Genomic DNA, 57,671 nt, shown 5'->3' with positions numbered 1-57,671 from the left:
TTGAGCCTGTTCTTCTTTATCGTGTTAATTCCGTGGTTTAATAAAGATAGTTTTAGATTGGCTTATTGCTATCAGAAAGGAAAGTGGGATTATATATTTCTTGAATATGGTTTATACGATATATTTATACCATAAGAGATTCAAGGAGGATTCAGAATGCAGGCATTTATTTACCTTCCGGATAGTAAACGAGAACAATTAAAAAGATGTATTTCTGTTTTTGTTCAAACGTATATTGAAAAAATCTCACCTACATTTGACTATATTGATGAAGAAGCACAAGTACAGGCGTATAATCATTATTGTGAGTTAGATGAGTCTTCTAATTCTGAATATCTCGATCAACTTGATTTTGCTGAAGCAGCAAAGGAATACGGATATCAACATTGGGAAGGTATGGCGCTTATGCAATACAACACCAAACTTATGAGTATTTCTACGCTGTATCAATTCTGGGAACAACAAGTAAGAAAGCTAGTGTTCGAGGAACTAACTAGTCATCTCAAATTCACAATTGAAAAAGGAGGGAGTGTCGAATTCAAAACGTTTTGCACCCGTGGTATTGATGATATTAAAGAGATGTTTCTACAATGTGGTGTCGATATGAAGTTACTAAAATCCTGGGCTAAAATTGATGAACTGCGGTTACTACAAAACGTCATTAAACATGGTGATGGGAAGTCAGCATCAAATCTTGAAGAACTGCGACCAGATTACTTTCGCCATGTAGGCGGGACAAAGGCAATGGACCTGTATTTAAGCACACTGAATGAAAGGGTTCTCGATGTGAACGAAAATGAGATCTTCACCTACGGGGAAGCTCTTAAAGAATTTTGGGACGAGCTACCGGGAATGATGTACTTTAATCCCAACCTTTAAGGATCTTGAAATTATTGTGCTAGAGCTTAGCTAACGGGATAAAACAGCTCAAATACAGTCGCCTAATAAATGGCGGTTTTTCTTATACCCAAATTTAAAAGGAGGATGCGTTAACGTCCTCCCAATCATCCAGGGTATCCCCCGGTTGAGATAGCGGCGCGCCACGCGTGGCATTTTGCAGACATCCGCTATCTCGCATTCCATCATAACGGAAAGCTGAGGGATACGTAAATGGGAACACCAGATGAAAATAATTTAATGTTGCAGCATGAGCTTGAAGTCATGGCCGGAATCCTGGAATCAAAAGCACAGTATCGAAAGATTGTTAAAGCTGGAATAGCCAAGTGGGTAAAGGATTTTCAGGATGGACGGATTGAGTTTAAGACGGTCGATGACCTGAAGAAACTTATTGAAATAGATATCGAATTGCAGAAAGATGAGTTGTAATTCCTATTTTCGGGAGAATAATCTATTTAGGATTAATGCAGTCATAAAATAACAGGAATTTTAATGGTTTATGTCGAATTGGTATATCGATATAGATTATTTGTAAAGTTGGTGAGTCATTTGGAAAAAGAGCCCATACATTTATTCCTAGATACAACCCTTACGTATAGGGATCCATTCTTCAAGAAAAACTATAATTCTCAACTTATTCGCCTTTCCCAAATTCATGGATTTCCTCTTTTTATGTCAAAAGTTGTATATGATGAGACAAGGAATGGTTTTGAGAATAATGTAATAAAGCATATTAGTGGATTAGAAAAGGCTTTATCTGAATTAGAGATTTATTACCCATTGAAATTAAACACCGTAAAAATAAACTGTACTAAGGAAGACTTCATGAAGGAGTTTGATGAATTTTATGAAGATATAATCGAAAAAAAAATTCTTGAAATCATTGAATTTGATAACGATCTTTTACCTATTCTTGTGGAAAGGTCGATTAAGCGAGTTAAGCCTTTTAGTGAAAAGAAACAGGAGTTTAGGGATGCAATAACATGGCTTTCTTACGTCAAATATGCCGAGGATAAAGATCTATTTAATTGTTTTTTGATTACTCAAAATACATCTGATTTCTGTGATAATAAGATTAAAAATACTATTCATCCGGAACTGCTTAAGGATTCAACAAGATTTAGTCACTACGTAACTTCAGATGATATTCTCAAAAATGAACCGAAATTAGAGACATATACCGCTTCTGCAGATATAACTGAATGGCTTGCTACGAATGAAATTGATACAGACTTCATTCAAGACAAGTTCGAAAATGTCTTTGCAAAACAATTATTAGAGGAATTTATGAATTATGAAGAGAATCATTTTTTAGATAGTCTCATAAATATTGATTTGTTTGGTAGTATGGAAGTTAGAATTAACTCTGTAACACTAGCGGGAATTTCTGAAGAAATTACTACTACAATTGTGAAAGACCAGGTCGTTATCAATGGTGATGTTTTTGTAGATATTGAAGTATCTATCGATGAATCTGAAGATTATAGCAACCGTGTGTATACAATTGGTTCTGAAACTGCTCAAATGGTTTCCGCATTTATTTTTACGATGGGTAAAGATTTCGTTCATATAGAATCTCTGGAGTTTGACAATTTAAATATAATAGAACGGGCTGACTTTACTTTTATTTATGAAGACTACTTGAGCGAAGATTAACATTTCAGGATTATTAAATCAAAATTTATACTAGCTTAAGGGACGAGCCACAAGGCTTGTCCTTTTTTCATCGGGGGTGGTGACATGTAACATGGCCAGAGAAAGAAGTCCCGACCGGGACAAGGCAAAATTAATGTGGTTTGAGAGCAGCGGGACGATGAAGCTTAAAGACATCGCGGTTGCTCTTTCTGTTGGGGAAAGTAAGGTCCGGAAGTGGAAATCACTGGATCGATGGGAAGATGATCTCAAAGGGATCGCTCCACTTGAGACTAAAGGGAACGTTCCACATAAACGCGGTGCTCCCAAAGGGAACACAAACGCTATAGGTAATCGTGGAGGTGCTCCACCTGGTAATCAGAACGCAAAAGGGAATAAAGGTGGATCGGGTGGTCCATATCGAAACAAGAAGGCTCTCAAAACAGGGATGTATGAAACTATCTTTATGGATACTCTTGATGAAGAGGAACAGGAACTGTTGGAGCAGATTGATACCTCACCGATCGTTCAGGCTGAAGAACAATTATTGATGCTCTCCCTGCAGGAACGTCGCCACCTGAAGCGCATTAAGTTGCTAGAAGCAGGCATGACGGACGAAGAGTCTAGGATCAAAGAGGAGTTGCTTCAGCGCAAGGACAAGGTTCCTTATACGAATCCCAAAACAGGTAAAGAGTCCATTGTATCTCTTTTGACTGAAGGCATGAAGGTTACCGAGATTACCACAATTGTTGTATCTAAGCTGGATAAGATCCTGAAGCAAGAGGAAGCTCTCACGAAGACCCGAGATAAGAAGATAAGGGTTATCAACCTGATCACCAACCTGCAGCAGGAAAAGGAGAAGCTGGCGATTGCTAGGGAGCGGCTGGAGTTGGAGAAATTCAAAGTATACGGCTCTGATAAACCAGAAGGGGACGGTGAAGAAGATGACGATGATGGGGATGATTTAGGGTGGTAATCACACTTGCAAAGGAGCATCGGAAACGGATATCTCGTAAATTAAAGGACCGACCAGAGAAACTAGCCGAACTAAAGATGATCCTCACCCATTTCGAACAGTTTTGTTTTCGTATGCTGAAGATCAAAACGAAGACAGGGGAGATTGTCCCTTTTGAATTGAACGTAGCGCAAATCGAATTTGCAAATACAGTATTCAAGGACATTCTGGCTGGAAAACCTGTTCGGATCATTATTCTAAAGGCGCGGCAAATGGGATTCTCTACAGTGACGGAAGCAATCATTTATTACCTCACGTCACTTCAGGAAGCAAAGAACGCCTTTATTGTTGCTCAGGACTCCTACGCATCAGGGAACTTATATGATATGTTCCAACTCTATTTTGAGCGAGTGCCGGAAACGATTAAGCCAATGCATAAGCGGAACAATACGAAGCAACTAACCTTCGAGAATCCGTCAAAGAAGCCCTTTGAGCAGCGCCGTAATCCAGGACTTAAATCAAAGATCACGGTGCAGAGTGCAGAGAGTCGGGTCCTTGCACGATCAGGAACAATTCATTATTTACATGCTTCTGAGGTCGCGTTCTGGCCTGCTTCCAAGAAGAAGAAGCATTTGTTGTCCATCTTTGCTGCACTATCGAAAGAATCAGGGACGCTCGGTGTAGTTGAATCAACGGCCAACGGTATGGATGATTTTAAAAAGATGTGGGATGCTGCCATTGAGGGAGAGAATGATTTCACACCGCTGTTCTTCGCTTGGTTTGAGATGCCAGATTATAGGAAGCCAGTTCCTCCGGATTTTGATCTGACACACGAGGAGCAGGAATTAAAGAATAAGTATGATTTGGACGATGAGCAGATCCAGTGGCGCCGATTCACAATCCGAAACGATTGTAACGGTGACTCACGGTTGTTTAGGCAGGAGTATCCTTCTGATCCAATGGAGGCGTTCCTGTTATCTGGTGAGGGTATCTTTGATAACGAATTTATCCAGAAGCTCATTGATGCGTTGCTTTTACCGAGTCGATTGTATGAAATTGATGAGATCAAAGATAAAGTCATCCGTGCAGACTCAGGTGAGCTGCGCGTCTTTCGCATACCTGAAGAAGGTAAGCGATACATTATCGGCGCAGATACAGCTAAGGGTAAAGAGGGCGGTGACTACGACGTCGCTTATGTCATTGAGGAACGAACTGGGGAAATGTGTGCTGTTATTCGTGGTAAATGGGATACGGATTTATATGGTAAGAAACTTAATACCCTGGGACGTTATTATAATATGGCCTTGCTGGGTGTAGAGAATAACAACACAGGTGAATCCGTTCTTAATACGTTGTTCAACACCTGTCAATACCCATTACTGTTTATGTGTAAGAAGAAGGATCTAGGTTGGAACACCAATCCGGCTACACGCCCAGTGATGATCAGTGATTTCAAGGAAGCGATCCGGGATCAACTTTATCCCATCCATTGCCGTGAACTGTACAAGGAGTGCCTGACCTTCATCGATAAGAACGGAAAGCCCGAGGCAGACACAGGCTGTAATGATGACTGTATTATGGCATATTCCATATGTCTTCAGTTACGACAAGTCGCTGGCAAATGGTTTGACTGGTATGAGAAGAAAATGAGGAAGCAGTATGAGGAAGACTCCCAAGAGGAAGCGGGGTGGATATAGTAAATGAGTGATGAATCACAATGGTTTCAAATTTCAAAAGGGGATGAAAGACATATTCCTTCAAGCGCACAGCTACCCGATAGCTTTGAGAATCTTTATGATCGGCATGGGTTGCTGCCCTTCCCTTTGGGCAATGACCCTGCTTCCTGCAAACTGCTGGTGAAGAATAGCAATATTATCCCGCAATGCATCGAAGCATATAAGAGAAACATCGCGGGTTATGGAATTGCATTGGAGTATTTACCGGGTGAGAATGACGCGACAGCGATAGACGACTGGAATCGGGCAGAGAAGTTCCTTGAGACATGTAACCTTGAGGATTCTCCTGAGGAAATCATAGGGATGCTGATAGAAGACTTGGAGAGCTGTGGCATGGCAGATGTAGAAGTTGCATGGCCGCAAGGAAGTGAGTATCCAACGATTTACCGTATGAAGCCACAGTACATCAGGTGTACTACCGAGAGCAACGTATCGACTATCAAGCGAAAACGGCGTATCAAATCTACGAAGAAAATTGAGGAATTCTCCCAAAATATCTACGCAAGGCGTTATGCCATGAAGCGAGGGCAATCTGTTGTTTGGTTCCGCTTATTTGGTACCGAGGGAGAGGATAACCAAATTATCCCGTTACGTTTTGGAAATGATGGTCCCTACGGTGAACCGCGTTGGTTTGGAAATACACCGGGCGTGGTCGGTAGCCGTGAGGCAGAGGAGTTGAACGTCTCCTACTTTTCAAATGGTCGGATGCTGTCTATGATTCTGACTGTGACCAATGGTCGTTTAACAAAGCAATCAATGGAGCTATTAAAGAATGTTAAGGGCTCTCAATCGCAGGGTGGCATCCTGTACCTAGAAGCCAAAGGGGAAGAAACAGGTGGTCCGCTGGACGAGAAGGTTGAAAAGGTAGCTATCAAGCTGGACAAGCTTAACGACCTCCTTCAGCAGGATGCACTCTTTCTGGATTACGGAAAAGAGAAGAAGGCAGATATTCTTTCCTCTTTTCGTTTGCCACCTATTCTAGTTGGCCAGAGCTCCGACTATAATCGGGCAACGGCACAGGCTGCGCTGCGGTTTGCAGAGGAGCAGATATTTGAACCTTACCGTAAATGGATTATGGATGAAATTTTTAACAAGCGTCTGTTTCCGACTATTGGTATTTTTCGAGTAAAGGCAACTTTGCGGGGGCCACGCATTATCGATCCTGAAGATCGCAAGCAGCTACTCGACTTTATTGCTGACCGTGGTATCATGCTGGTTCGTGATCTTATTCCGATTGCTGAGGAAGTACTGGATACCACCGTTGATGAATCTAAGTACACCGAGGAATACCTAGATACTCCGATCGTTCAGATGATTAACAGTCAACCTGCCCTGATGACGAAGGACTCAGACACAGATGACATACAGGACCAAGTGGCAATGATCGCCAAGCGATTGCTGCGACAGAGCGATCAGGAAGCAGGCATCCATGTGTGAGACATGCTGGGAGTTAATAGCTAAAGCAGATGACACGGAATTTCTGGATAGCTTGGAATTAACCCATGCTGAACGTTCTGTGCTGGAAGAGCTATACAAGCAGGGCGAGGATCGTATTGTTGAGATTCTTGAGCTGCAGGGTAAGGAATTGCACGAAGCTATTTTAGAACTGAACGAGGAACTGCTGATTGATATTGGGGAGCTGGGCAAGGTATTGATATCCGTCCAGGCCGGTGATCTGTTCACCGTACAGTTTGAGCAGGCTATCTATGATGCATTCACACCGTTATTCCATTTAGCTGGAGAAACAGAATTGACGGTCCTTAATAATGACAAGAGCTGGTCCACAAAGAACAAGGCAGCATCCCGGTTCGCCTTGAAGCTGAAGAAACTGGTGCCGGATATGAATGGGACCAGTAAGGATGTTATGACCCGAGCTTTTCAGAAGGCAATTAAAGAAGGAAAGACGCCTTCAGAGAGAGCGGTATTAGTACAAGAGATCAGCGCCGCAGCCACCAAGGGGGAAGAGGGTCCTTTTAGCATGAAACGAGCTGTCACCGTTGCTCGTACAATGAGCACAGCCACAGCCAACGGTGGGAAGCTTGAGGGATGGAAGCAGTCAGAAGTTGTCACAGGTAAGAAATGGCGATCTTCAAAGGGAAGCAGAACCCGCAAAACTCATAGGAAAGCTGATGGCCAAGTCCAGCCGATCGACAAGCCCTTTAAGGTTGGGAAAAGCGATCTGATGTTTCCGGGTGATCCTTCAGGACGTGCAGAGGAAATCATTCAGTGTCGCTGTACGATGCAATCAGTGATGGATTAAGAGGAGGAACTGAATATGTTCAATTCAGCACGAAGGATTATGGATTCGTGTCTTTTTGCGCTTTCATTATTACTGAAGGGGGGTGAAAAACAGATATGACTTATAAACTGAAAGATGCCAAGATAACGCACATTTCCCTGGTAGACAAGGGAGCGAACGGTGTACCGTTTGCAATCATTAAGGCAGACAAAGCAAATGCAATTAACAAGCAAGTTCTCATCGCCAAGATCGACGATGACAAGCGTATTGTAAAGGGTACCGTATACCAGCCGGATTTAGTAGATGCTCATGATGATCAGATGGATGAGGTCGAGATCGAGAAAGCCGCACATCTCTTCATGGAGAAGCAGCACACCTACAACATCGATAAACAACATGACCTAGAAGCTGATAAGGGTTATGTTGTCGAGTCTTATGTCGCACCTTGTGACATGGTGCTGGGCGATCAAGCCATCGCAAAAGGCTCTTGGATCGCAGCTGTAAAAGTGACAGATGACGACACTTGGGAAGACATCAAGAAAGGTGAGATTACTGGCTTTAGCATGTGGGGTGTTGGAAAGCGTGAAGAGGTCGAGGAACAAGAGGAGGTATCTAAGGGACTCTTGAGTAGAATTGCAAAGGCGTTAGGTCTGATTGAAAAGGGCGCTGTGGCAGACAAATATAATAAGAATCGAAAGAACCGAGAATTTTGGGCAGCACAAGACGCCTTGAACTCGGTTCTTTTTCGTTGGGACCAATGGGAGAACGGCATTGAATCTGATACTGAGATCATCCGGGAAGCCTTACAGGATTTTGTTGAGATCGCTCAAGCAGTTCTGATTCAGGAAGACATTGTGAAAGCTATCGGCAAACCGTCTGAACAGATCGCCAAAGCAGGAAAGAAGATTTCTTCAGGCAACCTGAAACATGTGGATGATGCTATTACTGCACTAACTGCACTTAAAAATAATACGGCTCCTGTAGAGCCAAAGGAGGAAGACGATTTGAAAGCAGAGGATATTGCAAAGGCCGTAACGGCTGCCATGGCTCCGATCGCTAAGCAAGTTGAAGGTTTGACTGCTGAGATTGCGGAGCTGAAGAAAGAGGATGGTATGGAGGGGCAGCCTACTGGTACCGAACCGTCAGTTGAACAAAATGATCTAAGCGATGCTATCACCAAGGCACTCGCACCGCTCACGGAGCAAATGCAAACGTTGGCTACTGATGTGCAGCTAGTAAAGAATAGTCGAGGCGGTTCTGCTCAAGGTGGCGAACAAGAAATTAACAAGGCAGAAGGCGGCGTAAGCTTCGTCGGATTGCTCTAATCTAAGGGGGATAATATTCATGAGAACAAACGGTCAAATCGCTAATACCACAATTCAAAAGTCCACTATTGTAACATCGATGGATAACACAGCGCTCAATTATGAGCAAGTGGATGCTTTTACAGAAATGGCGTATGAATCAACTGATTTTCTTAAAGGGATTCGCCATATTAATAGACTGAGTTCTAAAGGTACGATTGACAAAATCGGCGTAACGGGTCGTAACTTGCGTGGAAAAAAAGAGAATGTCATGGCAATGAATGGCGCAGCTCCTTCTTTTCCACAAGTACCGTATGCTGTGGAACCAGTTGTTCTACCATTTGAAATCACCGAAGAATTCATTCGTCAGACGCAGCGTGTTCGTGGCCAAAATGCTGAGGATATTATCATGCGTTCCATGGCGAATAACTTTGGTGATAATATGCAGGATATCGGTTTCAACGGAGATATCGCTACTATAAGTACTGATCCAGATTATGAATTTCTGAAGATTAATGACGGTTGGTTGAAGCTTGCACGTAAAACAGGTAACTTCCTCGACTTCAAAACTATGACAGCTACTCAAAAGAAAGGGGTCCTGTTTGAAGTTGAGCGTGCTATTGCAACGCGCTTTCGATCTGGTGGTGTGTTTAAATACTTCATGCACCCTAATACCTTCTCGAAACGTCTTCAGAAACTTGCAGAGATGGATACTAGCGCATCGATCCAGCTTCAAATTACTGGCGGTGTTAAGAAGGTCAATGCATATGATGTGGAGGAAGTTCCTCATATGCCTGAAGGTGCGATTCTGTTCACGTATCAGCAGAACTTCGCTATGGTGCATACCTATGACATGCAGATTCGCAAGACTACTGAAGGTAAAGATGCGATCTATGCTGATAAGCGGTTCTATGCCATTCACACTGATTTTGATTCTATTTTTGAAGAACCTAGTGCAGTTGCTTACGTGGAAGGGGTGGAATTTTAATGGCATACGTTACGTATAGGGGGACCAACGCGTCCCTTACCCTGCATGGCATCAGGTTTGAACCGAGGGTGTCGGTGCTTATTGAAAGTGAATCAGTTTTGAAGAAGTTACGAGACCAATCAGACTTTGAGATACGTGAGGAAAAGGTCGTTCCACTGGAGGACCTGACACCTGTCCAACTTAAAGATAAGGCGAAGGCATTGGAAGTAGAGGGTTTTAGTGATATGAAGAAGCCTGAACTGATTAAGGCGCTAACCGCGCTAGAAGGAAAGGGACAGTCCGATGCTAACACCGACGATCCTCCAACTACGTAGTCGTGTGAGTGCAGTCCAGGAAGCCTTGCCTGAACTGTTGGAGCAGTACATTGATGACGCGCAGACTAGGATAGAATTATACTTGCCTGTTAAATTTCCTGAAACGGTAGATAAGCAGCTCATGTTGGCCTGGGTAAGGCTAGCAGAGTCGCTAGCGCTTCAAGATAGTGAGGAGTATCTTGCATCAGTAGCGAGGGGATATTCTTCAGAAAGTGATGGAGCATGGACCTATACGAGGCAAGCAGTAGCGGGTAAGACCACAGGCAACGCTGATGTAGATAATATTCTCTTCCTGTGGATTCAGAAGCAGGAGCAGGCCGATGACGGAAACGTTACGGCCTATTTGCTATGAACCATCGCTTCCATACACCGTTGGCACTGTACCGGGTAACTAGGAAGAAGGATGGCGACGACCTGTTCAGTGATCGGAAGTCCGGCAAGGTAGGGGATCATAAGTGCTTTGTCATTAAGACTGAAACGTCCGAGAAGACGGATGAAAAGCCTGTATTGTATATCATAAAGAAGACGATAGGCTTACCTAAATCAGCCGATGTGAAGCTTAGTGATGAGATACATCTACTAGGTCGTCGCTACTTAGTTATTGATGCGATTCCCCGGCGATATTGGAGAGAGATCCTTGTTACATGTGAGGTGAAGGGCAGTGAACATTCATGATTTCGACGGCTTGGCCCGTAAGTTTAAAAAGCTGAGCGATGAAGGAGTGAGTGAGATCCTCCGTAATATTGCTGAAGCTGTGGGGGAGACACTATTAAACTTAGTCATTGACGAGATCGATAAGCAGGATCTTATTAATACGGGTTTGATGTGGAACTCGTTCACGCGTGGCGAAGACGGAAATGTATGGGAATGGGATGTGGATCGTAATGCAATCACACTTGAAGTTGGTTCTAATTTGGGAACCCGAAGCAATGATCCAAGCAAAGCGGGATATCCACGGTTGATTAATGATGGATATACAATTCACAAGGCCCACTTTGTACCTGGTTACTGGGATAGTGTAGGAGCATTCATTTATGATCCAAACGCTAAAGGCGGCTTTATGGCAAAACCAAGAACATTTATTGGTCGGCATTATTTTGACATTGCCATCAAGCAGTTGGAAGGCGGAATGAATGCTTTAATCCAGAAGCGTTTGGAAAAGGAATTGGAGAGGATGCTGTCATGATGGATGTTGGGCTTAAAGCGTGGGCTGAGATCGTGCAGCAGGTTTATCCTGAGCTTCCGATTCTTCGGGATCGATCGTTATGGCAAGCTGGACAGTTTGAGCGACCAAGCGTATTTGTGGAAACTGATCTGGTTTCAGACAAAGTGCATACACCGATGGCAGACCGGATTATTGAGGATGTGGGACTGGTCTTCCATTTTGATATGGAACGGATAGGAGAAGAGGATCAAGGGGAGCCGATTCCGTTGGACCTGGCTCCTTTCTTCTTATTCCTTCGGCAACGTAGATTCTGCGTAGCATCAAAGCGCTTCGGGATCATGATGGTGATAGAGGCACCACGTACGCGTGAGCTGAAGGATCGGACAGAGGTTACTTTCCGGTATTCTTATTTGCTACACGTTCCTAAGCTACTGATCAAAGACGATGGGCAGCCGGTGGAAAAAATCAACGATTTCTATATCGATGAAGGGGAGTACAAGCTATGAGTGTTAAAAAAACAGTCCGAGAGCCTGTAGATGTTTCGAATGATCTGAACAAACGAACCAAGCAGGAATGGATTGAGGGCGCAGTGGTATTGAAGCGGGAACGCTTTGAAATCGCGGGCGCTCTTTTTGATTGTAAAACTGATGCCCTGTTATCAAGGCAAGAAGTTAATCAAAAGCTGGAAGCATACTTGCGTCCAGTAACGAAGGAGGAAACAGTGAATGTCGATACAAAGGAATAGAGCAGGTGCCTACGTTGAGCTAATCGCACTAGCAAAGGCTCGCATTATCCCGGTTACGGGTCGTGTGCTGATCCCTTATCAAGCCGAGTGGGGGGCGCCTAACCAAGCAATTGATATGGCGGATACTTCTGAACGACTAAAGGAATCGGGCTTGCTTGTGGACGAATTAGAGCTTGCTGCAGAGAGTGGGGCAACGGTGGTCGGCTACCGCGTCACCAACGAGCAAGAAAAGCCAGCTCTTTATGCTGTGCCTGATAGCTACACCATTGAGGCACGTTATCCAGGGACGCGCGGTAATGACTTTGAATTTATGGTACGGACAGCATTGGTAGATGTTTTAAAGAAAGAGATCGTGATCCGAGATAGCCAAGGGACCTATGATACGGAGACATACCTGGTTGCTGACAAAGCTGAAGCGATTGAAATACTGAAGAAGTCGGCAATGGTCCGTTTGAAAAATACAGGAGTAACTGCACTGGCTGACTTGGCTTATACAAAATTAGCTGGTGGTATCACGGGGACGGCTACGATGACTGCATCCGATTGGAGTCGGATCTTTAACCGGATTGATGGCCTAACCTTTGATGTATTCTATCTGCCATCCACTGACAAAGCTGTCCAAGTAGCTTGCAAACAATGGCTGTTGGATCGCCGCATAAAGGCACGTAAACTCGCACAGTTGGTTGTTGCAGGGGAAGCGTCTAAGGATGGTGATATTGAGTCGCACAATGAACGTAGTCGTGCGATGAATGCACGTTACATCATTAACTGTACTTTAGCTGGTGAACACCTCAATGGTAAAACTTATAGTTCAGTTGAATGGGCTGCTTGGGTGGCAGGGTTGGCCGCTGGTACTCCTGCGAACAAATCATTTACAGGTGTAAAGGTGCCTATGAAGCTAGCAAAGGTGGACTGGAGCCATAGCGAAGTGATTAAGGGATTGGCTGAAGGTACGCTAATGGCTACCCGTGACGGTTACGACTATATCATTGAATCAGCAATTAATACGCTGACCACACTTGGAACGGGAGAGCGTGAGGACTTCGGAAAGATCAGAGTGTCTATGACGATTGACCAAGTGCTTAATGATATTTATGCAACTGCCAAAAAGCAAAAGGCAAAGCTAGACAACGATAAAGATGGCCGTGGAATGTTTATTGCTGCCGTTCTTGAGTACCTTAAAATCCGCGGACAGCAAAAGGCGATTGCTGATAACTTCACATTTACAGAAGACGGTTCAAAAACGAGCGACTTCGATTATGCTTTCTTCAAAGTGTTTGCAAAACCACTGGACGCTATCGAAGCATTCTATATCACTTGGGAGGTGGCGTAATCAATGGAACGCGAACTGATTGGCCGTAACCTGTCTGTTCAGGACGACAACGGTGATGATATCCAAACGATTAAGGAGATCGAGGTTTTATTGAAGCCGGAGAACCTTGATATTGTTAGAGCACGCCGTATGACGAAGACAAAACAGCTCACAGGTTATGAGATTACCGTTAAGTTGGTCATGTCAAAGCTGGAATCACGCCTGCGCTATAGGTTGTTGGAAGACTTCAAAGCAGGTAAGACATTGTTCTTGCCCCGAATTACGGGTGCCCTCGAAGATAAGATGACAGGGAATACTGAGCGAGTGTTGATCACAGGTATTCACATCCATGACGAGATGGACATCATGGTTGCAAAGATAGATGACAATAACGGTATCGATATTACATTGTCGGGGACCGCGACAGATTATGATTTCGTGAAACAATTTCCGGATTATATGGCATAGGAGGACGGATACTCGTCCTCTTCTTTATTTTCTTTGTCCCAAATAAATTACACCTATTAGGAGGAATTATTAATGAGTAACCAAGACAAATTGCAAAAGTATCTGGAAAAAGGAAAGGCTGGCCGTAAGGATGACATTATTACGGTGTCTGCTGATGGTGATGATTGGGCTGTACGCCGCCTAACGACGATGGAGGTTCGTCGTGCTTACGAATTATCGTACGATGACAACGGTAACGTAAAAGAATCACACAACGAGATTGACGTAATGATCGTCAAGGCTACGGAACATGATTTTGATTGGAATAATGTTGATCTGTTGAAGTCGTTTAACTGTACAAGCAAATTTGAGCTGCCACCTCGTTTGTTAGAAAATCCAAATGATTATTCAGCCCTTAGTCAAGCAGTTCGTAATTTTCAAGAAACGAAGGATGTGTTGATTAAAGAAGCAAAAAAATCATCAAGCAAGACGGAGAAGCAAGTTGGGTAGCTTCCTTTTGGATTAACCAGAAGCGACTACCCTCAGAAATATTGCCGTATGAAGTTGATAAGCAGCGGCAGTATTATTTCTGTCTTGCCGCAGGGATGATCGCAGAAGAAGAGGCGAAGCGGCTGGCTAAGAAATAGAAGGAAGGAGGTGAAAGACAATAGCAGCTACATCAAAAGTGACGGTTCCGTTCGAAGCCCAGGATTTTATTTCTGGTGCTGTTAGGAATATACGCAAAGTACTGCGCGGTGCTACCGATGATCTGTTAGATTTCCGACGCGCATCCGGACAGATGGGGGATGATTTGGTCTCTAACCTCAGACGATCTCGGAGCGCTGCAGATGACCTGGGAAGTCGGATTAGTAATGCATCGGACGAAACACGTAGGTTGGGAAGGGCAAATGTTGATGATTTATTCCGGCGCGCTCGGAGCGGAGCAGACGATCTAAGGCGTTCTGCGTCACGGGCAGATGCGGAAATAAGAGGGATGAGTGACTCCCGTGTGCATATTCGTGCAAAGGATGATGTTAGTCCAGTATTGGATACCATTTCATCTAAGATAGCAACTATTACTGCAACAGCAGGTGCCATGCTGCTGGGCGGTGGGCTTAAAGATGCCATGTTTAGCAATGTGATGGAATATAATTCCGAGGCTGCTAGGAGTGCTCCCTTTTTGCCAGAGAATTTTCGTCAACCAGGATTGGCTAAAATGGAAGATCTAGTGAAACAAGGTATCATTCCGAATAAAACTGAGGGAGCAACATTACTAGCCGATGCCTCTCCATTAATGAAGGATAAGAATCAAGTAGCCAGTTTGGCTGAAGAAGTTGCTAAGTCGATGTACATCCGTCCCGACTCAGGTAAAGAAGAAAACTTACGAGCAATTTCTCAAGTGTCTAAAGTCTTTGGAGAGAGTCCTTCCAAAGCCAATGATAGTATTAACTACGCTTATAAAATGGTAGGCGATCCTCAGCAGGACGTGAATGATACGTTCTGGGAATATAGTGGTTATTTCAAGAATGCGGGCAGCAGTTCTGCTCAAATGGCTAACTTCTTGGGTCAGAGTCTAGAACAAGGGGCATTTAATTTTGATAAGCCAGCTGACTTTTTTAAAGAAACTTTTGGGGTCAAAGCTTTGAATACTGGGGATATGGAAACATACTTTAAGTTGCGTGGATCTGGAAAGGATGAAGCAGCAAGGCAAGCTAGCGACTTCACGACCGATATTAATTCTGGAGACACACAGCGGAGTCAGGGTGCAATAGCTGCATTAGTCGCGGATTTTGCCAGCCAAACAAGAAGTGAATTAAAAGCATCGTTGGTATCCTTAGGATCAGCAGCAGCAGAGGATAATGCAGATGCTATATTGAAGACGTATGCAGTTCCATTCCAAAAGGCCCCTGACGTTACAGGCACAACTGATCAATTACTTAAAACTCAGCAAGATGCTAATCCTATGATTGATATGATCAGAACTAGGAATGAAATAAACTTACAAATGCAAGACATTGGTGCGAACCTATCTACTGCTGTCCTCCCGGCGCTTAAGGAATTTAATGATCTGCTGACTGAAAATAAGGACGACATACAGGCGATAAGCTCCAATGTTGTAGGTTTTGTTAGCGGGTTAACTAGCATTTATAGTGAACACTTTACTGCAATTAATACAGGTTTGCTTCTTATCGGTGGCAGTATCGCTACTATTAAGGGGACTAAATTTGTCAAAGGACTCGTAGACGATACGATTGCTGGGAGCAAGAAAGCCCGCGGTTGGCTCAGCTGGGGCAAGACAGCAAAGAATTCTACTCCTACCGAAGAAGTTGGCACGCCTACAAAAAAACGGTTCTCTCTTCAAAGAGGTGGCATTGGTGGTAACGGTGGAGGAGTGAGGGGGCTAGGCTCAGCATCCCCAATGACCATTAATGCCAGTGTGGTATATCTGAACGAGGCTGGTGGTGGTCTTGGCGGGAATGGTAGAAATAAAAAACGTCGAGGAGGTCGAGGAAGCAAACGAGGTGGACGTGGGCTAGGGCTAAACAGTAAAGGAACAAATAATCGTAATACTCTGGGTGGCCGCAATAAGGACGCCATAGGTGCGCGACGTGGTACTGGAACAACAAGAGCACCAAACTTACCTGATGTTGATGTAGCCCCAGCAAAGGCGCGGGTTACTTACCGAAGTCCAACACGGCTAAATAGCCCCTCATCAATTCCAGATGTAATCCCTGATGCACCTAAAGGTGGCATGATTAAGGGATTATTTAAAGGTGGAAAAAAGGCACTTAAGGCGGCGGGGATTGTTGGTACTGTGGCAGGGATTGGATTTGGTGGCTATGACCTATACCAGGCAACAAAAAAAGATGGTATTAGATCGGCCATATCTTCAACAGGTGGTTCCATGCTGGGTGGCACTGCCGGAGGTATCGTCGGAGGAGTGGTCGGTTCACTAGCTGGTCCCATCGGTACGGCTGTCGGTGCGGCTGCTGGAGGATGGGTCGGTGAAAAACTTGGTTCAATGGCCGATAATGCCGGATGGACCAAAAAAGCTGTAGACGGTATCTATTCCATCGGTGACTGGATCACAGGTAAGAAAAAAGAAACACCTGCAGCGGCTCCAGTCGCACCACCTGAATCCAAGGTTACTTTCGGAAATATGACGCCTGAGAAAACTATAAAACTTCAAAAGGCCTTCGAGTCGTTTCGTTCGGACGTATCGAAGAATGGCTTAAAGCAGTCTTTGAGTAATGCAATGGATCAGAACGGTGTCACCCAGACAGTGGACAAGATAAAAGACCGCTTTGTTGGAATGTTAAAGAGTACAGATTCGAAAAAAGCTCAGGACAACATTCGCGCCGTCGGTACAGTATCTCAGAAAGCAGGAGTCCAAACAAAGCAGCTTGGACAAACAGCTAAGAGCAGCACGCAGGAGATCGTGCAGGGAGCAGGTCAGGCTGGGAAGAGCTTTGGAGGAATCAGTTCTGCTGCAAAGTCTGCGGTAAGCGAGACACGGTCGCATTTGATGGGGTTACAGAATATCAGTAGCCAAGGTAGCAGTTGGGGAAGTAATTTAATTTCTATGATGACATCCGGAATACGAAGTAAATTCCCATCATTATCTGCGGCCGTTTCCGATGCTGCAGGAGTCATTAAGAATTTTCTTGGTTTCCACTCGCCGACCAAAGAAGGTCCAGCAAGCAATTCTGACAAATGGGCAGGCAACTTTGTTTCAATGTTCGCAGGTGGGTTGAAGTCGGATTCCATACGACAAAAGATGACTTCGATTGCTGGAACATTGCGTAGTGGTGTCCAAGGTATTCAGGGACCACAGTATGGGAGCATGGTTGGTAGTGGCGTTCCCATTGCCCAAACACTTAATCAGGCATCCCCTGCAACACCTAAAGCTGTCACCATTCAGAACATTAACATCGACTTTGGAGAGCTAGCGAAAGGAATTACAGACTTTGCTCAATTTGCCAAGATGATGACTAGCCCTCAAGGTCGGGCATTGATTCGTCAAGTATTTGGTGAAGAATTGTACAAAGTTCTGGAGAATGGAGGGTAAGCCATGTTGGCATTATCTCAAGGGAAAATCCGTCTTACGTTCCCGATTACCCCAGCAGAAATTCAGATTACATCGGGTAATGAGGTTGAGGTATTTACCGTTATTACCGGACAGGAGCGTACAGGTAAACCCGTTTCCAAAGTGAATCGGGTTTCTTTTTCGAGCATTTTACCACGGCAATGGGAGAACATTTGGGAGAAAGATAGTAAGCAAACCGTCACCTATAAGACCCCAGAGACAACGTGGAATCTGTTGGAACAATGGAAGGCAAAGCCGGTTGTACTTAATTTCGAAAACTTGTTCAGTCAGACGATGATCATTGAAAATATGGAGAAAACCTATAAAGACGGACAGGGTAATCTTCATGTTACCTTTTCATTTGTCGAGAATAAGCCAGTAAAAATCGTGTCCTACTCCAACACAAAGCAACTGCTTAAACCTGGTGTAATAATAACTAAATCATCAAAGAGTCGACCAAACACGACTGGGAAAAAGGATGCGAAGAATAAGAAGAAGACAAGCGAAAAAGCCAAAAAGGCCAAGGATAAAAGTAAAAAGGCTAAGGACAAGGCTAAAGATAACGCGAAGGGCTCTTTCGATTACTCGAACCAAAAGAGCCGCATATCCAGTAAAAATGCTAGCGTTAAAGGGAAGTGATTGGTGTGGATGGTTTCACAGTTTTGTATGGGAAAGATAACACTCGCCACGTCTTAACGGATGCGGTTGATGAGCTGTCTTGGTCTTCTGGCAGGGATGAAATCGCCCGCAGCGCGACGGTGCGGTTACGCAATGCCACGGGCATGAGGGTCGCTGGTATGTTGATGTGCTTTTCGCAGCAAATTAAAGGTCCACTAACGAACGCAAAGAATCAATTTTTCCATGGCCCGATCATTAAATATGAGGAAAATGAATTTACAAATGCTTGGGAAATTGAGACTCGTGAAATTGGCTGGTATCTAGCGAAGAACAAAGGCACGCGTCCATATCTGAAGGGAGAGGCTGGGGCAGAGCTGCAGCGTTATATCAAAACTACAGGTGTAGACTTCCGTTGCCCGAAGCTGGGCTTTAATCTTGATGAACGCTATGGCACGATGTATCATTCCGATTTGATCTTGGATGTGCTGCAAAAGGCATATGAGCGTAGCGGCTACCGATACCATGTGGATGTGGTACGGACAGACCAGAGTTTCTATCTGGAGGTAAAAAGGGAGGGGACCAATAGCCGGGTCCCTATTTTTATTCCCGATCAGATGGAGTCTAGCACAGCAGGTTATTCCATAGAGGATACGTACACGGTCGTGACAGCTGAGAAGTACAAGGACGACAAGCTAGCCTCTTCAGTGACTAAGACTAATGCGGGTGCAGTGAAGTCGATGGGAAGGATGGAGGAAATCATTGAGGTGGAGGAGGACGAGACTCCGGCAACGGTCGCAGCTCAGCGACTAAAGGCTTTATCTGTTCCCAAGCAGATCAAAAAAATCACCGTAAAACATGAGGACCACACACTTTCCGGATTAAGAGCTGGTTGGTTAGTACTGATCAAGACCGATCATGTATCTAAATGGATTGTGGAGAGTGCAGAATCTAGTTTCAGCAACGGCATGTACACGGTGCAGTTGGTACTTGAAAGGAGGGAAGCCTAGTGCTGAACGATGCTTTGAAGCTGTTGAGAAATAAAATGTCAGACCACATCGATGCGAAGGATACAGAACGAGCCACACTGTTGAATTGGCCTGTCGCGAGACTTGAAGTGGACGGAGATCCGTATCCTTATGAAGAGGATAAACTGGTCTTTGCAGATTACCTGCAGGAAAGACGTACTGAAGTGATTTTTGAGGTTGAGGAGCCATCGGTTTCTGTACTGAAGGGCGTTCTGGTCACACCAAGCCCTCTGCAGGTTGGTGATCGATTGATTGTGTCTCGCATGACCGGACAGCGCTACTATGTGCTTGGAAAGGATGTGGCAGGTGGTGGCTGATGGAGGTTTTTTTCCTGAACTAGACTTGTCTGAGGTAGATCAGATTGAGTCCACTGAGTCTGTGCGATCTGAAACCAAGTGGACCTATGTTATCGATTGGCGAAACCGCCGCCTTGAACTCACTGATAGTGGACATCCAAGAAAGACCCAAACTTATGGGGAATACCTGGTACAGACAGCAATGAAAATACTTAATACTGAACGTTTCCAATATGTCGTATACGGAGAGGATATTGGCGTTGAAAAATCGGAGTGGCCAGGATGGGAAGACATTGAAATCAAACGTGATATTGAAGAGGCATTGACCGCTCATACGGAAATTGAACAGGCAGAGGTATTGTCCATGCAGCGAGTAGGCAGAGACATGTACCTGCAGATCTCATTGACTGGCCTAGTGGGAACTGCGTTGTTGGAGGAGGAGATTAGACTATGAATTTGAAATTAGCGGATCTGCCGGTTCTCCCACCGATGGCAATATTAGAAGAAACACCTGAGGATATTTACCGTCGTTGGGTGAATAGGGCCATCACACTGGCAAATGACAGAGGTCTACCTCCTCCGCCCACGGATGATGCTGAATTCTTCTATGACCTATGGTATCCCATCGCTCAAGAGATATCTGAGCAACAGGAGCTCTTAACCTATGCCTTCATTCAAGCGTTCCCCATTTGGGCGGATAGCGAGTTTTTGGACGGTCATGGGTGGTCGGATGGACTACCACGTAAATTGGGAGAAGATGACGACACATATCGACTGCGGCAACTTGATCGTGCCTTTACTGAGGAGGGAAGTGGCCGTAAGAAGGACTATGAAGCATGGGCCATGGAAATAGAAGGTGTTGGCGGAGCCATGGCACGGGAGAAAGAGCGGCATGATACTTCTATTGATTTGTATCTTACGGATCTGAATAGCCAGCCGATTACAGAAGCATTCGCGGAGACGGTTAAAGTTTGGATGTGGGATGAACGGCGAATTGCGGGACATGACCTGCAGGTACATCCGGCACAGGTGTTTACGCTACGCATCGAGGCGAAGTTGGATACCGCAATTGATCGGGCTGAGTTGGTTGATCTCATACACAAACGCATCCTGGATTATGCTATTGGTCGTAGCAAGTTAATCTACAACTATATGGCTGCGCTGCTACTTGTCAAAAGCGTTGAAAACTACAGCAGCTTCAAGATGAACGGTATGACTGAGGATGTTGAAGTACCAAGCACGTCAGTACTGAAGCTTGAGGTGATCCTTACATGATACCTTTACGATATCGGGAGATGTTGCCACCGTACATGTATGAAATCGACATGGTAGAGCGGCACTTTATGGTTATGGAACAGGAAATAGATGACCGAGAAAAAAAGATTGACGACTTGGGTGACCAATTTATTTTGCAACGTGCTACCTGGGCATTATCTATGTGGGAATGGATATATTTTAGGCAAGAGAAGAATGGAACTTTGGATCATCGCCGGGAGGAAATACGCCGGAAGAGATGGGCAAAGAGGCCCTTTACGTTGCCAACGCTTCGGCTGATCGGCAACAAGTATGGCAAGCTTCTTAATGTGATCGAAGACTTTCAGGAAAAGGAGATCCGCTTTGAATTTGCTGCAGGGGAAAAAATAGACCTGGCTGCATTGGAGGCGGATTTTGAATATATCCGGCCCGTGCATATCCTACGATCGGTGCCGGTCGCCAAGACACCTGAGCAACCTATTATTATTCGTGGAGTCGGTTACGGCCATCAAGTGGACTTTCCGATCTGCGGTTTAGAGATCCCAGTCGAAGTAGGCGTAAGTGGTAAATTAACTAATCAGACGTTGACTGTTGGTAGCAGTAGAATCTACCACGGCGTGGATGGGCCGATAACTGGTTTTGAGTTACCAATAAAATAAGAAAGGATGATCTAAGCATGGCCGACCTTGTACAGCCGCGCTTGCTGGATTATATCTTGCAGGACATGAGCGCTCGTTTTGACCACGCGCTATTGAATATCGGGGGAGAGCTTATTCATTATCCGATACACAATACGATCTTCTCCAGCCAATCTGTCCGCAAATACGTTTACGTAACCGAAACGCAGGCTGTGGGGAAACAAATATTAGGATCATCCCTGATGGATAAGGATGGTAATACGTTAGCAAACCAAGGCCTTAATGTCATCAAAAACGATAAGGGCTTTTTAATTGGCTTTGAGATATCAGTACGATTGGAGGCGACAACGAATGTATAACAAACAAGTATGGAAAGATGAGATACCGGATTTGACTAAGCCGATTCTAGATACAAATGGGAAACAAAAGACTGATCCGCAGACAGGGAGACCGCTCTTTGAGCTTGTCCAAGAAGGGACACGGATTACTTCTACCCGTTTAAACAGTATGGAAACAGGGATCGGGGGTGCTCATGATTTAGTAGAGATGTTGGCAAAAGAACTTGGGGGAAACTTCGTAGCTTCATTCAACGGGGCAATAGGATTTGAATTTTCAACTAAGGATCTCACGGTTAGTTGGACATCAGGAATCGCATATGTTGGCGGTAGAAGATTTGAAGTGCTAGCGGGCAGCTTACCACTAAATCCGACACAGGGTCAATATTTGTATTTGGACTTAGACGGTAAGATAAAAAAGACAACATCGGAAGCAATTGCGGCAACTGCTCTTTTACTTTGGTATGTTGCCACTGATGCCAGCGGAGTTATTACCTCTACAGATAAACGAAGTACCATAAACATGGCTGAAATCCTTAAGAAAATTGAGAACATTACGGTTCCGTCCGCTTCATTGACAGTAAGTGGTATTACCATGTTATCCAATAAAACGGACGGCACAAGCCAAACAATAGCCGTCACAGAAAAGGCATTAAATGACGTTATGAAAGAGGCACAGGCGGGAAAGCAAGCTGGCAATGAGCGTAAAGCGGAAGTGGTTGCCGTGCTTGTTGCCAAAGGAATTGCGGCTACTATAAATGATACGTGGGATACCCTTATTGCTAAGATGGCAGCGATTGTTAAAGCAACTGGAAATGCAGTTCCGGCTGATTTGTTAGTAGGGAAAACAGCTACGAATGTGACAGGACCGATTGCGGGCGCAATGCCTAACAGAAGCGCTGAGAATAATCACCAGCCAGCTAACTCACAAGTTACCTATCCAGGAGATCGTATATTTTTAAGTCCTCCAAACGGGTGCTACGACGGATCGACATGGGTAACACATCCAGCCCCAACGCTACTACCACAAAACGTCCGTAGTGGTGTGGATATGTTAGGCGTTGTGGGAACACTGGTCGAGGGAACACCATTTGTTCGCGGGTATGTAGAACAAACACCCGGTACGAGAATAATCATACCATTCAATTCCCAAACTCAGAGTTTTAATATCAAAACAATCGCATTGTGGGTTAACGGGAACGAAGTCAACTATTTAGCATATTCAAGAATCGTTAGTGGTCGAGGCAGGGTGGTATACTTCGCTTTTGGCTGGAGTTCTGGCGATTTTTATGCAGATGTGTATAGCGATAGAGTTGAAATTACGGTGCCGATAAGCGGTGGTAGCGATGTAGGATGGCAATACTTGTTCCTAACAATTTAAAGGAGGTATATCAGTATGGTAGAGACTGGAAGCAAAGTTTTTTACGAAGTTGACACCGGAAACGTGTTGGTTACAACTCCGTCTCAAATAGCTCCTGATGGCGTCCATATCCACAGCGTTGACGAGCTTATACGGATTTACCCTGTACTGCGCGACCGGGACCAGGAATCGTTCGATGTTATCGAGTTGGAATATGGTCAATACGCTCAAGATTTTGCCGAATGTAACGGATACCGCGTGAATCCCGCCACACACGCGTTAGAATTTTCGTATCCCGATCCAAACGAACCAGAGAAACCGCCTGTTTATGTCAAGTCGTTGACTGATCAGGTAGCGGAATTAAAAGTACAAAATGGGGATTTAATGATAGCGATCGCTGAGGTGGCGGAAGCATCCGAAATAGAAAAAACAAATACGCAGTTGGCAATTGCAGAACTAGCCGAAGTTATCGCGGGAGGTGTTTAGGGATGGCGAAATTATATTACGATTTAATCAACAAAGGCTTGCGTACGATTGACGATGTTCCCGTAACTTGGAAATCCAAGACACAAACATTATTAGACGCAGACGTGACGGTTTAGGATGATAATACACAACATCAACAGCACCCAATGAGGTGTTTTTATTTTGCCCTTGGAGCCAATCCGAGGGCTATTCATATTTAATAGGGGGAATGGAAATGGAAAGATTGGATTTAACGTTAAAGTGGGGCATAGCTCTTTTAGGTTCAGCAGCGACTTACCTGTTAGGTGAATGGTCTGAACTGATATCGTTTTTTCTATTTGCGATTGTGATTGATTATGTAACCGGAATTTTAGCTTCATTAAAAGAAGGGAAAGGTCTTAGTAGTAGTGTTGGGTTTTGGGGGTTAGCTAAAAAGGGGCTTATGCTGCTTGTTGTGATTTTGGCACATCGTTTAGATGAGTTATTTGGTACAGATGTAATTATGATTGGTGCCATTTACTTTTATTTGGCGAATGAACTTATCTCGGTCACAGAGAATTATGGGCGGATGGGTTTGCCGTTACCGAATAAGATCAGAGATGTCATAGCTATTTTTAAACAAAAAGGGAGCGATCAATCATGAATCCATTTGAATCTTACAGACTAACAAGTCCATTCGGCATGCGTATGCATCCAGTATATAAAGTACCAAAGTTCCACAAGGGCGTTGATCTCGTAACGACACCCTCCACGGGTCCGCTGTATGCATTTGTCTCTGGTGAAGTAACACATGCAAAGGAAGGTACAAAAGGCTCTGGATTCGGAGGTTACGGCATCGTAGTAGCTATCAAGGATAACAAAGGTTATCTTCATTGTTATGCTCATTTGTCCGCTGTATCGGTAAAAGTAGGCGATAAGGTAAAGAGAGGGCAAAAGGTGGGGCTTCAAGGTAGTACAGGTGTAAGCACAGGCGCACATTTGCATTATGAGATCCGCAAGTCATGCTCACCATCTAATGGCTATACCGAGACTGAGAGTGGTGTAGTGGAGCCTACAAAATATCTGCAAGACTATTATTCCAAAGAGGAGATATCAATCGTGGATAAGAAAGACGCAAATGCAATCATTGATAAGTATCTTAAGCCAGCTTGGGGAGTTGCCAAGACACCTGCTGATAAACTAGAGATTGGCCGGTTAGCCGATGAATTACGCGCTGCTTCTGGACAAGAGAAACAGAATAGTTAACCGCTTTTTCCAATTTGATCTGTTGTGATAGAAAAAACCTGTTATTTACACCATCGTAAGTAACAGGTTTTTTAAATTATTATACGATTTTAGACTGTCCAGTCATCTCATCCACCATTTGATCAGCAAAGTCTTCAATTTGCAGATGGTTATGAACTTCAAAAGTTTTTGTTTCTTCTTTAAGAATCTCTAAAGCAATCTTTACATTCTTAGTTAGGTCTTTTATATAGACCAAAGAAGTAAGGTCTACATTGTTTGTTTCGAAATGTTCTTTGAGCCTGTCTTTTGATTTCAACTTGTTAAAATTATAAGCCCATTCTTTTGCTAATTGAGCTGCTTGCTTACTTCCGCGTAGAGTATAATCAAAAGAAAATGTTTTAATAATTTTTATTTCCTTTTTCTTTGTTTTATATGCGTAATCTAATTCAATTTGCTCAGAACCAATATCGAACTTGAGATTTTTTTCTAAGGATTGATCTAAATTGTGTGTCTTGGTGCGTATGACTTTATTCATAATAGATTTAACTTCTTGATCAGTTAATCTAGACTTTTTTTGAACTTCGAAATGGACATAAACCTTGTAAAGATTGAATAAGTCAGTATCAAAGTCGCTTGATCTAAATAAATTTATTTTTGAAAATTGTAATTGATTTATATATATAGATGTCGCCTTTTCCAAATAGTTTTTATCTGCTAAATCTTCGTAAGAGGGCCCGCTAACCATGGAATTTTTAGAAAAATCTTCTTTCACTCCACTTAAAACAATTTTCAAAAAGGGAATATCAATTTCATCATCAAAAACTGAGACCCTTGAGAAGTTAGTTGTAATTATACAATCAATATACTTATCTTCAGGTGAATGAAGCACCACACCTATATTAATGAATTCTTCTCTGTTTTCATCAGGAACGTAACGTAAAACTGTATATTTACATAATTTATTATCCATGATTAACTTCCTCCTTTCCAATTTGGTAATATCGGTTTTAATATTGGTAGAGCATTACTTATTCTATGCAGACGGTCACACAAATAGCAATGTAAAGCTAATTTGTCATCCATCGAAATGATCCATTCATCAGGTATACTACTTATAGTATGCCATAAAAACTCAGATGTCATCCCTAACATTTTAACAATTATTGGGTCGAAGGGGTTGTTGCCTTTTACAAAAGGGACTAACTTTCTAAAAATATATCCGTCATGGGCAAACGGTTCAAATTGTGAGCCAACCCTAATTTCGAGTTGATGTGCATCCCAAAGAGGTCCAATATCAAAGGCGTGAGAATGGTCAATTACTACAATCTTCATCTTAGATTGGTCGAATATCAAGTTTCCACCGTTTCTATCCCGATCAGTATTACAGATTAATTGATCAAATAAAATAATCTCAGGAATAGCTTTTATATTAGTTGCCGATTCAATCATCTTCGAATTAACTATTTGGAAGGCCTTATTAATTTTCTTTGTTCCAAAATGAAGTCCTTTGGAAATTGAAACATCACTTTCTATATGTTCTGTAATTTCAGTCCCAAAAATATCAATGAAGTCTTGGTCAACATTTATTAATGTAGGAGAAGCGAGTGGCAAGTCTAAAAACTTGGCAATTTTTGCACAAACAAACTCATTAGCTAAGATTCTTGAAGTTTCAGGATTCTCTTTAAACTTTGTGTAATATGAATTTCCGTCATTACCTAAAAGAATATAAGGTTTAGTAACACCGTTATTAACTGGCTGTATTGGTCTTACCGCATTTACAATTTGCACACACTGACACCCACTTTATTTATATATGTGGTAACTCTCTCTATTTTAGTGGTTTAGAAAAATATTACAACAAATAAATTAATTAACGATTAAGTAGTTTCTACTCATATCATAAGCCTAAAATGGGTTGTAATGGCGGGGTTCTAGTATTTTAGATCCGAATCTGAGTAGGCTGACGAAAAAAATATTGAATGTTAACCATCGAAGCCGAGAAGTTAAAGGTTATTAAAATTTAAGTCTCCTACTTGTATAGTGATTATAAGTAAACGGAAAAATGCCGCAAAGAAGTATAACCCGCTATGGTATTATATTTGGTCCTAACCTCAACATAATCTCCCTTTAAGGTTCATCTTCTAATATAAAGACAACCTCTTTTAATACATATGATACCTTGCTGGCGTGAGTGCTTGCAGGGTATTTTACGTTATAAGAATGAACCATTAGACAGGATAGTTGAAGAACGACTGTTTATTTTAGAGGGTATTTAACATCTATTATCGAAACAAATATAAATGGATTAATAATTTTGATGGGGGAAGAGTGAAGAATGTATATAAAAACAGATAGATTATTGATACGCAAATTTGAAGTTATAGATTGGCAGGCTGTACATGAGTATACATCAGACATTAATGTTATGAAATATTTACCTGCTGGGATTTTTTCTGAAGAAGATGCTAAGGAGTTTATAAATAAAAACACGGGTGATAACGCCGAAAATTTTCCTGTTGTATTAATGGAAGAAAATCTTCTCATTGGTCACATTGTTTTTTATAAGTATTTTGGTGATCATACTTATGAGATCGGTTGGGTGGTTAATCCTAAATATCACAAAAAAGGGTATGCTTCTGAAGCAGCGCAAGCTATATTGAAATACGGTTTTGAGAAAATGAAATTACATAGGATTATAGCTACATGTCAGCCTCAGAATATTTCATCATATCGAGTAATGGAGAAAATTGGAATGAGGAGAGAAGGCTATTTTAAAAAATGTATACCAGATGGTGTTGAATGGTGGGATGAATACTATTACGCTATTTTGGAAGAAGAATGGAAATGAGCTATAAGGTGTTTTTAGATGAAGATAAATTCCTAGCTTATTGTACTAACGGAACACGATAGTCCAAAACAATGACCACAGAGGCATAACGCTAAAGTGGTCTTATTTGATTTATATAAGAATCTAAATAAAGGCAAACAGCATAATAATATATGCCAGAGGAGCATTTATCTACTTCTAACCCCAATATAATCTCCCTTTAAGGTTCATCCTCTACTATAAAGGTACCTCTTATGTATATGGTAAGGCCCCGCAGGGTAATCACTGGCGGGGCCTTAGTGCGTTAATGAAACTCTTCTTTAGCAGCGAATAGTATTCATTTACAGAATGTCACAAATGTATTATATTAGTCGTAACATATACGAAAGCATCGTTATGCAATCCGAAAACATCGGTAAAAATACCCCGCTAACCTTAATTGGTCGGTGGGGTATTTTTTTTGTTTAGGTAAGGAAAATTTTCCTTAGCAGAAAAATAACATGGCGTGTTGATAATCCAACCTTCTCACCCTACTTCCTCTGTTTGACTAACATGAATTAACATTATTTCACTCTATCAAAAATAATTAGTATAGACCTTAATAATCTCAAATAATTCAATAAAAACAAATAAAATGACATAAAACAACAAAATAATACAATAATCATCTTTTTATAACATTGAAAAAATGACATGTTATTACATAATAAGGCTTTTTACCTATTGTAAATAATAACCTATTTAGTATGATGATAGAATCTCTAAAACAAATATCTTTAGGAGGAAAAAAAATGAAGAGTTTTTTAGCTAAAAGCATTCTGGTTTTATCAGTCTTATTTATGTTAGTAGGTTTTATGCCTGTTGGGCAATCCAATGTCAGCGCAAATAGTTTTGATCAACAGGAAAGTCTCAATTTTGATCAATCTGCATTAACTGAAGATAATTATAGTAACGAAGGTGAAAACTTAACCCAATTTAATGAAGACCAAATTATACTTTTTGCAGAACCAGGTCCTACATATCCAGGAACTAATGTTGAGATGCGAATCGGAGATATTCTCTACTCTACAAAAACACTCGGGAGCAGTTCTCAAATTGTTGGTCATACTGGAATTGTAAACTCAAATTTTAAAGTCGTTCATGTAACATTACCAGTAAATGGTGGTACCGTAGACAATATGACAGGATATATGAATAGACATGGTGTTGGAGAAACTATTAAAGTTTATAGACCTAGAGATGGAAGAGGCGTAAATGCTGCTAAATGGGCCACGTACAACTATAGCTCTGTAAAGGAATACTCTATTGAACCATTTGCCAAATTAGGAACTCTCTCTCCAAATTATTGTTCTAAATTTATCTGGCAAGCATTTTATTTCGGAGAAGGATTAGACATGCTTAATCTTAATAATACACCGGATCTCAGAGGATTTGTCACCCCATCAATGATAGCGAGTTCTCCTAATGTTATTTATTTAACTTCATTTACAGCTAGATAACTAATAAAAAGTTGCCTTTAACAGATTTTCCTTTAGCTCTACATGTATTTTTAGAACTTATTCTTATTACTTATTATCTTTACTCCCAAACTATGTTATAGTCTATGAGAATTTTATTGTTGTTGATTCTATTTCAACTTAGATTCGAACAAGGGGGGATTTTAAAAATGAGAAAAGTTGTGATTATTGTTACAATAATTACTGTTCTAATTATTGTTGGCATTTATGCAACTCTTCAGATTAAGTACAACACACTTGAAAAAAGCTTAAGTGATCATTTGATTTCAGTAGAGGGATATTCTGAATCTGATATAATTAGTATTAAAGCAAAACTTAGTTCTATGCCAAAATTCCCCGTATATGTTAGATTTGCAGATGACCCAGATACTGATTATATTTTTACAGATAGAGATGCATCGACCTGGACACAATTAGACCCTAAAAAACCACAACGTTTAAAGAAGGGAAATAACTAGACAAAATAAAGGAAGGGAGCTAAACAATGCTTCCTTCCTTTATTTTTATTGGTACCCATTTAATTTACATCCATTCTTTGCGCAGAGAGTGGCTGCGTGGTTTGCAATGATCAATGGATACGACACACGTTCGGATGTGTTTGAAGAAAACGGAGGAAGCACGCCGTAAGCGTCAAATACTATCCAGCTATAATAGCCTGCTTTAAATCATGAACGCAGAAAGCGAATAAATGGTTTGTGTACTTGACGATAAAATCAAGACTAATTTAAGATACACACATCCTAACGATAGAATAATTTCTTTGAACGTACAGGATTCTCAAAGTGTCATAGATTTATGGAAAATTTTGAAAGAAGTTATGATCCCAAATGATAGACTTTTTATTTCAGAAATTGAATTACATACATCAGCAGAGTTATTTATGGTATGTTGTGAAGGACTTTTTTCAAACGTACTGGCAACGTTAAATCTAAAGGTAGCATATCAGAGATAGTTAATTCTTTTGTGGATCTAACGCATCAAGGCGGAAAGGTGCCCTACCGCTGATTTTCATTTTAATAATAAACGAAAGACCACAGAGACATACCGCCAAAGGGGTCTCTATTTTTATTTAACGAAGCATATTTATAACCCTCGAAACATGTTCAATGTCTGCGAAAGGCACCCACGTAGGACCTTCTTTAGTTCTAATTTTAGCACGGCTAGAGGCTGTGAATGCTTCTGCCACTCCGGTTATTATTTCTCCATTATGGAGCCTTACAGCGACTTTTTGATTACTTGCTACAGCTATACGCAATTCATCCTTCACGTCCATAAAATCCCTCCCGTTCATGCATTTAATATTCTGCCGATTCATGTATAAAACCTTCTTACTTGGAAAAATATTTTTCTTGAATAAAGAACATTCGTTCGCATACACTACAAACAGACGTTCGTGTTTACGGAGGCGAAATATAGATGAAGAAGTCTCGAACAATAATGCTTATCGACATGCAATCATTTTATGCCAGTGTGGAGAAGGCTAGAGTACCTTCTTATGAAAACAAGCCATTGGTAGTGGCTGGAGACCCAGAACGTAGATCGGGTATTATACTGGCAGCATGTCCTCTCGCTAAAGCATTCGGGGTAACGACTGCTGAGCCACTATGGCAAGCTCTAAAGAAGTGTCCAGAGCTGATTATTGTAAGGCCACACATGCAAGAATACATTGATGTTTCTATGCAAATAAAAAGGATAATTGAGTCGTTTACGGACCTCGTTGAGCCATATTCTATTGATGAAATGTTTGCAGATGTCACGGGCAGCCTACACTTTTTTGATGACGATCCGATTGATTTAGCAAGGCAAATTCAAAATAAAATCTACCTTGCGACAAGGGTCGTGGCTAGAGCAGGGATTGGTGAAAACAAAGTGATCGCTAAGCTCTGCTGTGACATGATAGCGAAAAAGAACACTGATGGAATATTTTATTTACAGAAAAGCGAACTTTACAAACACATCTGGCATAAGCCGGTCAAAGACATGTGGGGCATCGGATCGAAGATGGAAAAGCACCTGTGGAAGATGGGAATAAACACTATCGGTGATCTGGCACAGACACCTTTGTTTAAGCTGAGAAACAAGTGGGGCGTAAACGGTGAGGTAATTTGGAGGGTGGCAAACGGTCTTGACGACTCCCCGGTAACATTAGCAGCTCATAATGTCCAGAAAGACATTGGAAATGGGATGACCCTTCCTAGAGATTACAGCCAAGCATGGGAAATAGAAGCCGTTCTTCTTGATATCTGTACAGAGGTTTCAAGGAGAGTAAGGAAAAAGGGATTAATGGGAAGTATAGTTTCTGTGGGTATTTCTGGCGCTGATTTTGACTATCCTACAGGATTTCACAGACAAATGAAGCTAAGCGATCCTACAAATATAACGACTGAGGTATACGACGTTGCAAAGAAACTTTTTCATAGGTATTGGGATAGGCAACCTGTTAGAAGAGTGAGTGTTTCGTTATCCGAGTTAACCAGCGCTGAATCTTATCAGTTAAGCCTGTTTGACGATAAGGAGCATCAAAGAGCTATTGATAAGGTTATGGATGAGATTAAAGAGCGCTTTGGAGAAATTTCGATACTTAGAGCTAGTTCTTTAACTTCAGCAGGTCAAGCAGTTGATAGAAACGCTAAGATCGGAGGACATTATAAATGAGTAAGAAGCTTAACGGTAATGGTTTATGGGAAAGTAGTCGGATGATGCTGCCGCAACACAAAGTGGCAATAATAGAAGATCAATTAAGACATAGCTATGTAACCCAGCCTGATTTAGATGAACAGGAGGTTGAACAGATAGAGGGTGTTTTGGCTAGGTCTTTCCGTGAGAGTCGCTTTGTCACGCTAAAGTTATTTGGGGACCGCAAGGTAATCGAGCTACAAGGGGTGGTTACTGTAGTGCAGACGTACCGAAGGGAGATAAAACTGGCGATGGGGATAGGTGAGTGGCAATGGGTACAGATTAAAGATATAATTTCTGCTGAGTGAAGTTCTATATCCATACTCTTCTAATCGTACCTACGAATTTTCCCAATGCATTATAATGAAGGGAAATGAAAGAAGAGATGTTTTCTAAAAGGAATAGCATAGTGAAGTTTGTAATGAAATACTAACAATAGTTCGTTGATCCAAGGTAGCATTAATGGGTCGCAGTGACAGCGGATTCCGATTGTGGTTATAATAGAGATAAGTATAGTTGATCTTATTGGAATGATTTCGTCTAAAAAATCACTAAAAAAATAACATTCCCTGCGAATACCTACGAATGTGGACGATAAAACAGAAGCTATTATACTTTTAAAAAACGGATATAATAACATTAATGAATGGTCGTAAATGCTGGCGACTAATGAAACAAGATGTTCTATATTTAATTTCAATAGGCGGTGGCTATATAATGAATTCAATTTATTTGGACCATGCGGCTTCTACACCTATTCATCCAGAGGTAGCTAGTGTCATGATGAAGATTATGACTGAACAATATGGTAATGCTTCAAGTGTACATACGTTTGGAAGAAGTGCTAAACGTATGTTGAACGGAGCACGAGATCGAGCTTGTGCTTTGTTGGATTGTTACCCTGATGAACTTGTATTTACAGGTGGGGGAACAGAAAGTGATAATTTAGCCTTATTTGGGGTATCTTCATTATTAAGCCACAAAGGTAAGCATATTATTACTTCTTGCATTGAGCATCATGCTATCTTGCATACATGTGATCAACTGGAACGTGAAGGTTTCCAGATTACATATCTTCCTGTAGATTCCACAGGTCGAATTAATCTAACGGATCTAGAGAATGCAATCACAGAGGAAACCATCCTGATCAGTATCATGTATGGTAACAATGAGGTAGGTACTATCCAGCCTATCCATGAGATAGGTGAATTAGCACGTAGTCGAGGTATTCTGTTTCATGTAGATGCGGTGCAGGCATTAGGTGCTGTTCCGATTTCTTGTAGAGAGTTGGCTGTTGACCTTATGAGCTTCTCAGCACATAAGATTAATGGTCCTCAAGGCGTTGGGGCACTTTATGTTCGTCGTGGTATACAATTGAATGCTCAGTTGTATGGGGGGCTTCAGGAGAAGAAACGTCGTGCAGGAACAGAGAATATTGCTGGTACTGTAGGCTTTTCCAAAGCAATCGAGCTTGTATATGACCAATTCCAAGTTCGATACGACTATTATTTACTGCTTAGAGATACATTGCTGGGTGCATTAGAACGGGAAGTTGGTCGTGAATTCTATATCGTGAACGGTCATTCTACGGAATTTCTACCACACATTCTCAATATTAGCTTTCCTGAAGTCGATTCGGAGACACTTCTCATGAGTATGGATATGGAAGGAATTGCTGCAGCAAGTGGATCGGCTTGTACTTCTGGTTCATTAGAATTATCGCATGTACTGAAAGCTATGAAACTTCCTGAGGAAATTTTGAAGTCGGCGATTCGATTTAGCTATGGTTTGGGTAATACTATTGAAGATATGGAATGTACTGCCCGAATTATTGGAACCATTCTTCAGCGTATACGTAAGAGAGATCATAGGTAATTCCCCGACGATGGATAAGGAGGTATGAATAGTTTCCATTTCATCCAAGAAATCATGTTATAGCAATCAATGTACGAAAATAGCTGCTGTGATTTCAAATTGATGATGGTGAGGAGGGTTCTTGCCTTGAAGCTTCAAGAAATGATTGGAATTTCGGTGTTTGATGTGGAAGTGGGCAAGGAGATTGGCAAAGTATGCGATTTCATATTAGATGCCCATTGGACAATTGTGGGCTGTGAACTTGAACGTAAAGCGTTATTCTCCAATATGGTTAACACAATCGATTGGAATGATATTGTCGCTTACGGTGAAGATGCCGTAATGATTCGTAATCAACAGGCTGTTCGTAAGACGAAAGCCGACAACATACAGTTCACCTATTCTCTGGGGAAGAATAAGCTGAAAGATTTACCTGTCATAACGGAGGAAGGTCTCATACTTGGCAGGATATCAGATGTTTATATTGACCAGGAAGTGGGCAATACAATAGTAGGTCTGGAAATAAGTGATGGTTTTGTCACAGATATAATTGAAGGACGAAAGTGGCTACCTTGTACGTCCGATATGGTTGTTGGAGAAGATGCTATTATAGTACCTCCGATGAGCGAGGAACGTTTAATAAAGCCACTTATTCTGGAAGCGGATAGGTGAAAATAATGAAGTGTCCTAATTGTAATTCGAAAGATATCGGAAAGATTGGATCTCATCAGTTCTATTGCTGGGGTTGTTTCATCGAACTAACGGTTAACGGAGAGAAAATGTCCGTATACCAAGTAGAGGAAGATGGAACATTGAGTTCTCTGGATGATTTATTCTTTGGTGCTGAAGAAATTCCTCAGGATTTTCCTCATATACATGTCTCTTCTTAATTGTATGAGGTTAACTAAATAGATTGAACTAAAGACGAACCCTAATCATTCATGATTTTTTTAGAAAATGATTGAACTTGTGAGCGCAAACTTTAGTACATTCTATATACCTGTGTCATGTATTTCTTACATACCCTTAAACACCTTTGATTCGTGGCCAATACTTTTGGCAGTGAATCAGAGGTGTTTTTGCATAGCATAATATAATTGAAGAGTGTCCTTCTATAGATTATTCTGCAAGTTCTGTACATATACTACTTGTAGAAGCTAGTCCGAAAAGGAGGAAGAACGGTTGGAATCCATGTCACACAACAAATGGTTTCGATTAATGATTTGGGTACTTCTAGGTCTGATTATTATATATTTTATATGGTTACTACGTCCTTTATTTATGAATATCTATCATTTTCTAAAAGTCATTCTTGCTCCATTTATGGTAGCCATGATCATATCGTATGTTCTTAATCCGGTCGTAAGTATGCTTCAGAATCGAAAAGTACCACGTATTATAGCTGTCCTTCTCATATATGCAGTGTTCATATCCTGCCTCGTGGTCATTCTCATGAATATGATCCCTATGTTTATTGAGCAGCTAGATGAATTGAATGAGCACCTTCCAGAGATGACCATGCATGCTCAAAGTTTCGTGACGAATTTAAATTCTAATCTTCTTCCATCAGGGGTCCGAGCAGGTGTTATGGATTGGTTCTTTCAGTGGGAAGATCGACTGGCACATGGAATATCTGCTTTCATGAATAATATTGGAAATACAATTAATGTGGTTCTCAACATATTTATTGTACCTTTTCTTATATTTTATATTTTAAAGGATTTCGATGTGTTCGAACGGACGGTGGTATCCTACTTACCGCGTTCAGGACGAAAGACCATCGTTGTTGTGTTAAAAGAAATCGATAGCGCACTGGGTAGTTATGTCCGTGGTCAGTTCATGGTCTGTCTTATTATTGGCGTGTTTGCTTATATCGGGTATATGATCATCGGTATGCCTTATGCACTATTGCTTGCGAGTGTAGTCGCAGTTTTTAATGTCGTTCCTTATCTGGGCCCCTTCCTAGGAGCAGCGCCCGCGGTTGTAATGGCATCTACGGTATCTTTCAAAATGGTACTGCTAGTGATTGTAGTCAATACCGTGTGTCAAGTGATGGAGAGTAATGTAATTTCTCCTCAAGTTGTAGGTAGGAAGCTACATTTGCATCCTGTACTTATTATATTTGCGTTATTAGTCGGTGGAGAAATTGCAGGTGTCGTAGGACTTATTCTTGCTGTTCCTCTATTGGCTGTTGTTAAAGTTATTATTCAGCATCTCTTCGCTTATTATATCAAGCGAAAGACCGTGTGATGCTGGATTGACAGAAGCAAGCGACGTCTATATACTTGTACTGATAATGAGCAAAAAATGACAAATCGACGATGAAATGAAGTACGACGGTGTTCCTTAACCAGAGAACAGACTCCTTTATGGTATATAGTCATGAAGGCTGAGAGAGTCTGAAAGTGTAACCGTCCGAAAGCTAATTTCGGAGTGTGAGCTAAATTCATCGGGTGGACCCCGTTAGAAGCCGTAACAAAGGCGATCGCTAGACATGGACGAGTGGATGACTTGGACTGAGGCGATAACCAGGGTGGTACCGCGATATAATCGTCCCTGAATATTCAGGGGCGTTTTTTGTGTTTTGAGGCATATATGCTAGAACTATATGATGGAGGCGTTTGATATGAAAGCAAGTGAAATTCGTTCCAAATGGCTGGAGTTTTTTGCAGAGAAGGGACATAAAATTGAGCCGAGTGCTCCTCTAGTTCCCCATAATGACCCATCCCTTTTGTGGATCAATGCAGGTATGGCTCCATTGAAATCTTATTTCGATGGACGTGAGAAGCCAGATAATCCACGAATTGCAAATTCGCAGAAATGTATACGTACTAATGATATCGAGAATGTAGGTAAGACACGCCGTCACCATACTTTTTTTGAAATGCTAGGTAACTTTTCTATTGGTGATTATTTTAAGGAAGAAGTTATTACATGGGCTTGGGAATTTCTAACGGATAAGAAATGGATCGGATTCGACCCGGAACGCTTATCTGTGACAGTATATCCTGAAGATGAGGAAGCTTATAAGTTCTGGCATGAGAAGATTGGTCTAGCTGAGAATCACATTGTGAAGCTGGAAGATAATTTCTGGGATATTGGGGAAGGCCCATGTGGTCCTTGTACTGAAATTTTCTATGACCGAGGAGAAGCTTATGGAAGTGATATGTCTGATCCTGAGATGTTCCCGGGTGGAGAGAATGAACGTTATTTAGAAGTGTGGAATCTGGTCTTCACACAATTTAACCATAATAAAGATGGCAGTTATACGCCATTACCAAATAAAAATATCGATACGGGTGCAGGTCTAGAACGATTGGCTTCGATCCTGCAGAATGTAGACTCCAACTTCGACACGGATTTGTTTCAACCCGTTATTCAACAAACGGCATCATTAACGAAAGTGAAGTACAACGATAGTGTAGAGCAGGATGTGGCTTTCAAAGTGATCGCCGATCATGTTCGTACGGTTGCATTTGCTATTGCTGATGGTGTGTTACCTTCAAATGAAGGTCGAGGGTATGTTATTCGTCGCTTGCTTCGTCGTGCGGTCCGTTACGGAAAAGTGTTGGGTCTAGATCGTCCATTCCTATATTCGTTAACAGAAACCGTAGGGAATGTTATGGGTGGTTATTACCCTGAAGTTGTCGAGAAACGTGAATTCATTGAAAAAGTGATTAAAACAGAAGAAGAGCGTTTCCATGAAACATTATCCGATGGGTTATCCATACTAGAGGAAATCAGTAATCAAGCGAAGCAACAAGGGCAGGCTACCATTAGTGGGAGTGATGCTTTCAAACTCTATGATACGTATGGATTCCCGTTCGACTTGACGGAAGATTACGCAACAGAACATGGACTTACAGTAGATAGAGAAGGCTTTGATAACGCAATGCAAGAACAGCGTACGCGTGCACGTGCTGCAAGACAAGATAGTGGCAGTATGCAAGTTCAAGGCGGTATTCTTTCAGATCTAACGATTAAAAGTGAATTTGTTGGATATAATGACTGCGTAACCGAGTCTAACGTCTTGGCAATCATCGTGAATGACGCCCTAGTTGATAGTGTATCAGCCGGAGAAACTTGTCAGGTTATACTCGATGTCACACCGTTCTATGCGGAAAGTGGAGGACAGGTCAGTGATCAGGGACTGTTACGAGTAGGCAAAGTTACGGCCAAGGTAGAAGGATTATTCAAAGCACCATTAGGTCAACATGTACATCGAGTGGTAGTAGAAGATGGGGAGTTAAAAGTCGGCGAAACACTTAAAGCGGAAGTTAGTCGTGAGAAACGTTCTGATATTGTGAAGAACCATACGGCAACGCATTTACTTCATAAAGCTCTTAAAGAAGTGTTAGGAGATCATGTTAACCAAGCCGGGTCTTTAGTGGATACTCAACGATTACGTTTTGACTTCTCACATTTCGGTAGTATATCTCAAGAAGAGCTTACTGATATTGAACGCCGTGTAAATGAACAAATCTGGCATGGTCTTGATGTCAATATTGAACTTAAATCGATTGATGAAGCGAAGTCTGCAGGCGCTATGGCGTTATTTGGTGAAAAATATGGTGACATTGTAAGAGTTGTGCAAGTTGGAGAGTATAGCCTTGAGTTATGTGGTGGATGCCATGTAAGTAATACTTCACAGATTGGTATCTTCAAATTAGTAAGTGAGAGTGGAATTGGTTCAGGGGTAAGACGTATTGAGGCTGTGACTGGACGTTTAGCCTATCAGTACATGGAAGGACAACTAGATATTCTGAAACAATCTGCAGACCTTCTTAAATCCAATCTGCATGATGTGCCTAAACGTATTGAAGCATTACATGTACAGCTTAAAGAGGTAAGTCGCGAGAACGAGTCACTGCAGAGTAAAATGAGTACTATTGAAGCAGGTAAGCTTAGTGACCAAGTTCTATCTGTAAATGGTGTAGAATTACTAGCGGTTCGTGTCAATGCTGGAAGTATGGATGGTCTCCGTTCTATTGCAGACGAGCTTAAAGAGAAACTTCCGAATGCTGTCTTAGTTCTTGGTGCAGCGATGGATGATAAAGTAAACTTTGTCGTATCAGTACCTCAAGATTTAGTGAAGTCAGGTCTCCATGCAGGCAAGCTGGTAAAAGAGATTGCAACTGTCTGTGGTGGTGGCGGTGGTGGTCGTCCTGATATGGCTCAAGCTGGGGGCAAGGATGCAAGTAAGCTTGACGAAGCTTTGAAATTGGCAAATGAACTCGTGGCTCAAAGTCTTAAGGTATAAAAATAGGAGAAATTTCGGTTATTTTTCACATGGGGATTTCCTTACAGCACAATGAATATGTTATGATAGGGACTGTAAACAAATATTTCAGATTGTATTCGCTAAAACATGTTTAATGATGTTTTAAAGAAGCGAGGTGTCGTGAATGGATTCCATGGATAAGACAGTCAAGTTTAATGTTAATGGCGATGAGTTAGAGGTATCTTCGAAGGAGATTCTTCTAACGGTATACGATGCTTTGGCGGAGAAGGAATATCATCCGATCAACCAGATTGTCGGCTATCTTTTATCCGGAGATCCTGCTTATATACCGCGCCATAACAATGCTAGAAGTCTCGTGAGAAAGAAAGAACGAGATGAATTGATTGAAGAGTTGGTAAGATTTTATTTAGCCAATCACCGTTAGGAGAACTTGATGAGAATCATGGGGTTGGATTATGGGGATCGCAAAATTGGAGTGGCAGTTAGCGATATGTTTGGTTGGACTGCTCAAGGGCTTGAAGTTATTGAACGTCGTCGCGAAGGGATTGAGTTCGAACGAATTACGGCTCTGGTCCGTGAGCATGACGTTGCTGAGATCGTGGTTGGCTTACCCAAGAATATGGATGGTACAGTAGGTTTCCGGGGAGATATTTGCATGGAATTCGCAGATAAGCTAAAGGAAATTCTGAACCTACCCGTTCATTTATGGGATGAGAGGTTAACAACAGTATCTGCAGAACGAACATTAATTGAAGCCAACGTCAGCCGAAAGAAACGTAAACAGGTCATAGACAAGATGGCAGCCAGTTTGATTTTGCAAAACTATTTAGATTCTAAGAGCATAAAGTGAGGGTGATATAAATGGCTAATGACAATATGGGTAGAGAAGAAGAACCGGAAATTATATATATTCCCGATGATGAAGGCAATGAAGAAGAATTTGAAGTGATTATGAAGTTCGAAGTAGATGATTCCGATGCAAAATATATGATGGTAGTACCCGTGGATTCAGAGGATGAAGAGACTGATGAAGTCTATGCATTCCGTTATGAGGAAGATGAAGTTGGGGACGATATCAAGCTGTACATGATCGAAAGTGATGAGGAATGGGCAATCGTTGAAGAAACCTTCAATACGCTTGTTGCTGAACTCGATGGAGGGGAATTAGATGACTGAGATTTCTAGTGGTCAGGTTGAATGGAGTAGTCGTCTGAAAGAAGCTTTCGGTCCCACTGTGGAATTGGAAGATGAAGAAGGCACAACATCTGTATATGATCTAACAGCTGAATTTGTAGTTGGAGATCAAAGTTATGCCGTTTTACTTAATGTAGATGATGATAGCGATGAATATGATATTCTGAAAGTTATCACTTCTGCTGAGGGGAATTTAGAACTTGTAACCATTGATGATGATGAGGAATGGGAGAACATCGCTGAATTATACGATGAATTAACATTCCCTCAAGACAACGATATTTAGTACGTGTATACGTTACGAATATCGTAGTGTACAACTCATTCCAATAGGAAATGCCGGAAGGGTGGATTTTTCCGCCCTTTTTGGCTGTGAAGGGAGGGGATTTCCATGAAAGCTAGATTTGAAATATTTGGTATTATTCTAGTGCTTATAGTGTTGGCTGTAGGTGGCGTGGCATTTTATATTTGGAACGGCATGCAACCCGTTAAGAAGTCCGATGAAGTTGTTAAGTTTACAATTGAGCAAGGAATGGGTACGACTCAAATTGCCAAACTGTTACATGAGAAAGCATTGATAAAAAACGAAATGATATTCATTGGATATTTAAAATGGAAAGATCAAGGAAGTCGTTTTCAAGCTGGAATCTATGCAACCACACCTGGAAAGTCAAACGATGAATTAATAGCAATGCTAAATAATGGAGATGTCGTAAAAGAGGAAATGATTCGCTTCACGATTCCTGAAGGATATACGGTTGTGCAACTGGCAGACAAGCTTGATAAAGAGGGATTTGTAGATGGTACGACCTTTTTGAAATTAGCTAACCAATCTTCCCAAGCTATTGAGACTTTAGCTGCAGTCATACCAAAGGACGCTGAAATTAAGCATGCACTAGAGGGATATCTCTTTCCGGAAACCTATGAATTGAAAAAGGGAATTACGGAAGCAGAGATTATTAAGACGATGACTACTCAACTAGAGAAGAAGCTGAATAGCATTGAGAATTGGGAACAAAAGATGAAGCAACGTGGGCTAACGTTACATGAATTGTTGACCATATCATCTTTGGTGGAACGTGAAGTTGTTGTGGACTCAGAACGTTCACTAGTCGCAGGCGTTATTTATAACCGATTAAAGAAGGAACAAAAACTTGAAATTGATGCGACGGTGCAATATTCGCTAGATAAGCCCAAAGAGCGTCTTTTTTATAAAGATTTAGAAGTTGAAAGTCCTTATAATACTTATTTGAAAAAAGGTCTTCCACCGGGTCCTATATGTAACCCAAGTCTTGCTTCGATTAAGGCAGCACTTGATCCGCAACCTTCTGAGTATTTCTTCTATGTGACTAAAAAAGATGGGACTCAAACGCATTTGTTTGCTAAGACGTATAAAGAACATTTAGTTAATATTGAAAAAAGTAAAAGTATGTCAAAATAAAAGAGGTGCAACAATGGTTAACAAACCAGAGCTTCTGGTAACGGCAGGATCTTTGAATGAAATCGAACCTTTGATAAACGCTGGGGCAGATGCCCTATTGATTGGAAATGATCGATTCGGGATGAGGTTAGCAGGAAATTTCTCGATCGAAGATATTCAACAAGCTGTTGCGCAAGCACATGCTCGTCAAGTAAAAGTGTATGTGAGTCTTCAAAGTTTGCTGTCTAATGATCTATTAGACGCTCTTCCTGATTATGTGAAAGCATTGGGGAATGCTTGCGTGGATGCTGTCGAATTTAATGATCCGTCTGTATTAATGGCGGTCAAAACTTACGCTCCACAGATGAAGCTTCATTGGAACGCAGAGATGACGACTACAAATTATGCAACAGCAAACTATTGGGGACGCCGAGGGGCTAATCGAGTAGTATTTGCCAGAGAACTTAATATGGATGAGATTACTGGAATGAAGGGTCATCTTGAAGTGGAATCACAGGTACAGATTCATGGTATGACGAATATCTATCATTCTAAGCGAAGTTTAGTAGGAAGCTATATGTTACACCAAGGTAGACCCATTGAGGGTGGTAGTCTTGGTAAAGAACGAGGTTTATTTCTACTTGAAGCTGAGCGTCCAGGGGAGAAATTTCCTATATACGAGGATATTAACGGAACTCATATCATGAGCTCAGATGATATTTGTATATTGGAGGATTTACATTTTCTTTTAGAAGCAGGTGTGAATAGTCTGAAGGTGGAAGGGTTGTTAAAGCCTTTATCCTACAATGAGACCGTTGTAAGAACTTACCGACAGTCGATTGATACTTATATGGCTGACCCAGCGAACTATAAATACCAGGAGCAGGATATGGATAATATTCGGAAGGTACAAAACTCCGACCGAGAACTGACTTTTGGATTCTTTTATAAAGAACAGGTGTATTGATTACAGATAGATGTGAGGTGGAACGGAAAATGGAAGTCATGTCTCAACCTAAGTATACGGGCAAGCGATATCGTCTAGACAAACCGGAACTTCTGGCTCCAGCAGGCAACTTAGAGAAGTTGAAATTCGCGGTACATTATGGTGCCGATGCAGTCTATATCGGTGGACAGATGTACGGCTTACGTTCGAATGCGGACAATTTCAGCTTTGAAGAGATGCGTGAAGGCGTTGAGTTTGCTCGGAAGTATGGAGCTAAGGTGTTTGTCGCAACAAATATTTATGCACATAATGAAGATTTAGAGGGTATTGAAGCCTATTTACGTAATCTTCATGAAGTTGGGATTGCAGCTATTATTACAGCAGACCCTGCGATTATTGAAATCGCCCAGCGGGCTGTTCCTGAGATAGAAGTACATTTGAGTACGCAGCAATCTACGATGAATTGGCAATCAGTGAAATTTTGGAAAGAAGAGGGCTTGCCACGTGTTGTATTAGGACGCGAAGTAAGCTTTCAAGAAATAGCTGAAATTAAGAAACATGTGGATGTGGAGATTGAAGCATTTGTTCATGGTGCGATGTGTTCCTCGTATTCTGGTCGTTGTGTACTTTCAAACCACTTCACAGATCGGGATTCCAATCGCGGTGGTTGCTGCCAATCATGTCGTTGGAGTTATGATCTATTTGAAGAGGCACCTTCGAATGACGTATGGGTCTCCGAAGAGGATGCTCAGGATCAAGAAGAAGTATCAGCGTCCAAGAATGGTGTAACACCAAACCCATTATTTCAACCGGAAGATAATGCATTCACCATGGGATCTAAAGATTTATGTATGTTAGAAAGTATCCCTGAGCTTATTGAAGTTGGGATTGACAGCTTCAAGATTGAAGGGCGAATGAAATCACTGCATTATGTAGCTACAGTCGTTAATGCTTATCGACAAGCGATCGATTCCTATATGGCTGATCCAGAACATTATGTGCTGAAGCCTGAATGGGTAGAGGAAATCAATAAAGCGGCAAATCGACCGGTGAATACTGGGTTCTTCTATGATACACCTGATCATGAAGATCACATCTATGAGCCTGAAGAAAAAGCCACTCCGTACGATTTTGCAGGATTAGTATTAGAATATAATTCTGAGGACGGCAAGGCACTCATTCAGCAGCGTAATCATTTCAAGCCTGGACAAGAAATAGAGTTCTTTGGACCTGGGGGAACTTTTTTCAAACAACGCGTAGATACGATATGGGATGAGAAAGGTAACGTGTTGGATGCAGCTCGTCACGCCATGCAAAGAATAGTTATCAAGGTTGATCAACCTGTACATTATTTTGATATGATGCGTTGTAAGAGAAAGTAATTATGTAATTTTGTTTTTCTAAAGTTTCATTTTAGTAGAGTCTTTGTCCTTGTGGCGGAGACTCTATTTTTTTTGTAAAATTAGCTTAAATTTATTTGTTAATATATAAAGGATTTTTAAGTGATATTGTCGAATATTAACATTTAACATAACATAATCATTTTTTTGTTTTTAAGATATGTCATACATACTACATACTGGCGGGTGAATGTTTATGGGAAAAGACCGAAATAGCAACAAGAACCAAGACCAACAAATGTCAAAGGGATTGAATAAGATTGGAAGTTTTTTTAAGGATAGAGGTAAAAAACCGAATAAATCATCAAATTCCAAAAAAGAGATTAATGGGTTAGCTTGGACTAGGTTAAACCCTTCGAAATCTGTTGGAGTTAAGTTATTTTTAATCTTTTTTACAGCCATTGTGGCGTTTGTGTTGCTCGTTGGAGTTATGTCTTATATAAAGGCTAAAAGTACGATTGAGGATACGGCAGTGAATGCTAACAAACAGACGATCATTCAAACGTCCGAGAAACTAGATATTATTCTGGGACAATATGAAGATATAGCGCTTCAAATATTTTTTGATTCTGAGATGCAGGTTATTATGAGAGACCTATCTAAACCTGGGCAGGATGAGTATGAAAAGTTTATGACGAATAAGAAAGTTAGTGATAAATTAAATGCTCAAATCAATGCAAACGACAAAATTAAAGGAATAATTATCATTCCACCAGAACTTGAAGTACTACCAATGACAAGTGGAACGATTATGACGAATTTAGATACAATTCGTTCCGGGCCTTGGTTTGAATCATTGACGGGTAAAACAGGATCCACGTGGATCCCAACAGAGTCTGGAAAGAATGGCGAGGATAACTTTAAAGTGGCACGTGCGCTTAATACCATGAATGGTAAGAGTAAACCATTTGTAATTATCATCGAATTAAAACCAGAAATACTGGGAGATCAGTTGAAGAGCATTGATTTGGGTAGCGGTAGTAAGTTAGAGTTAAATACTAACGAAGGCCAGATTGTTGCTTCTAGCGTGAAAGAGAAGGCAGGCGTGAAGACGAAGTTCACATTCAAGATCGATCAGAAAGAAGTTTCGGGTGATCTGCACGCTAACGATGAGAATGGTAATGCTGTTCTAGCTGTATATAGTACACTTAAAACAGCGGGCTGGAAACTGATAGCAACGATCCCTACCTCAGAATTGGTGAAGAATGCTCAAGGTATTCTTAGCTTTACGATAGGGTCTGCAATAGCCGTTGCAGTTATCGCGATTTTTATTGGTATATTGATGGTTCGCATGATTGCGCGTCCACTTATAAACCTGAGGAATCTCATGATTGAAGGTTCGAAGGGGAATCTGAAAGTTAGATCTCAACATCAATCTGGAGATGAGATTGGACAACTCTCGGGTAGCTTTAATACGATGATGGAACAAATCACACTGTTAGTGAACCAGACCAATAATACAGCACAAGAAGTTCTGGACACGGCTAGTGAATTGTCAGATGCATCGCATAAAACGGCTATATCGGCTCGTGAGATTGCTGTTGCAACGGAAGAAATCGCTAATGGTGCGAGTAGTCTTGCGACAGAAGCGGAACGGGGGAACGAACTCACAGATCATATTTCGCAGCAGATGCAAGTGGTCATAGCTGAGAATGTTGAGATGGGAAAAGCAGCTCGAGATGTTGAGAATTCCAGTGAGCTAGGCACACAGAAATTGAGTGATTTGCTGGATAAGACCCATCAGACAGAAGACATGACGCGTTCCTTAATGTTGAAGGTGGATGGTCTAAAAGAAACAACGATGTCTGTTGGTAAAGTCCTTGAAGTATTGCAGAATATAACGAAGCAGACCAATATCTTATCACTAAATGCAACCATTGAAGCTGCTCGTGCAGGTGCGGCTGGTAAAGGGTTTATGGTGATAGCAGATGAAATTCGTCAATTGGCCGATCAATCCAGAAAGTCCATTGAAATGGTTGGTCAAATCACTGAACGAATTATGAGTGAAATGAATGAGACTGTAAGTGCGCTTACTGAAGCTTATCCACTCTTCCAGCATCAAATGACAGCTGTGAAGGAAACGAATGATATTTTCGTATCTGTTCAAGGGCAAATGGGTGAATATATTCAGCGCTTAGATTCGGTAACAACGTCAATTGAAGGATTGAATCAGTCACAATCAATCTTGTCAGAAGCCATGTCTAACGTCAGTGCAGTAGCTGAAGAGTCTTCTGCTACTTCGGAAGAAGTCGCTTCCCTCAGTAATGAACAACAAAGTATCGGGAATCAATTGGTGCAATTATCCAATAAATTGGAGAACGTATCTACTGAATTGAAAGATGCATTATCTCGATTCACAGTGTGATTATTAATTTAATGAAGAGTTCTCGAGTGCCATATAACTGGCATTCGAGAACTCTTCTTTTTTTTTTGGCTGCATTAGTGGTAAAGAGGACATACTAGGTAAAAAGTCAGAAGAGGAATACTTATGATACTCAAGCAAAAAAAACGTATTTTTTATCTTATGGTGATATTGACTGGAATCATGGTTATTCTATTAATTCGATTAGCATACATCCAATTTCTAATGAGAATATCGTTATTACCTCAAAGTAGATATACGCTTCAAGAGATGTCCACTATCCAACGAGAACGATCAATCACGCTAGATTCAGGACGAGGGAGATTCTATGACCGGCATGGCTTGTCATTAACAGATGAGACGATTCCAGTGGTTGTATTATTTCCGATGGACAGAGGGATGCCTCAGAGTCACGCAATGGATTCAAAGGTTGAGGAGATCTCAGAAATTTTAGGAGTAAGCTCAGTCTCTTTTTATAAATTATGGGGTGATTTACGGGAGCCTTTGATCTGGCGTAGTAGTAAAGGTGGAGATCCTCTGTCTTTAAATACATCTCAGGCTAACCTCATTACGAAAATGAACGTGAGTGGAATAAAGGTGTTGCCATACAATAAAAGATATAATAACAATTTATCAGGGGAGCAATGGCTTGGCTTCTTGACACAGCCGAATGAGAAGCTTAATCATACTAACAGTGGAATTCAAGTGAAACAGGGTGGGGCAGGTCTAGAAAGGACATTAGAAGCGCTTCTGAAGGGAATAGGACCAACGTTTGCTTATTATACTGTGGATGGAAAAAATAAGCCTATTTCGGGTACTGGTATTAGAGTAAAGGCGCCGGACAACCCGTATTACCCATTGCGTTTTATAACTACAATAGATAAGAGCCTTCAGCAGCAAATAGAAAAACTAACAAAACAATCAGGTATGAAACAAGGAGCGGTGGTTGTACTTGATACTTCCAATGCAGATGTCGTAGCCATGGTGTCCGCACCATTCTACAATCCTCTGGCTATTCATCCAGAACAAGGTGAATGGAATAACAAAGCATTGCAGGCAGTAACACCGGGTTCAATCTTTAAAACAGTCATAGCAGCCGCAGCCTTGGAGGCAGGCGTGACATCCACCCAAGAGAAATTTCATTGTACCGGACATTATGGAAAGTATGGACTATCTTGTTGGAAAGAAGAAGGACATGGAACGTTAACACTTGAACAAGCATATGCTCAATCATGTAATGTCGTGTTTGCTTCGTTAGCAGAAAGGCTTACATCAGAACAAATTCAAGATACTGCTCAAGCAATGGGATTAGGTAAAAGGGTAGGTTGGGAGGATCACGATATTCTTGGACTTTCTCAAATGAAGCCTTTCGATCATGAGGAATCTGGGGTTGTTTTTGCACCTTCTTCTTATCTACTTGATGGTGGAGTTAGAGCTCAGTCTGGTATAGGACAACGGGATGTGACAATGACTCCATTACAAGCGGCTAACTTAGTGGTAAGCCTTCTCCATAAAGGTCAAGTCCAGGCACCTCGAATCTTAGAACGTATCTCTTATCATAATGGACAAGTTATGAAGAAGCTGACTTCTCATGCTTATCCAAAGACTGAGCGTAGTATACGACCTGAGACAGCAAGACTTCTAACCTTATGGATGAGAAAAGTAGTTACAGAAGGAACTGGACAGTCCTTGTCCACTTCTGAGTGGCCGTTAGCTGGTAAATCTGGAACAGCACAAGTTATATTGAAGGGAAACCCTAAGAATAATCAATGGTTCATTGGTTATGGTCCTGTAAATCAACCGAAATATGCTGTTGCAGTGTTGTTTCAACATGTATCTCCGGATACAAAGAATAAAGCAACAGCACTTTTTGGTCAGATTATGGGTTTGTTATCTTCTTCAACGGATTCATCTTCTGATTCGGGTTGGTGACCCATATCAAAGGGAGATACTTCGAATTCTTCACGTGGTAGCCTAATCCAACGCTTAAGATATCCTTGCATAAGTAGCTCTTTGATTAGAATGAGTAGTATAGGGGAAAGAATTAACCCTGCAACTCCAAACAGAGATAATGAAATGATCATAAATGAGAGCATTAAGAAAGCAGATGTTACACCGATAGAATTACCTGCGATTTTGGGTTCTAACAACTGTCGCGTGATGAGGATAATAATAAGTAAGACACCTAGACCGATAGCAAGACCTACATTTCCTACAATCAGTAGATAGACAATCCATGGAATGAAGATGACCGGCACTCCGACCAACGGTAAAATGTCAAGTAATGCGCAGATTAAAGCTAGTGTCAATTCATTTCCAGTACCTAATATTAAGAGACCGATGTATAACAGTACGAAAGAAATGATGACCATAATCATCTGTGCCTTAAGGTAGGAACCAATGGATTTGAATACGTTATTTTTAAGGAATGCAAAGGCGTTCTTAATCGTCTTAGGTGATTTGTCGCTAGCAATGCGACGCCATGATTCAATTTCAATGCTCAAGAAGAAAGCTAAAATAATGGCGATAGCAAAGTTACCAAGGAAAGATGAGAAGGAAGTGACGCCACCAACAAAATATTTGAAGAAATTGATCATGAGATCAGATGCGAAATCGGTTAAAAGCGTGAAATATTCATTCATCTTTTCCGTGAGGTTGGGTGGTAGAAGGTTTAGCTTGTTATGTATGAAATTTAGTGACTGCGTGAATTCCCATTGAACTACTTTAGTGTAGTAGGGTAATTTATCTTGTATTTGTGAGATTTGGGAAATGGCAATAATTCCTGCTCCCAAGATGATCCCTAGAATGACAAGAACAAATAACAATACTGAAATAGCAGAAGAGAGTGCCTTATTTAATCCTCTTTTGTGTAGAAACTTAGCAAGTGGTTCGATCAATAAGAAGATGATAAAGGATAAGAAGACAGGGGTTGCTAACTGATATAGTTTGCTAAAAATAAACATAGTTAAAAACACAGTTAATGCAATCAATCCAATATCAAAACATGTTCGCCAATACTTTTTATAAAGCGGTAGCATAGTCTAAAAACATCTCCTTTATCAATAGGATAAATCATACTATATTTCATTGTACACGATATCAAAAAAATCGCCTATCTATTCCAAGGATATGATAAAATAATAGATGGTGATTTTTGATTCGATCACTCGTTAAAGCATAACAAAGTCAATCAGAGAAAAGTGGGGGGGATGGTATGCAGACTTTGCTGCTTTGGTTGTTTTATATTTCTTCCTTCTATGCATTTATTCCAGGCATGATCACCCGAATTTTCGGATTTCGAGTGTTTCGAAAGGGAAACAGTGAACGAGAGTTTGCACTTACTTTTGATGATGGGCCCGATCCACATTATACGCCCAAATTACTTGATATGCTCCAACGATATAATGCTAAGGGAACGTTCTTTGTGGTAGGCAAAAATGCTGAACAACATCCAGAGTTAATAAAACGTATGTACGATGAAGGACATCTCATTGGGATTCATAACTACATACACAAGTCAAATTGGATCATGCGTCCTGCTACAGTGCGTAGCCAGATCAAGAAAACTGATGAAATTATATATGCCATAACAGGCGAAAGAACATCCTATTATCGCCCACCGTGGGGGATTGTAAATCTGTTCGATTTTGCCAAACGTAATCAATTTAAAATCGTATTATGGTCAGCGATGTTCGGTGATTGGCGCGTGAAGATGGGCTCCGACAAATTAGCAAAACGAATGTTGAATAAACTTAAGCCTGGAGAAGTCATGCTTCTACATGACTGTGGGTCAACCGTCGGTGCAAATCCTGATGCACCTAAGCAGATGCTAATTGCACTTGAACAAGTTCTGCAGGAAGCGAAACGTCGTAATTTACAGAGTATCCGTGTTGATGAGATGATACAAGTAAGTGCTCGCAATACTAAACTGACGCCTGGGAAGATAGCTGTAGTTAAGCTTTGGTTAATGTGGGAAGTGGTGTTTCATTTCATATTCCAGCTCAAGACAGTCAATCCAGCAGATCCATTTCTTCATTATCGACAACGTTCCTATAAAGGGAAAACGCTCACCTTGGATAATGGCTCCTTGTTAGAACATGGCGATTCGATAATTGAATTACATGTTGACAATGAAAAGTTATTTCAATTAGGTGTGAAGTCACGTTCTACCGTACACTTAGCAATTCAAATGATTCGCTCGATGGAGAAAGAACTACCGATGTTAGCTCAGCAGTTAATAGAAAATGATGAATTTAAGCATGTTAAAGCACTCTATGGTGTAAGTATGATCAATCGAGGACCGAAAAAATTCGGATTTAGCATCCTAGATTTGCCTGAAGGGTGGTTTTCGAAATCGACGAAAGTTTATTTGAAAATTTTGTTGAACATTATTCATCCTACAGGTCAGGAACGATTAAAGGATTCTCCTAGTAAATTGGTACCTAAAATGATGATTATGCCGCTTGAATATCTATACGAACATCATGCGGTAAGTGGTTCTCATCGCTTTTCGAATCCGACAAAGATTCAGAAAATCGTATCTGTGGAAAATAGAAATTTAAAGCTTTAACAACATGAAGATATTCAGAAGGTCTAGAATGTGAAATATCAACTGCCATCTGAGATGTGCTTAATAAGTAAAAAGGGTGTTCTCCAGGTTTTTACAGACTGGGGAACACCCTTTTTCTAAATGACAGATTATCAAACCAATTAGATCTTCATTACAGCGCCAGAACTCGCATTGCTTACGAGTTTAGAGTAACGAGCAAGATATCCAGTTTTCACTTTTGGTTCGAAACCTTTCCAATTGGCACGACGACGTTCAAATTCTTCATCATCAATTTCAAGTTGAATTGTACGATTGTTAAGATCTAATTCAATGATATCACCGTCTTCAACGAAAGCGATAGGTCCACCTTCAGCAGCTTCAGGAGAGATATGCCCGATACTTATTCCGCGAGATGCACCTGAGAAGCGACCATCTGTGATAAGGCCTACTTTGGCACCAAGACCCATACCGACAATTTGGGAAGTTGGAGCAAGCATTTCTGGCATTCCTGGTCCACCTTTAGGTCCTTCATAGCGAATAACAACGACATGTCCTTCTTTTACTTTACCATTGGTAATTCCGTGTAGTGCTTCATCCTGGGAATCGAAGCAGATTGCTGGTCCTTTGTGATAGCCGCCTACAGAAGGATCAACGGCACCTACTTTAATGATAGAGCCCCCGGGAGCTATATTGCCGAATAGGACAGCAAGTCCACCGCGCTCGGAATGTGGATCGTCTAGAGGATGGATAACATTCTGATCTATGATTTCACAGCCCTCAACATTTTCACGTAGTGTCTTAGCAGATACTGTAATACAGTCTCCGTTAATTGCACCTGGTTTCTTCAGAAGTTCATTTATAATAGCACTTACGCCACCTGCATTATGAAGGTCTTCGATGTGCCAGTCTGAAGCAGGAGCAAGTTTAGCTAAATGAGGTACGCGGTTGGCTACTTCATTAATACGTTCAATTGGGTAATCAAGGCCAGCTTCGTGTGCTAGTGCTAGTGTGTGTAATACGGTATTTGAAGAACCACCCATTGCCATATCTAGTGCGAATGCATTATCAAGGGCATCAATGGTAACGATATCTCTAGGTTTGATATCTAGCTTGATCAGCTCCATTAATTGTTTAGCAGATTGTCTAACGAAATCTTTCCGTTCTTCGGCTACGGCAAGGATCGTACCATTACCCGGTAGCGCAAGTCCAAGTCCTTCAGCGAGACAATTCATGGAGTTAGCTGTAAACATACCTGAGCAAGATCCACAAGTTGGACAACCGAATTGTTCTAGTTCTAGCAAACCTTCGTCAGATAAGGCACCTACTTGGTGAGCTCCAACGCCTTCAAAGACAGAGGTAAGTGAGATCGAGCGACCGTTACTGTCTTTACCAGCTTTCATAGGTCCACCACTAACGAATATCGTTGGAATATTCACGCGAAGCGCACCCATCATCATACCTGGTGTGATTTTGTCACAGTTCGGGATACAGACCATACCATCGAACCAGTGAGCTGCAACAACCGTTTCTACTGAATCCGCGATGATCTCACGACTTGGTAATGAGTAGCGCATACCAATATGTCCCATAGCGATACCATCATCAACACCAATGGTGTTGAATTCAAAGGGAACTCCGCCAGCTTCACGAATAGCCTCTTTAACAATCTTGCCGAATTCTTGAAGGTGAATGTGCCCTGGAACGATGTCAATATAAGAGTTACATACCGCTATAAATGGTTTGCCGAAATCTTCTTCCTTTACGCCTGCTGCCCGCAATAAACTGCGGTGAGGAGCACGGTCAAAGCCCTTCTTAATCATGTCTGAACGCATTTTCTTTGGTTTCATGATGTCTAGTTCCCCCCAAATAATTTATAGTAGCAACGCTTTAACACGGTCATTCAACAGAGTTAACATATAGCTAGTTTTTAATGAGTCTATCACAAATGATGAGGTTTTTCTAGCAAGCATAGGTAAAAAACAAGACACCGCCTTCTGTTTTAATAGAGGGGTGTCTTTAGGTGATCAATAGTAATAATAAGGTGGGGTTGTAAAGAAAATTACAAAGAACGACGGAATGCTATATTCTCCAAGGAGACGACCCAGTTGATAGATGGTTCTACCAAGGGACGTGCTACACGGCGAACAAATGGTTGCGCCAGTAGAATGGTAAGGGCTATAGCACCAAGAATGAGAAGAATGGCTCCTGTAGTACCTTGAATATGTGGGTACAATCCTGCGGTATTAGCTATTCTAATAATGAATCCATGTAATAGAAACACATACAGTGTACGACGTCCTAGGTCAGTCATGATACTCTCAATCATTGGAACAAAAGCCAGAAAGGCTGCTGCAGAGATGAATTGAAGAATATACAAAGCAAGACGAAATAATCCAGCATACCATTCATGATGGCCCAGTTGCATAAAAGTCATATTTCCAAACAGCCAACCAACAGGCAAATTGATCCCCCATAAACCAAGGATGACGAAGATACCAATAGAGACGAGGGTAGCCCCAGCTCTTTTCCAACGGGTGATCGTATTAAGGAATGCTGAGAAGTTGAAATGATATCCTATCATGAAAAAAGGAAGGTACACGAAGGTTCGACTGATGCTAAGCCATACGCCGTCAAGTTGTAGGTATCCTACGAGTACGCCTAGAATAAGCGAGATACCAATTTGCTGAAATGGAGATAGCTTTCTCATACTGATCGTTAGTAACCGCCAACAGATATGACTGGCTAGAAACCAAAGTAGTAAATAAGGTGCGAATACGGAATGATGAATGTCCTTAACTTGAAATATCGTATAATCTAGAACGGAATAGAGACTTTGAAAAATAATATATTGTAAGCTGATTTGAGTTAACGTTCTTCGACCGGCTTCACCCATTAATCCTGATTTGGCAAAGTAACCTGTAACAAGAACGAATAAGGGTATATGAAAAGTGAGTATCCATAAAAATATTTGATGGAGGCCACTCACTTGCTGAATTAGCGGTTCAATGGCGTTACCAACAAATACTGTAACAATCAGTAGAAATCGCAAATTAAGAAAATAAGTCTCCCCTTGTTTAAGTGACTGTGTATCCATATGTCTCCTCCATCTCCCTATCCAAGGGATTGTGACTCGCTAATGGCTCTTATATTTATCTATAGTCTAAAAATACTATTTCTGTTCGAGTTACTTTGTGATTAATATCACATTAGAAAACGCTATCATTTCTTAGGATTGTGTCGAAGTATCGAACTAAATTAATGATTACAAGTATTGACAACTCTTTATCAACGTTCGAAAATAAGAATATAATAAATGCGGGGTTTTTAAAGGGAGGCGTTACATTGGCTACACTACAAGCAGGTCAATATAATGTACCCTGCGAAGCGATTCTATTTGATAAAGATGGCACTTTGTTTCAATTTATAATGCTGTGGGGAAACTGGGCTGATTCTGTACTCAAGGGTATGGAGGAAAGGCTAGCGTTCATTGGAAAGGATTTTACGGACTCCAAAGCTACAATCCTAGGCACTCAACATGATCAGCAAGGTCAAGTGTGCGGTTATGATCTAGAAGGTCCACTTGCGATGGCTACAATAGAGGAAACCCATGGTATTTTAGCTTGGCAGCTATATGCGGCTGGGGTACCGTGGAATGAGGCACTTGTTCAAGCCATTCAGATTTGCAAAGATGCTATGTTAGATGTACGAAGGAACAAGCCAGTAGTTCTTATGCCTGGGCTGTTGCATTTCTTGCAGGAGTGCCAAGCAGCATCCATTACATTGGGCGTTGTGACATCAGATGAAACATCATCCACTATTGAACAATTACAATGGGCAGGGATAAGTCAATATTTCCAGGTGATTATTGGACGTGATCAGGTCAGTCTAGGAAAACCGCATCCAGAAATGGTGGAAAAGGCCTCCCTTGCTCTTGGTGTTGAGCCTCAGAGTATCGTTGTTATTGGTGATACTAACGCAGATATGCAAATGGCGAAACTAGCAGGTGTAAAGTTAGCGATAGGCATATCTTCCTCAAGTGAATCTACGGAAGGTTTGCTCGATGCATATGTTATGATCAAGGATTATCGGGAGTTAAGAACGAAATAATGAATTTGTTAGTTATAAAAAATGTAATCCAATATATGAGTCATATGGGGGTGCTACGAGTATGGAAAGAATAGAAACGTTGGCCTCTTGGATTCAAGAGAGTGGTAGAATTGTGTTTTTTGGAGGAGCAGGAACTTCAACAGAGAGTGGGATTCCGGATTTCCGATCAGCGGCAGGGTTGTATCAAAGCGAGCAGCACTCACCCTATCCGCCAGAGGAATTACTTAGCCATCATTTCTTTGTTGAGCATCCTGAAGTGTTCTATGATTTCTACCGCAGCAAGATGATTCATGAAAACGCGAAGCCCAATGCCTGCCATACTGTATTGGCTAGTCTCGAGAAACAGGGGAAGTTAAAGAACATTATTACGCAGAACATTGATGGACTTCATCAAAAAGCTGGAAGTTCTATCGTTCTTGAACTACATGGATCCATTCATCGTAACTATTGCATGGGCTGTTCACATTATTATGGATTGGAAACTATTATTAATAGTGTTGAGATTGTTCCGCGTTGTCCCTCCTGTGGCGGCGTGATCAAGCCTGATGTTGTTTTGTATGAAGAATCTTTGGATACTCAAATTCTATATGGCTCCATGGATGCTATTTCGTCAGCTGATCTATTAATTATAGGTGGAACCTCTCTGACTGTGCAACCTGCAGCGCAATTAGTTTCCTATTTCCAAGGAAGTCGATCTGTACTCCTTAATGCAGATCCTACCCCTTACGATGATCAAGCTGACTTACTTATATCAGAACGTATTGCAGAAGTGATGAAAAAAGTGAGTAATATTCTAAAACTATAGCTTTTGTAAACGTTCTATTACTTTAGATGGACTAAAAGAATTATGATATTTACTGTAGGTTCTATTTGATATCTTGATAATTATATGGCAAATTCGTCTGGACCTATGAATTTGTGGGTCCTAAACAACGGTACAGCGGATGCTTCAGGACGCTCTTCCGGCAGAGTGCGAACGCCTTGAGGAGAAGACTTGGTGTGAAGCCAAAAACACTGAAAAACGGCTGAGGGACAGCCCCTTTTTTTCTTTACTTCCTAAATTGGAATTGACCTTTTGTGAAGATTGAGTGGGGTTTAGTGTAGCACTCGGGATATTTTTTTTCTGCAAATACAACAAATTATCTACAAAAAAACCGATATATATAGTAGGGAAGTCCCTATAGTTTACAAAAAGGAGGAGATATATATGAAAAAACTAAAACATTTTAAAGGAGCGAAATTGTTAGCAAGTCTACTAGTTAGTTTAAACATCTTTACTTATTCCAGTATTTCATTCGCTGAAGCCAACGTGCCCAATGATATTGATGATGGGATCGCAAACCTGAATTATAATCGTAATGAAGTTTTGGCTGTAAATGGCGATCAAATCAGTAGTTTTGTTCTCAAAGAAGGCACCCAGTCCAATGGTAAATTTATTGTGGTTGAACGGGAGAAAAGATCACTCGCAACCTCACCCGTAGATATTTCCATTATTGATTCGATCACGAATCGCACGTATCCAGGTGCAATACAGCTTGCAAATGAGGATTTTGCGAATAATCAGCCTAGTCTGGTTATGGCAGCGAGAAAACCTTTAGATATTAGCATTGATCTCCCTGGGTTGAAGAGTGAAAACACAATTATGGTACAAAACCCAACTTACAGCAGTGTTTCTGGTGCCGTTGATCAGCTCGTGTCGACTTGGGTTGAGAAGTATTCGGACACGCATACCCTGCCTGCAAGATTACAGTATGCAGAATCGATGGTTTATAGCAAAAATCAAATTGCTAGTGCACTTAATGTGAACGCTCAAGTACTTAACAATACGCTTGGAATCGACTTTAACGCGGTAGCCAGCGGCGAGAAAAAAGTGATGGTCGCTGCTTATAAGCAAATCTTTTATACCGTAAGTGCGGCTCTTCCTAACAATCCATCGGACCTTTTTGATAACAGTGTGACGTTCGCTGAATTAGCCCGTAAAGGGGTAAGTAAAGAGGCTCCGCCACTGATGGTATCCAACGTAGCTTATGGCAGAACCATTTACGTGAAATTGGAGACAACCTCGAAGAGCAGTGATGTACAAACGGCATTTAAAGCATTGCTCAATAATCCTAACATACAAGCTAGTGGTAGTGGACAGTACAAAGATATTTATGATGAAAGTTCATTTACTGCTGTTGTATTAGGCGGCGATGCACAAGCACATAACCAGATCGTCACGAAAGACTTTAGTGTTATCCAAAATGTAATTAAGGACAATGCGCAATTTAGCAGTAAAAATCCAGCGTACCCAATTTCATATACTAGTGTCTTCATGAAAGATAATTCCATTGCTGCTGTTCACAACAATACGGAATATATAGAGACTAAATCTACAGAATATACTAAAGGTAAAATAACGCTTGATCACAGAGGTGCATACGTAGCTCAGTTTGACGTATCTTGGGATGAATTTACATTTGATGCAAATGGACAAGAAATCATTACACATAAAACGTGGGAAGGCAATGGTCGAGATAAAACAGCACATTTCTCGACAGT

61 protein-coding genes (2 of these 61 running past the window's edge) are annotated in these 57,671 nt (G+C 41.4%); 55 read left to right on the top strand and 6 right to left on the bottom strand.

All coding sequences use genetic code 11. The features are described from left to right. The 32 genes from PGLA_RS24875 to PGLA_RS29495 all read left to right on the top strand — a co-directional run. Positions 1–41 carry the end of a site-specific DNA-methyltransferase gene (locus tag PGLA_RS24875; RefSeq protein WP_068537881.1) on the top strand. The gene continues 1,258 nt to the left of window position 1, outside the view, so 41 of the gene's 1,299 nt are visible here — the last part of the coding sequence; the start codon falls outside the window, past its left edge; its stop codon occupies positions 39–41. Positions 42–156: 115 nt separating this feature from the next. Then, positions 157–879: a hypothetical protein gene (locus PGLA_RS24870; RefSeq protein ID WP_068537880.1), complete on the top strand. Its 723-nt coding sequence runs from the start codon at positions 157–159 to the stop codon at positions 877–879. Positions 880–1,110: 231 nt separating this feature from the next. Continuing rightward, positions 1,111–1,326, top strand: a complete 216-nt coding sequence (locus PGLA_RS24865; protein WP_068537879.1) for a hypothetical protein — start codon at positions 1,111–1,113, stop codon at positions 1,324–1,326. Between the two features lie 63 nt (positions 1,327–1,389). Further along, a complete protein-coding gene (locus PGLA_RS24860; protein ID WP_068537878.1) occupies positions 1,390–2,553 on the top strand; it encodes a PIN domain-containing protein in 1,164 nt (387 codons plus the stop codon). Positions 2,554–2,644: 91 nt separating this feature from the next. Continuing rightward, positions 2,645–3,505, top strand: a complete 861-nt coding sequence (locus tag PGLA_RS24855; protein ID WP_068537877.1) for a phage terminase small subunit-related protein — start codon at positions 2,645–2,647, stop codon at positions 3,503–3,505. After that, a complete protein-coding gene (locus PGLA_RS24850) occupies positions 3,499–5,181 on the top strand; it encodes a terminase large subunit (protein ID WP_068537876.1) in 1,683 nt (560 codons plus the stop codon). Before PGLA_RS24855 ends, PGLA_RS24850 begins: the two co-directional genes overlap by 7 nt. Before the next feature lie 159 nt (positions 5,182–5,340). Then, positions 5,341–6,657, top strand: coding sequence for a phage portal protein (locus tag PGLA_RS24845; protein WP_245700302.1), 1,317 nt, complete (start codon positions 5,341–5,343; stop codon positions 6,655–6,657). After that, a complete protein-coding gene (locus tag PGLA_RS24840) occupies positions 6,650–7,480 on the top strand; it encodes a phage minor head protein (protein WP_068537874.1) in 831 nt (276 codons plus the stop codon). Before PGLA_RS24845 ends, PGLA_RS24840 begins: the two co-directional genes overlap by 8 nt. A 95-nt stretch (positions 7,481–7,575) precedes the next feature. Beyond that, complete coding sequence (locus PGLA_RS24835; RefSeq protein ID WP_068537873.1) at positions 7,576–8,784, top strand: XkdF-like putative serine protease domain-containing protein; 1,209 nt, start codon at positions 7,576–7,578, stop codon at positions 8,782–8,784. 19 nt (positions 8,785–8,803) lie between these two features. Then, the gene (locus tag PGLA_RS24830) at positions 8,804–9,751 is read left to right on the top strand and encodes a phage major capsid protein, P2 family (protein WP_068537872.1); all 948 of its coding nucleotides are present in this window, start codon (positions 8,804–8,806) and stop codon (positions 9,749–9,751) included. Next, on the top strand, positions 9,751–10,065 hold the full coding sequence (locus PGLA_RS24825; protein ID WP_068537871.1) for a Rho termination factor N-terminal domain-containing protein: 315 nt from the start codon (positions 9,751–9,753) through the stop codon (positions 10,063–10,065). The genes PGLA_RS24830 and PGLA_RS24825 overlap by 1 nt, the downstream gene beginning before the upstream one ends. Beyond that, positions 10,034–10,417 (top strand): DUF3199 family protein, encoded by a 384-nt coding sequence (locus PGLA_RS24820; protein WP_068537870.1) that lies wholly within the window; start codon positions 10,034–10,036, stop codon positions 10,415–10,417. Before PGLA_RS24825 ends, PGLA_RS24820 begins: the two co-directional genes overlap by 32 nt. After that, positions 10,414–10,740 carry a hypothetical protein gene (locus PGLA_RS24815; RefSeq protein ID WP_068537869.1) on the top strand — a complete coding sequence of 109 codons (327 nt, stop codon included), beginning with the start codon at positions 10,414–10,416 and terminating at the stop codon, positions 10,738–10,740. Before PGLA_RS24820 ends, PGLA_RS24815 begins: the two co-directional genes overlap by 4 nt. Then, a complete protein-coding gene (locus PGLA_RS24810; protein ID WP_068537868.1) occupies positions 10,727–11,251 on the top strand; it encodes an HK97 gp10 family phage protein in 525 nt (174 codons plus the stop codon). The genes PGLA_RS24815 and PGLA_RS24810 overlap by 14 nt, the downstream gene beginning before the upstream one ends. Then, positions 11,248–11,736, top strand: coding sequence for a hypothetical protein (locus PGLA_RS24805; RefSeq protein ID WP_068537867.1), 489 nt, complete (start codon positions 11,248–11,250; stop codon positions 11,734–11,736). Before PGLA_RS24810 ends, PGLA_RS24805 begins: the two co-directional genes overlap by 4 nt. Further along, positions 11,733–11,975 carry a hypothetical protein gene (locus PGLA_RS24800; protein ID WP_068537866.1) on the top strand — a complete coding sequence of 81 codons (243 nt, stop codon included), beginning with the start codon at positions 11,733–11,735 and terminating at the stop codon, positions 11,973–11,975. The genes PGLA_RS24805 and PGLA_RS24800 overlap by 4 nt, the downstream gene beginning before the upstream one ends. Then, positions 11,956–13,308: a phage tail sheath subtilisin-like domain-containing protein gene (locus PGLA_RS24795; protein WP_068537865.1), complete on the top strand. Its 1,353-nt coding sequence runs from the start codon at positions 11,956–11,958 to the stop codon at positions 13,306–13,308. The genes PGLA_RS24800 and PGLA_RS24795 overlap by 20 nt, the downstream gene beginning before the upstream one ends. Positions 13,309–13,311: 3 nt before the next feature. Continuing rightward, the gene (locus PGLA_RS24790) at positions 13,312–13,755 is read left to right on the top strand and encodes a phage tail tube protein (RefSeq protein ID WP_068537864.1); all 444 of its coding nucleotides are present in this window, start codon (positions 13,312–13,314) and stop codon (positions 13,753–13,755) included. A gap of 72 nt (positions 13,756–13,827) precedes the next feature. Beyond that, positions 13,828–14,244 (top strand): hypothetical protein, encoded by a 417-nt coding sequence (locus tag PGLA_RS24785; RefSeq protein ID WP_068537863.1) that lies wholly within the window; start codon positions 13,828–13,830, stop codon positions 14,242–14,244. Positions 14,245–14,419: 175 nt separating this feature from the next. Further along, positions 14,420–17,803, top strand: a complete 3,384-nt coding sequence (locus PGLA_RS24780) for a phage tail tape measure protein (RefSeq protein ID WP_245700300.1) — start codon at positions 14,420–14,422, stop codon at positions 17,801–17,803. A gap of 3 nt (positions 17,804–17,806) precedes the next feature. Beyond that, positions 17,807–18,460, top strand: coding sequence for a hypothetical protein (locus PGLA_RS24775; RefSeq protein ID WP_068537862.1), 654 nt, complete (start codon positions 17,807–17,809; stop codon positions 18,458–18,460). 158 nt (positions 18,461–18,618) lie between these two features. Next, positions 18,619–19,446 carry an XkdQ/YqbQ family protein gene (locus PGLA_RS24770; protein ID WP_145939661.1) on the top strand — a complete coding sequence of 276 codons (828 nt, stop codon included), beginning with the start codon at positions 18,619–18,621 and terminating at the stop codon, positions 19,444–19,446. A gap of 23 nt (positions 19,447–19,469) precedes the next feature. Then, the gene (locus PGLA_RS24765; RefSeq protein ID WP_245700298.1) at positions 19,470–19,781 is read left to right on the top strand and encodes a hypothetical protein; all 312 of its coding nucleotides are present in this window, start codon (positions 19,470–19,472) and stop codon (positions 19,779–19,781) included. Continuing rightward, on the top strand, positions 19,774–20,214 hold the full coding sequence (locus tag PGLA_RS24760; RefSeq protein ID WP_245700296.1) for a DUF2634 domain-containing protein: 441 nt from the start codon (positions 19,774–19,776) through the stop codon (positions 20,212–20,214). Before PGLA_RS24765 ends, PGLA_RS24760 begins: the two co-directional genes overlap by 8 nt. After that, entirely contained in the window at positions 20,211–21,035 is an 825-nt protein-coding gene (locus PGLA_RS24755) for a baseplate J/gp47 family protein (RefSeq protein WP_068537859.1), read from the top strand. Before PGLA_RS24760 ends, PGLA_RS24755 begins: the two co-directional genes overlap by 4 nt. Beyond that, entirely contained in the window at positions 21,032–21,673 is a 642-nt protein-coding gene (locus PGLA_RS24750) for a putative phage tail protein (RefSeq protein ID WP_068537858.1), read from the top strand. The genes PGLA_RS24755 and PGLA_RS24750 overlap by 4 nt, the downstream gene beginning before the upstream one ends. Positions 21,674–21,690: 17 nt before the next feature. Further along, the gene (locus tag PGLA_RS24745) at positions 21,691–22,011 is read left to right on the top strand and encodes a hypothetical protein (protein WP_068537857.1); all 321 of its coding nucleotides are present in this window, start codon (positions 21,691–21,693) and stop codon (positions 22,009–22,011) included. Further along, on the top strand, positions 22,004–23,368 hold the full coding sequence (locus PGLA_RS24740; protein ID WP_068537856.1) for a tail fiber protein: 1,365 nt from the start codon (positions 22,004–22,006) through the stop codon (positions 23,366–23,368). Before PGLA_RS24745 ends, PGLA_RS24740 begins: the two co-directional genes overlap by 8 nt. 15 nt (positions 23,369–23,383) lie before the next feature. Then, entirely contained in the window at positions 23,384–23,833 is a 450-nt protein-coding gene (locus tag PGLA_RS24735) for a hypothetical protein (protein ID WP_068537855.1), read from the top strand. A gap of 2 nt (positions 23,834–23,835) precedes the next feature. After that, complete coding sequence (locus tag PGLA_RS29500; protein WP_281197457.1) at positions 23,836–23,949, top strand: CD1375 family protein; 114 nt, start codon at positions 23,836–23,838, stop codon at positions 23,947–23,949. A gap of 98 nt (positions 23,950–24,047) precedes the next feature. After that, entirely contained in the window at positions 24,048–24,455 is a 408-nt protein-coding gene (locus tag PGLA_RS24730; protein WP_145939660.1) for a phage holin family protein, read from the top strand. After that, complete coding sequence (locus tag PGLA_RS29495; protein ID WP_068537854.1) at positions 24,452–25,057, top strand: M23 family metallopeptidase; 606 nt, start codon at positions 24,452–24,454, stop codon at positions 25,055–25,057. Before PGLA_RS24730 ends, PGLA_RS29495 begins: the two co-directional genes overlap by 4 nt. A gap of 79 nt (positions 25,058–25,136) precedes the next feature. Here the strand turns inward: PGLA_RS29495 and PGLA_RS24720 are convergent, their stop codons facing one another. Continuing rightward, positions 25,137–26,006, bottom strand: coding sequence for a DUF3037 domain-containing protein (locus PGLA_RS24720; RefSeq protein ID WP_068537853.1), 870 nt, complete (start codon positions 26,004–26,006; stop codon positions 25,137–25,139). A 2-nt stretch (positions 26,007–26,008) separates the two neighbouring features. Next, positions 26,009–26,824 carry a HipA family kinase gene (locus PGLA_RS24715; RefSeq protein WP_068537852.1) on the bottom strand — a complete coding sequence of 272 codons (816 nt, stop codon included), beginning with the start codon at positions 26,822–26,824 and terminating at the stop codon, positions 26,009–26,011. Positions 26,825–27,371: 547 nt separating this feature from the next. Between PGLA_RS24715 and PGLA_RS24710 the strand changes: the two genes are divergently transcribed. The 3 genes from PGLA_RS24710 to PGLA_RS24700 all read left to right on the top strand — a co-directional run bounded on the left by PGLA_RS24710 (position 27,372) and on the right by PGLA_RS24700 (position 29,838). Then, the gene (locus PGLA_RS24710; RefSeq protein ID WP_068537851.1) at positions 27,372–27,884 is read left to right on the top strand and encodes a GNAT family N-acetyltransferase; all 513 of its coding nucleotides are present in this window, start codon (positions 27,372–27,374) and stop codon (positions 27,882–27,884) included. Positions 27,885–28,654: 770 nt separating this feature from the next. Further along, the gene (locus tag PGLA_RS24705) at positions 28,655–29,362 is read left to right on the top strand and encodes a hypothetical protein (protein ID WP_068537850.1); all 708 of its coding nucleotides are present in this window, start codon (positions 28,655–28,657) and stop codon (positions 29,360–29,362) included. A 167-nt stretch (positions 29,363–29,529) separates the two neighbouring features. Then, positions 29,530–29,838, top strand: a complete 309-nt coding sequence (locus PGLA_RS24700; protein WP_068537849.1) for a DUF3139 domain-containing protein — start codon at positions 29,530–29,532, stop codon at positions 29,836–29,838. Between the two features lie 611 nt (positions 29,839–30,449). Here PGLA_RS24700 and PGLA_RS24690 read toward each other — a convergent pair. Next, positions 30,450–30,653: a hypothetical protein gene (locus PGLA_RS24690; protein WP_145939659.1), complete on the bottom strand. Its 204-nt coding sequence runs from the start codon at positions 30,651–30,653 to the stop codon at positions 30,450–30,452. Positions 30,654–30,796: 143 nt separating this feature from the next. On the opposite strand from PGLA_RS24690, the gene PGLA_RS24685 reads away from it, so the two are divergent. The 16 genes from PGLA_RS24685 to PGLA_RS24610 all read left to right on the top strand — a co-directional run bounded on the left by PGLA_RS24685 (position 30,797) and on the right by PGLA_RS24610 (position 48,406). Further along, positions 30,797–32,035, top strand: a complete 1,239-nt coding sequence (locus tag PGLA_RS24685; RefSeq protein WP_068537846.1) for a DNA polymerase IV — start codon at positions 30,797–30,799, stop codon at positions 32,033–32,035. Continuing rightward, positions 32,032–32,364, top strand: coding sequence for a YolD-like family protein (locus tag PGLA_RS24680; RefSeq protein WP_068537845.1), 333 nt, complete (start codon positions 32,032–32,034; stop codon positions 32,362–32,364). Before PGLA_RS24685 ends, PGLA_RS24680 begins: the two co-directional genes overlap by 4 nt. 409 nt (positions 32,365–32,773) lie before the next feature. Continuing rightward, on the top strand, positions 32,774–33,931 hold the full coding sequence (locus PGLA_RS24675) for a cysteine desulfurase family protein (RefSeq protein ID WP_068537844.1): 1,158 nt from the start codon (positions 32,774–32,776) through the stop codon (positions 33,929–33,931). A gap of 126 nt (positions 33,932–34,057) precedes the next feature. Beyond that, positions 34,058–34,582 carry a PRC-barrel domain-containing protein gene (locus PGLA_RS24670; RefSeq protein ID WP_068537843.1) on the top strand — a complete coding sequence of 175 codons (525 nt, stop codon included), beginning with the start codon at positions 34,058–34,060 and terminating at the stop codon, positions 34,580–34,582. Between the two features lie 5 nt (positions 34,583–34,587). Further along, a complete protein-coding gene (locus PGLA_RS24665; RefSeq protein ID WP_068537842.1) occupies positions 34,588–34,800 on the top strand; it encodes a hypothetical protein in 213 nt (70 codons plus the stop codon). A 301-nt stretch (positions 34,801–35,101) separates the two neighbouring features. Next, entirely contained in the window at positions 35,102–36,160 is a 1,059-nt protein-coding gene (locus tag PGLA_RS24660; protein ID WP_425415422.1) for an AI-2E family transporter, read from the top strand. Positions 36,161–36,536: 376 nt separating this feature from the next. Next, on the top strand, positions 36,537–39,170 hold the full coding sequence (gene alaS / locus PGLA_RS24655; protein ID WP_068537840.1) for an alanine--tRNA ligase: 2,634 nt from the start codon (positions 36,537–36,539) through the stop codon (positions 39,168–39,170). Positions 39,171–39,315: 145 nt separating this feature from the next. Continuing rightward, positions 39,316–39,576 (top strand): IreB family regulatory phosphoprotein, encoded by a 261-nt coding sequence (locus tag PGLA_RS24650; protein ID WP_068537839.1) that lies wholly within the window; start codon positions 39,316–39,318, stop codon positions 39,574–39,576. 9 nt (positions 39,577–39,585) lie between these two features. Then, positions 39,586–40,002, top strand: coding sequence for a Holliday junction resolvase RuvX (gene ruvX, locus PGLA_RS24645; RefSeq protein ID WP_068537838.1), 417 nt, complete (start codon positions 39,586–39,588; stop codon positions 40,000–40,002). An 11-nt stretch (positions 40,003–40,013) separates the two neighbouring features. Beyond that, positions 40,014–40,328: a DUF1292 domain-containing protein gene (locus PGLA_RS24640; protein WP_068537837.1), complete on the top strand. Its 315-nt coding sequence runs from the start codon at positions 40,014–40,016 to the stop codon at positions 40,326–40,328. Further along, positions 40,321–40,632, top strand: coding sequence for a DUF1292 domain-containing protein (locus PGLA_RS24635; RefSeq protein ID WP_068537836.1), 312 nt, complete (start codon positions 40,321–40,323; stop codon positions 40,630–40,632). The genes PGLA_RS24640 and PGLA_RS24635 overlap by 8 nt, the downstream gene beginning before the upstream one ends. Before the next feature lie 105 nt (positions 40,633–40,737). Then, positions 40,738–41,787 carry an endolytic transglycosylase MltG gene (gene mltG, locus PGLA_RS24630; RefSeq protein WP_068537835.1) on the top strand — a complete coding sequence of 350 codons (1,050 nt, stop codon included), beginning with the start codon at positions 40,738–40,740 and terminating at the stop codon, positions 41,785–41,787. Between the two features lie 13 nt (positions 41,788–41,800). Then, a complete protein-coding gene (locus PGLA_RS24625; protein ID WP_068537834.1) occupies positions 41,801–42,733 on the top strand; it encodes a peptidase U32 family protein in 933 nt (310 codons plus the stop codon). A 29-nt stretch (positions 42,734–42,762) separates the two neighbouring features. Continuing rightward, positions 42,763–44,094 carry a peptidase U32 family protein gene (locus tag PGLA_RS24620; RefSeq protein ID WP_068537833.1) on the top strand — a complete coding sequence of 444 codons (1,332 nt, stop codon included), beginning with the start codon at positions 42,763–42,765 and terminating at the stop codon, positions 44,092–44,094. 214 nt (positions 44,095–44,308) lie between these two features. Further along, positions 44,309–46,477, top strand: a complete 2,169-nt coding sequence (locus PGLA_RS24615) for a methyl-accepting chemotaxis protein (protein WP_245700294.1) — start codon at positions 44,309–44,311, stop codon at positions 46,475–46,477. Between the two features lie 123 nt (positions 46,478–46,600). After that, positions 46,601–48,406: a peptidoglycan D,D-transpeptidase FtsI family protein gene (locus PGLA_RS24610; RefSeq protein ID WP_068537832.1), complete on the top strand. Its 1,806-nt coding sequence runs from the start codon at positions 46,601–46,603 to the stop codon at positions 48,404–48,406. Here the strand turns inward: PGLA_RS24610 and PGLA_RS24605 are convergent. After that, entirely contained in the window at positions 48,349–49,512 is a 1,164-nt protein-coding gene (locus PGLA_RS24605; protein ID WP_068537831.1) for an AI-2E family transporter, read from the bottom strand. The two genes, PGLA_RS24610 and PGLA_RS24605, sit on opposite strands and share 58 nt — an antisense overlap. 176 nt (positions 49,513–49,688) lie before the next feature. Here PGLA_RS24605 and PGLA_RS24600 point away from each other — a divergent pair, with 176 nt between their 5' ends. Beyond that, entirely contained in the window at positions 49,689–51,044 is a 1,356-nt protein-coding gene (locus PGLA_RS24600; RefSeq protein ID WP_068537830.1) for a polysaccharide deacetylase family protein, read from the top strand. Positions 51,045–51,184: 140 nt separating this feature from the next. Here PGLA_RS24600 and ilvD read toward each other — a convergent pair whose 3' ends face one another. Continuing rightward, complete coding sequence (gene ilvD, locus PGLA_RS24595) at positions 51,185–52,870, bottom strand: dihydroxy-acid dehydratase (protein ID WP_068537829.1); 1,686 nt, start codon at positions 52,868–52,870, stop codon at positions 51,185–51,187. Positions 52,871–53,082: 212 nt separating this feature from the next. After that, positions 53,083–54,117, bottom strand: a complete 1,035-nt coding sequence (locus tag PGLA_RS24590; RefSeq protein ID WP_068537828.1) for an acyltransferase family protein — start codon at positions 54,115–54,117, stop codon at positions 53,083–53,085. Positions 54,118–54,365: 248 nt separating this feature from the next. Here PGLA_RS24590 and PGLA_RS24585 point away from each other — a divergent pair, with 248 nt between their 5' ends. The 3 genes from PGLA_RS24585 to PGLA_RS24575 form a co-directional block, all read left to right on the top strand. Next, positions 54,366–55,130 carry an HAD family hydrolase gene (locus PGLA_RS24585; protein WP_068537827.1) on the top strand — a complete coding sequence of 255 codons (765 nt, stop codon included), beginning with the start codon at positions 54,366–54,368 and terminating at the stop codon, positions 55,128–55,130. A 61-nt stretch (positions 55,131–55,191) separates the two neighbouring features. After that, complete coding sequence (locus tag PGLA_RS24580; protein ID WP_068537826.1) at positions 55,192–55,935, top strand: NAD-dependent protein deacylase; 744 nt, start codon at positions 55,192–55,194, stop codon at positions 55,933–55,935. Between the two features lie 402 nt (positions 55,936–56,337). Then, positions 56,338–57,671: the 5' portion of a thiol-activated cytolysin family protein gene (locus tag PGLA_RS24575; RefSeq protein ID WP_068537825.1), read on the top strand. Its footprint extends 175 nt past the window's final position; only the first 1,334 of its 1,509 coding nucleotides appear in the window; its start codon is at positions 56,338–56,340; the stop codon falls past the right edge of the window.

The sequence above is a fragment of the Paenibacillus glacialis genome (assembly GCF_001637205.1).
In the GTDB taxonomy this organism is placed as follows: Bacteria; Bacillota; Bacilli; order Paenibacillales; family Paenibacillaceae; genus Paenibacillus_AQ; species Paenibacillus_AQ glacialis.
The sequence above is the reverse complement of the archived record's forward strand: the minus strand, read 5'-3'. Positions and strand labels throughout refer to the sequence as shown.

Bases quoted from the DNA above. Each gene is read 5' to 3' on its own strand.
- PGLA_RS24870 (WP_068537880.1), top strand. From the start codon at position 157: ATGCAGGCATTTATTTACCTTCCGGATAGTAAACGAGAACAATTAAAA.
- PGLA_RS24865 (WP_068537879.1), top strand. From the start codon at position 1,111: ATGGGAACACCAGATGAAAATAATTTAATGTTGCAGCATGAGCTTGAA.
- PGLA_RS24860 (WP_068537878.1), top strand. From the start codon at position 1,390: ATGGTTTATGTCGAATTGGTATATCGATATAGATTATTTGTAAAGTTG.
- PGLA_RS24855 (WP_068537877.1), top strand. From the start codon at position 2,645: ATGGCCAGAGAAAGAAGTCCCGACCGGGACAAGGCAAAATTAATGTGG.
- PGLA_RS24840 (WP_068537874.1), top strand. From the start codon at position 6,650: ATGTGTGAGACATGCTGGGAGTTAATAGCTAAAGCAGATGACACGGAA.
- PGLA_RS24835 (WP_068537873.1), top strand. From the start codon at position 7,576: ATGACTTATAAACTGAAAGATGCCAAGATAACGCACATTTCCCTGGTA.
- PGLA_RS24830 (WP_068537872.1), top strand. From the start codon at position 8,804: ATGAGAACAAACGGTCAAATCGCTAATACCACAATTCAAAAGTCCACT.
- PGLA_RS24825 (WP_068537871.1), top strand. From the start codon at position 9,751: ATGGCATACGTTACGTATAGGGGGACCAACGCGTCCCTTACCCTGCAT.
- PGLA_RS24820 (WP_068537870.1), top strand. From the start codon at position 10,034: ATGCTAACACCGACGATCCTCCAACTACGTAGTCGTGTGAGTGCAGTC.
- PGLA_RS24815 (WP_068537869.1), top strand. From the start codon at position 10,414: ATGAACCATCGCTTCCATACACCGTTGGCACTGTACCGGGTAACTAGG.
- PGLA_RS24805 (WP_068537867.1), top strand. From the start codon at position 11,248: ATGATGGATGTTGGGCTTAAAGCGTGGGCTGAGATCGTGCAGCAGGTT.
- PGLA_RS24800 (WP_068537866.1), top strand. From the start codon at position 11,733: ATGAGTGTTAAAAAAACAGTCCGAGAGCCTGTAGATGTTTCGAATGAT.
- PGLA_RS24795 (WP_068537865.1), top strand. From the start codon at position 11,956: ATGTCGATACAAAGGAATAGAGCAGGTGCCTACGTTGAGCTAATCGCA.
- PGLA_RS24790 (WP_068537864.1), top strand. From the start codon at position 13,312: ATGGAACGCGAACTGATTGGCCGTAACCTGTCTGTTCAGGACGACAAC.
- PGLA_RS24785 (WP_068537863.1), top strand. From the start codon at position 13,828: ATGAGTAACCAAGACAAATTGCAAAAGTATCTGGAAAAAGGAAAGGCT.
- PGLA_RS24775 (WP_068537862.1), top strand. From the start codon at position 17,807: ATGTTGGCATTATCTCAAGGGAAAATCCGTCTTACGTTCCCGATTACC.
- PGLA_RS24770 (WP_145939661.1), top strand. From the start codon at position 18,619: ATGTTGATGTGCTTTTCGCAGCAAATTAAAGGTCCACTAACGAACGCA.
- PGLA_RS24755 (WP_068537859.1), top strand. From the start codon at position 20,211: ATGAATTTGAAATTAGCGGATCTGCCGGTTCTCCCACCGATGGCAATA.
- PGLA_RS24750 (WP_068537858.1), top strand. From the start codon at position 21,032: ATGATACCTTTACGATATCGGGAGATGTTGCCACCGTACATGTATGAA.
- PGLA_RS24745 (WP_068537857.1), top strand. From the start codon at position 21,691: ATGGCCGACCTTGTACAGCCGCGCTTGCTGGATTATATCTTGCAGGAC.
- PGLA_RS24740 (WP_068537856.1), top strand. From the start codon at position 22,004: ATGTATAACAAACAAGTATGGAAAGATGAGATACCGGATTTGACTAAG.
- PGLA_RS24735 (WP_068537855.1), top strand. From the start codon at position 23,384: ATGGTAGAGACTGGAAGCAAAGTTTTTTACGAAGTTGACACCGGAAAC.
- PGLA_RS29500 (WP_281197457.1), top strand. From the start codon at position 23,836: ATGGCGAAATTATATTACGATTTAATCAACAAAGGCTTGCGTACGATT.
- PGLA_RS24730 (WP_145939660.1), top strand. From the start codon at position 24,048: ATGGAAAGATTGGATTTAACGTTAAAGTGGGGCATAGCTCTTTTAGGT.
- PGLA_RS29495 (WP_068537854.1), top strand. From the start codon at position 24,452: ATGAATCCATTTGAATCTTACAGACTAACAAGTCCATTCGGCATGCGT.
- PGLA_RS24720 (WP_068537853.1), bottom strand. From the start codon at position 26,006: ATGGATAATAAATTATGTAAATATACAGTTTTACGTTACGTTCCTGAT.
- PGLA_RS24710 (WP_068537851.1), top strand. From the start codon at position 27,372: ATGTATATAAAAACAGATAGATTATTGATACGCAAATTTGAAGTTATA.
- PGLA_RS24705 (WP_068537850.1), top strand. From the start codon at position 28,655: ATGAAGAGTTTTTTAGCTAAAAGCATTCTGGTTTTATCAGTCTTATTT.
- PGLA_RS24700 (WP_068537849.1), top strand. From the start codon at position 29,530: ATGAGAAAAGTTGTGATTATTGTTACAATAATTACTGTTCTAATTATT.
- PGLA_RS24690 (WP_145939659.1), bottom strand. From the start codon at position 30,653: ATGGACGTGAAGGATGAATTGCGTATAGCTGTAGCAAGTAATCAAAAA.
- PGLA_RS24685 (WP_068537846.1), top strand. From the start codon at position 30,797: ATGAAGAAGTCTCGAACAATAATGCTTATCGACATGCAATCATTTTAT.
- PGLA_RS24680 (WP_068537845.1), top strand. From the start codon at position 32,032: ATGAGTAAGAAGCTTAACGGTAATGGTTTATGGGAAAGTAGTCGGATG.
- PGLA_RS24675 (WP_068537844.1), top strand. From the start codon at position 32,774: ATGAATTCAATTTATTTGGACCATGCGGCTTCTACACCTATTCATCCA.
- PGLA_RS24665 (WP_068537842.1), top strand. From the start codon at position 34,588: ATGAAGTGTCCTAATTGTAATTCGAAAGATATCGGAAAGATTGGATCT.
- PGLA_RS24660 (WP_425415422.1), top strand. From the start codon at position 35,102: ATGTCACACAACAAATGGTTTCGATTAATGATTTGGGTACTTCTAGGT.
- alaS (WP_068537840.1), top strand. From the start codon at position 36,537: ATGAAAGCAAGTGAAATTCGTTCCAAATGGCTGGAGTTTTTTGCAGAG.
- PGLA_RS24650 (WP_068537839.1), top strand. From the start codon at position 39,316: ATGGATTCCATGGATAAGACAGTCAAGTTTAATGTTAATGGCGATGAG.
- ruvX (WP_068537838.1), top strand. From the start codon at position 39,586: ATGAGAATCATGGGGTTGGATTATGGGGATCGCAAAATTGGAGTGGCA.
- PGLA_RS24640 (WP_068537837.1), top strand. From the start codon at position 40,014: ATGGCTAATGACAATATGGGTAGAGAAGAAGAACCGGAAATTATATAT.
- PGLA_RS24635 (WP_068537836.1), top strand. From the start codon at position 40,321: ATGACTGAGATTTCTAGTGGTCAGGTTGAATGGAGTAGTCGTCTGAAA.
- mltG (WP_068537835.1), top strand. From the start codon at position 40,738: ATGAAAGCTAGATTTGAAATATTTGGTATTATTCTAGTGCTTATAGTG.
- PGLA_RS24625 (WP_068537834.1), top strand. From the start codon at position 41,801: ATGGTTAACAAACCAGAGCTTCTGGTAACGGCAGGATCTTTGAATGAA.
- PGLA_RS24620 (WP_068537833.1), top strand. From the start codon at position 42,763: ATGGAAGTCATGTCTCAACCTAAGTATACGGGCAAGCGATATCGTCTA.
- PGLA_RS24615 (WP_245700294.1), top strand. From the start codon at position 44,309: ATGGGAAAAGACCGAAATAGCAACAAGAACCAAGACCAACAAATGTCA.
- PGLA_RS24610 (WP_068537832.1), top strand. From the start codon at position 46,601: ATGATACTCAAGCAAAAAAAACGTATTTTTTATCTTATGGTGATATTG.
- PGLA_RS24605 (WP_068537831.1), bottom strand. From the start codon at position 49,512: ATGCTACCGCTTTATAAAAAGTATTGGCGAACATGTTTTGATATTGGA.
- PGLA_RS24600 (WP_068537830.1), top strand. From the start codon at position 49,689: ATGCAGACTTTGCTGCTTTGGTTGTTTTATATTTCTTCCTTCTATGCA.
- ilvD (WP_068537829.1), bottom strand. From the start codon at position 52,870: ATGAAACCAAAGAAAATGCGTTCAGACATGATTAAGAAGGGCTTTGAC.
- PGLA_RS24590 (WP_068537828.1), bottom strand. From the start codon at position 54,117: ATGGATACACAGTCACTTAAACAAGGGGAGACTTATTTTCTTAATTTG.
- PGLA_RS24580 (WP_068537826.1), top strand. From the start codon at position 55,192: ATGGAAAGAATAGAAACGTTGGCCTCTTGGATTCAAGAGAGTGGTAGA.